Consider the following 55175-nt stretch of genomic DNA (forward strand, 5'->3'; position numbering starts at 1 on the left):
CCTCCGCGCGTTCGCCGTCCCGACACCGGCGCACCCCTCCGGCTCTCTCACGGCCGACGCGTTGGGACAGTGGGCGTTGGCGGGCCCTCACCCCTCACTTGGTGGCGATGGCCCGCAGGACGTCCAGGCGGGCCGCACGCCGGGCCGGGCGCAGGCCCGCGAGGGCTCCCGCCGCGAGCCACACCAGCGCGACGATCGCCAGTCGCAGGGGCGGCATCGCGAAGGCGAAGGCGCTGTCGCTCGCACCGTCCGAGGCCGTGACCAGGACCCAGGCGAGGAAGGCGCCGAGACCGAGTCCGCCGACCGTGCCGAAGGCGGCGCCCAGGACCGACTCCCAGCGGACCATGGCCCAGTCGTCCGTCCGCGAGGAAGACGACCTCGTCGGCGTGGGCGGCGGCGACCTGGTCGTGGGTGACCATGACGACCGTGCGGGCCGTCTGGCGCACGGCGCGGCCGAGCAGCCCCAGGATCTCGCCTCCGGAGCGGGAGTCGAGGTTGCCGGTCGGCTCGTCGGCGAAGACGACGTCCGGCCGTCCGGCGAACGCCCGGGCCACGGCGACGCGTTGCTGCTGACCGCCGGAGAGCTCGGAGGGCCGGTGGTGGAGCCGGTCGCGCAGACCGACGACGTCGATCAGGGCGTCGATCCACTGAGAGTCGCCCTTGGTGCCCGCGAGGTCGAGCGGCAGCCGGATATTCTCCGCGACGGTCAGCGTGGGCACCAGGTTGAACGACTGGAACACGAAGCCGACGCGGTCGCGGCGCAGCAGGGTGAGGCGGCGGTCGTCGAGGGTGCCCAGTTCGGTGTCGCCGATGTGGGCGGCGCCCGAGGTGAGGGTGTCGAGGCCGGCCGCGCAGTGCATCAGGGTGGACTTGCCGGAGCACGAGGGCCCCATGATCGCGGTGAAGCGGCCGACCGGGAAGTCGACGCTCACCCCGTCCAGGGCCCTCACTCCGGTGTCGCCGCTGCCGTCGACCTTCACGGCGTCCACGACCCGGGCGGCCGGCACCGTGCCGGTCGTGGCGTCGGTGGCGGTCGTGGTGGTCATGCCGCACCGCCCTTGCCGCCACGGCCGAACTGCTCGTCCAGGACGGACAGCCGGCGCCAGTACTCGTCCTCGTCGATCTCGCCGGAGGCGAAGCGGTGGCCGAGCACGGTGATGGGCGAGTTGTCGTCGACGGTCGAGGGGTCCCCGACGGCCGGGCGCCGCCGCGGTCCGCCGCGTCCGCGCCACACGGTGCGGCGCAGCAGGGTGATGCCGCCGATCACGACGGCCGCCCAGATCAGGGGGAAGAGCAGGATCCACGGGCCGGGGCCGCCGTCGCCGAAGTGCGCCAGGGTCTGCATCTCGAGTCATCTCCTCGGTGGGTTTCCTGTGATGCCTCGACAGTGGCTCCGGGGAGGGGGCCTGGTCGTCGTACGGCCAGCGGCAGTACGCGTACCTCCCAGGGAGTACGCGGGCGGGTCGCCTCTGCTCCCCAGCACCTCGACTTCTGTAACTACTAGTATGTACAGTGATGTCATGAGCACCTCGGATCGACTGATCGAGTCCACCCGTGAGCTGCTGTGGGAGCGCGGCTATGTGGGCACCAGCCCCAAGGCGATCCTGGAGCGCGCGGAAGCCGGGCAGGGCAGCATGTACCACCACTTCAAGGGGAAGCCCGACCTCGCTCTGGCCGCGATCCGGCGGACGGCCGAGGAACTGCTGGCCACGGCCGAGGGAGTGCTCGACGGTCCGGGGACGCCGTACGAACGGATCGAGGCGTATCTGCGGCGGGAGCGCGACGTACTGCGCGGCTGTCCGATCGGGCGGCTGACGATGGACCCGGACATCATCGTCAGCGACGAACTGCGCGCACCGGTCGACGCGACGCTCGACCGGATCCGCGAGCGGATCGCCGGAATCGTCGAAGAGGGCAAGGAGGAGGGCCAGTTCGCGCCCTCGCTGGACGGCGAGGAGATCGCGGCGGCCGTCCTCGCGACGGTCCAGGGCGGCTACGTCCTCGCCCGCGCGTCCGGTTCGCCGGCCTCGTTCGACACCGGCGTCCGAGGGCTGTTGTCGCTGCTCGCGTCGGCCCGCACCGACCGCACGGCCTGAGGAGACACCCGATGCACGCCATGCAGTACGAACTCACGCTGCCCGCCGACTACGACATGGGCATCGTCCGCGAGCGGGTCGCTCGCAAAGGTCATCTGCTCGACGACTGGGAGGGCCTGGGCCTCAAGGCGTTTCTGATGCGCGTACGGGGCACCGGCGGTTCGCCGGTCAACCAGTACGCGCCGTTCTACCTGTGGAACACCATGGAGGGCATGAACACCTTCCTGTGGGGCGGCGCCTTCCAGGTGATCCCCGACGACTTCGGGCGGCCCCCGGTCCGGCAGTGGGCGGGAGTGGCGTACGAGGAGGGCGCCGCGGCCGGCTCCCCCGCGCGGACCGCCGTGCGGCGGCGGCAACGGGTGCCGGACGGGGTGCGGTTGGGTGAGGTGATGGAGGACGCGGCGGGCGAGGCGGGGCGGCTCGCGGCCAGTGACGGAGCGGTGCTGGCGGCGGCCGCCGTGGACACGAGCCGCTGGGAGCTCGTCCATTTCTCGCTCTGGGAGGGCGACTTGCCGAAGGCCGAAGGTGATGTGTTCGAGGTGCTGCACCTGTCGCAGCCGGGTCGCGACCTGCTGCCGCAGGGGCGGCGATGGTGAGCACGGTCCGTACCGTGCTCGGGGACGTTCGCCCCGCGGCCCTGGGCGTCTGCGACGCGCACGACCACCTGTTCTTCAGCAGTCCCCGACTGCCGGGTCAGGAGCTCCAGCACGTGTCCGCCGCCCGCGCGGAGTTGGCGGCGTTCGTCGCGCAGGGCGGCAACAGCGTGGTGCAGTGGACGCCGTACGGGCTGGGCCGACGGGCCGCCGATCTGCCGCCGCTGTCCCGGGAGACGGGGGTGCTCGTGGTGGCCGCGACGGGCCTGCACCAGGCCGTCCACTACGACGACGAGACGCTCGCCCGGCTGCGGGGCCGACTCGCCGAGGTCTTCGTCGCCGAACTGACCGAGGGCATCGGCACCTCGGGGGTCCGGGCGGGCCTGATCAAGGTCGCGGGTGGTTTCCACGCCCTCGACGCGCACGCCCGCTGGACGATGAGAGCGGCGGCCGAGGCCCACCATGCGACGGGAGCGCCCATCGCCGTCCATCTGGAGCTCGGTACCGGCGCCCTGGACGTGCTGGACCTGCTGTGCGGCGAGTCGGGGGTGCCGCCGCACCGGGTGATCCTGGGGCACCTCAACCGCTCCCCCGACAGCGTGGTGCAGCTCCAGGCCGCACACAGCGGCTGCTACCTCGCCTTCGACGGGCCCTCACGCGCCAACCACGCCACGGACTGGCGGATGCCGGGCGCCCTGCGGGCACTCGCCGACGCCGGGTTCGGCGACCGGCTGCTGCTCGGCGGCGACACCACGACCGCGGCGGCCCGCTCGGTCAGCGGCGGGCCCGGGATGCCGTATCTGCTGCGGCGGGTGCGGCCTCGTCTCGAAGCGGAGCTGGGCGAGGAGACGGTGGAGCGGATCCTCGTGCGGAACCCGGGCGCGGCGTTCGCGGTGGAGTGGCGCTGACCTCGCGCCGGTCGGTGGCCCGATCGTAGTGGCCATTGACCCTCCGGCGACTTTCCGGCAGGCCCGGCGCCCCGAGGATGGGAGCGACGGGTCACCGGGCCCGGACGCGACAAGGAGGACGACGGCATGGCACTGGAGATGCGCGAACGCTGCGAACGCTGCGAGACGGCGACGCTGCCGCCGGACGGGCCGGCCCGGATCTGCTCGTACGAGTGCACTTTCTGTGTGCCGTGCAGCGAGGCCATGCGGGACGTGTGTCCCAACTGCGGCGGGGAGCTGGTCCTCAGACCGCGCAGAGAATGAGAGGAGATCCGAGGAAATGCCATTCGTTCGGATAGACGCGCTGGGAGCCGGCCCCGATCGTCTCGACGCGCTCGGGCGCGCGGTGCACGACGCCCTCGTGGAGACGATCCACATCCCCGCCGACGACCGGTTCCAGGTCCTGGTCGGCCATGACGGCACCCACAGCACCCTGCGGTACGACGACTACCTCGGAGTGCACCGGGACGACGGCATCGTGTACGTCGCGATCACGCTCCGCTCGGGGCGCACCTCCGCGCAGAAGCAGGCGCTGTACCGGCGGATCGCCGAACTCGCCCACGCCTACGCGGGGACCGAGCCGCGGAACGTCTTCGTCACTCTCACCGAGAACACGTCGATCGACTGGTCGCTCGGCGAGGGTGCGGCCCAGTACGCCGCCGCTACGGAAGAGCGCTAGGCCACTGCGATGTCCACGGACGGCCGCAGCTTCGCCGCCGCGGCCAGGGCCTCGTGGACGGGGTGGGTGGCGAAGGCCGTCACCAGGTCCGGGTCCGCCGGGGCCTCGGCGGCCGGGAAGGCGATCTGCTCGTACGCCGCCTGGAAGCGCGGGCCCCAGCGGCGGGCACCGAGGCGGGCCGTGCGGGAGCAGTTGTCGACCATGTGGGCCACGTCCCGGGCGTGCATGTAGGGCAGCAGCGAGTCGACGGCCTCGATGACGGACTCGTTGACGATCTCCGACCACGGATGCCCGCGCTCGGCGAACTCGTCGACCTGGGCCAGCATGGTGGCGACGAAGACACCGGCGGTGAAGGGATCGACGGGCAGCTCGCGCCGGGCCCGCCTGGCCCGGACCCGGTCGCTGACGGACCACATCGGCGAACCGCCGATCCCGGTCATCGGGCGGCCGCCGAGCCGCCGTTCGGCCAGGATCACGCTGCGCAGCTCGGTACCGTCGGCGACCTCGTCGTAGATCTCGGCGACGATCTCGCGGGCGGGTGCGTACGTCGCCGTGCAGGCGCGGTCGAACACGTCCCGGCCGGCCGCGTCGAGGCCCTCGCGCACCGCACCGAGTCCGGCCCGCGAGATCGTGCGGGCGATCGGTCCGGTGACGTTCTCGCAGGACCTCTCGTACGCGGTCACCTCGTCGTCTCCGGCAAGGCGGTAGCGTCCGTACAGACTTTCGACGATGCCGTGCGCGGCGCCGAGCAGAATGGCGCGCTCACCGACGATGTCGGAGCGGTACTCGCTCTCCAGCGTGGTGCGGAAGGTGTACGGCGACCCGAGCGCCACCGACCAGCCGAGCGCGAGGTCGACAGCCCGTCCGTCGGGGTCGGCGTGCACGGCGAAACTGCTGTTGATCCCGGCGCCGTTGACCTCTGCGCCCTGCTGGTACAGGCGGCGCACCGAGTCGCCCATGCCCTTGGGGCACACGGCGATCACCGGGTGGCCGGGCGGGAAGTCGCCGCCGGTCTCCCGCAGGTGGCCGAGCAGGAAGCCGTGCGAGAGACCGATCGCGGCGCCGGGCCCGAGGGCCGCGAAGATCTCCTGGTGGTGGGCGGCGAGCGCGGCGTCCGCGATCAGCAGGACGATCAGGTCGCTGTCGGCGGCGACGGCGAGCCAGTCGCCGAGCGTGCCGTTCTCCTCCGTGAAGCCGTGGGCACGGGCGTCGGCGGCCGACCGGGAACCGGGGCGCAGTCCGACGGCGACCCGGATGTCCGTGCCGGAGAGGGAGTCGCGCAGGTTGAGGGCCTGAGCACGGCCCTGCGGGCCCCAGCCGAGGACGCCGATGCGGCGGATGCCGTCAAAGGCCTTCGGCAGCAGCGGAAACAGGTGGCGGCCGCCGCGCAGGACGGTCTCGGTGCCGCCGGGCACGTCCATCGTTTCGAGGGCGAAGACACGTGAGGTGTACGTGGTCGAGGTCATGGTCGAGTTGTAGGCTCCGCCCGAGCGTTGCGGCAAGCGCAACTTCTGCAGCGCGCTGTTGCGAGAAGTGAAAGGACGAGGTCACGGCAATGCGGGACGATCACCGGGAGCTGCGTCTCTTCCTGCATCTGGCGCAGACGCTGAACTTCGGGCGGACGAGCCTGGACTGCCATGTCAGCCCGGCGACACTCACCCGGACCGTTCAGCGGCTGGAGGCCGACCTCGGGCACCGGCTGTTCGACCGCGGGCCGCGCGGCGTGTCGCTCACGGCGGAGGGGCACCGCTTCCGCGAATACGCCGTTCAGGCACTGGAGTTGTGGCGCGCCTATCGGGAGGAGCACCCCGACCCGGCCGAACTCACCGGTCGGCTGGCCGTGTTCGCGACGGTGACGGCATGTCAGACGCTGCTGCCCGACCTGCTGGCCCCGTTCCGCACCGCACACCCCCAGGTACGGCTCGATCTGCGCACCGGCGACGCGGCGGCGGCGCTGGCCCGGCTGGACGAGGGCGAGGTCGACGTGGCCGTCGCGGGGATCCCGGCGAGGCTGCCGGAGCCCTTGGTCAGCCGCACGGTCGCGGTGACCGAGCTGGTCCTGGTCACCGCGCTCGACCGCCCCGACCCCGGCCTCGACGGCCCCTTCGTCCTCCCCCACCGCGGGCTGGTCCGCGAGGCCGCCGACCGCTGGTTCCGCACGCGCGGCACGGCACCCGAGGTGGCCTGCGAACCCGACGGCCACGAAGGGCTGTTGACGCTCGTCGCCCTGGGCTGCGGCACGGGCGTGGTTCCCCGTCTCGTACTGGAGCACAGCGCGGTGCGCGACCGGCTCGCCGTGCTCCCGGTCGAGCCGTTGCCGGAGCCGTTTCCGATCGGGTTGTGCGTACGGCGGGCTGATCTGCGCCGCCCGCTGGTGGCGGCGTTGTGGAGCCTTACGGCACCGGAAAGCTAGTGCCGCGGCAGGCAACGTTCGCCCGTTAAGGAGCGGCGTCCGGTGCGTGCTCTCGGCGTGCCGGCCGGAAGCCCTCGTACTGGACGTACTTGGGCTTTCGGCCGGTGCGGCGAGTGGGGGCACCTCCCACGCCCTCAAGGCAGTGGGGGAGCGTGCCGGGCGTCGCGACGGGGCGAACGTTGCCTGCCGCGGCACTAGGTCCTGCCGAGGTCGAGGCGTTCGACGCGGGCCACGTTCTCCCGGTCCTCCGCGTCCTCGCCGGCCGTGGCGGCGAACCAGGCGTCGAGGATCTCCTTGAGCAGCGGCTGGGACGTCAGTCGCAGGCTGAGGGCAAGCGCGTTGGCGTCGTTCCAGCGGCGGGCGCCGTCGGCCGTGTAGGCGTCCGTGCACAGGGCGGCGCGTACGCCCGGCACCTTGTTCGCGGCGATCGACGCGCCCGTGCCGGTCCAGCAGCACACCACGGCCTGGTCCGCGGTGCCGGCGGCGACCTCGCGGGCGGCGGCCTCCGAGCAGACGGCCCACCGGGCATCGTCGTCGGGGCTCAGCGCGCCGTACGGCACCACCTCGTGGCCGCGGTCGCGCAGTTCCGTGACGAGGGCGCGCGCCACGGGTTCGTCCATGTCCGAGGAAACGGAGATCCGCATGTCACGAGCCTACCCGGGGGTGACGCAGGCTCCCAGGGCACGGGTGAGCAGGTCCCGGCGGCCGGACTTACGGGTCTTCGCGAACACCGGCTTCGGGTGGTTCTGCACGGTGTGCTCGGTGACGTACATGCCCGGCGGGCACGGTGTGGCCGTCGCCGGCCTCGGCGAGCAGGCCGAGGAGCTCGGCCTCGCGTCCGGTCAGCGCGAAGGCCCGGCCGAACACGGCCAGGCGTTCGTCCGGCGCGGTCTCCTCGATCGTGACGGCGATCACCGTCCCCTGCGGAGTCGTCCGCGCGGCGCGCAGCGTCAGTCCACACTCCGTCGGCGGGGTCCACCCGGGCCACCCGGCGGCCGGGTGTCCGCAGCCGCCTCCACCGCCAGGAGCCGCGCGACGACGCCAGGAGCAGTGTGTGGGCGTCGTCCGCGCACGCGCCGGCGCCGGTCGGCTCGCCCCGGACGCGGATCCCGGAGACCGCCGAGGAGGCGTGAGGGTCACCGGGCCAGCGCGCCCAGCGGATCGTCCAGTACCGGCTGCCACGCCAACTCGGCCGCGCCGACGAGGCTGTTGTGGTCGAGGGTGCAGGCCAGGATGGGGACGCCGCCGCTCTGCCCCCACAGGCTGCGGTCGGCGACGACCGCGCGCAGGCGGTCCGGGTCGGCGCCCAGCAGGGTGCGGTGCAGGCCGCCGAGGATGATCCGGTCCGGGTTGAGGATGTTCACCAGGCCGGCCAGGCCGAGGCCGAGGCGGTCGATCAGGGCCTCGGTGGCGGTGCGCACGTACGGGTCGTCGTAGTGGTTGCGGATGAGGTCGTTGGCCTGCTGGAGGAGGGACACCTCCGGGCCCGGGTCGCGGCCCGCGGCGGTGAGGAAGGCGAGCGGGTCGGCCTCGACGTCGAGGCAGCCGCGGCTGCCGCAGTGGCAGGGGCGGCCCTCCGGGTTGACGGTGAGGTGACCGACTTCGAGGGCCAGCCCCGCACTGCCGGTGTGCAGACGCCCGTCGAGCACCAGCGCGCCGCCCACGCCCCGGTGCCCGGTCGCCACGCACAGCAGGTCCCGGGCGCCGCGGCCCGCGCCGTGCCGGTGCTCGGCGAGCGCGGCGAGGTTGACGTCGTTGCCCGCGAAGGCCGGTCCGCCGATCCCGGCCGCGCGCACGCACTCCGCGAAGATACGGCGGACCGGGGCGCCCACCGGCCATGCCAGGTGCAGCGGGTTCAGAGCGAGTCCGTCCGGCTCGGCGACCGCCGACGGCACGGCGAGCCCGGCGCCCACGCACCGCCGCCCGGTCGTGCGCAGCAGTTCGGCGCCTGCCTCCACGACCGACACGAGGACCTTCGCGGGATCTTCTTCGACGGTCTCGCAGCCGGGCGCGGTGGCGACGATGCGGCCGCCCAGTCCGACCAGCGCCGCCCGGAACCCGTCGGCGTGCACCTGCGCGGCGAGGACGACGGGCCCGTCCTCGGCGACCGCGAGCCGGTGCGAGGGCCGCCCCTGCGAGCCGGCCGCCGCGCCGGGCCGGGCGTCGACCCGGATCAGCCCGAGCGCCTCCAGCTCGGCGGCGACCGCGCCGGCGGTGGCCCGTGTCACGCCGAGCTCGGCGGTCAGTACGGCGCGGGTCGGCGCGCGTCCGGTGTGCACGAGCTCCAACGCGGGCCCGAGCGCACCGCGCCCCCGGTCCAGCCGCGCTCTCGAGGTGGTCCCTTCCCCCGCCGCACGGGGGTCCGCCTTGCCGCTCATGAGGGCGAGTCTCCCATGATCCGCAGCCCCGGCGGCCTACAGGCCACTCGCCCGAAGCGTGATGTTCAGCCGCCCGGTCAGGCCCAACTCCGGCGGTGCGCTACCCGCGTGGACCCGGGGCACCCCGTGGTACGCGAGCCGTGACGGCCCGCCGAACACGAACAGGTCGCCGCTGCGCAGTTCGACGTCCGTGTACGGCCGGGTCCGGGATCCGGGGTTGCCGAAGCGGAACACGCAGGTGTCGCCGAGGCTCAGCGACACCACCGGCGCGTCCGACTTCTCGTCGCTGTCGCGGTGCATGCCCATCCGGGCGTCGCCGTCGTAGAAGTTGATCAGCGCGATGTCGTACGGAACCGATGCGGCGCCGAGGGCCTCCCGTGCCGCGTCCCGGCCCAGCTCGCCCAGCCAGTCGGGGAACGGCTTCACGGGGGTGCCGTCGCCGTCGACGACCGTGCGGGCGTAGGCGTACGGATACCAGTGCCAGCCAGGACACTCGGGATTGTCCCGTACGGCTCGACCGCAGTTCGGGCACCTCCGTACGGGACCCCAGTGCCAGCCCAGACAGACCTGGCGGGCGGTCATCGTGCCGCCGCCGGGTGTGCGGACCGTTCTGAGGCCGGCGGGCGGGCGGGCCCACTCCCGGCAGTCCCGAAGGAGCTCGCGCTGCCGGGCCGTGTCCAGCCAGTCCGGCACGTGCACCGCGCCGGGCGCGACCTCCGTACGGGCCCTGGGGAACAGCTCGCTGTCCATGGTTCCATCCTGCCCGACAGCTCTGATCTGCTGCTCCGCTAGCCTGGGGGCACGATGGACGACCGTATGACGACTCCCTGGGGCGAGATCGCGCTGTCCCGCTTCCCCGAGGACCCGCGTGACCAGCTGCGCGCCTGGGACGCCTCCGACGAGTATTTGCTGCGGCATCTGGCGGACCAGGACGTGCCGCTGTCCGGCACGGTCGTGGTGGTCGGGGACCGCTGGGGCGCGCTGGCCACGGCGCTCGCGGCACACCGGCCGGTGCAGATCACCGACTCGTACCTGACCCAGGAGGCGACCCGGGCGAACCTGGCGCGGGCCGGTGTCGAGACCGGTGGCGTGCAGCTGCTCACCACGCAGGATCCGCCGCCCGGGCGCGTCGACGTCCTGCTGGTGCGGGTACCGAAGAGCCTGGCCCTGCTGGAGGACCAGCTGCTGCGGCTGGCGCCCGCGGTGCACGAGGGCACGGTCGTCGTCGGCACCGGCATGGTGAAGGAGATCCACACCTCGACGCTGCGGTTGTTCGAGCGGATCCTCGGTCGGACCCGCACCTCGCTCGCGGAGAAGAAGGCCCGGCTGATCTTCTGCACGCCGGAGCCGAAGCCGTCGCCGGAGCGGGCCGCCAGTCCGTGGCCGTACAGCTACGAACTCCCCGGCGGCATCGGCCTCGTCTCGGGCCGTACCGTCGTCAACCACGCGGGGGTCTTCTGCGCGGACCGCCTCGACGTCGGCACCCGGTTCCTTCTGCAACACCTGCCGGTCGGCCGCGGCGGACAGCGGGTGGTGGACCTGGGATGCGGCAACGGTGTCGTCGGTACGGCGATGGCGCTGGCCGAACCCGAGGCCGAGGTGCTGTTCGTGGACGAGTCGTTCCAGGCGGTGGCCTCGGCGGAGGCGACGTTCAAGGCGAACGGCGTGCCCGGACATGCCGAGTTCCGGGTCGGGGACGGGCTGGTGGGAGTACCGGCCGACAGCGTGGACCTGGTGCTGAACAATCCGCCCTTCCACTCCCACCAGACGACGACGGACGCCACCGCCTGGCGGATGTTCACCGGGGCGCGGCGCGCACTCCGGCCGGGCGGCGAACTCTGGGTGATCGGCAACCGGCATCTCGGGTACCACCTGAAGCTGCGGCGGTTGTTCGGCAACAGTCAGCTCGTCGCCAGTGACGCGAAGTTCGTGGTGCTCAAGGCGGTCAAGAGGTAGCGGCGGTGCGCCGTGCGGCCGCGCCGGTCCCGTCAGCCGAGGACCCGGATGATCCCGGCCACCGCCCGCGCCATCGCCTCCCGGCCCACGCTCAGGTACGCCCGGGAGTCGACCGCCTCGGGGTGGGCGGCCAGGAACTCGCGGATCGCGCCGGTCATGGCGAGGTTGAGGGCGGTGCCGACGTTGACCTTGGCGATGCCGCCCGCGGCGGCCCTGGTCAGCTCGCCGTCCGCCACTCCGGACGAGCCGTGCAGCACGAGGGGCACGCCCAGGGTGGCGGTCAGGCTCTTGAGAAGGGCGTGATCCAGGGTCGCGGTGCGGGTGGTCATGGCGTGGGAGCTGCCGATGGCCACGGCGAGGGCGTCGACGCCGGAGTCCGCGACGAAGGAGTCGGCCTCGGCGGGGTCGGTGCGGGCGCCGGGTGCGTGGGCGTCCAGCGGCGACTCGCCGTCCTTGCCGCCGATCCGGCCCAGCTCGGCCTCGATCCAGAGCCCCTGGGAGTGCGCCCAGTCGGCGGCGGCTCTGGTCGCGGCGAGGTTCTCGTCGTACGGCAGCCGGGCCGCGTCGTACATGACGGAGCTGAATCCGGCGTCGGGCGCCTGGCGCAGCAGGTCGTCGCTCTGCACGTGGTCGAGGTGCAAGGCGACGGGTACGGCGGCTCGTTCGGCGGCGGCGACGGCGGCGCGGGCGAGCGGGAGCAGCCGTCCGTAGCGGAACCTGACGGCGTTCTCGCTGACTTGGAGGACGACGGGCGAAGCCACCGACTCCGCGCCGGCGATGACCGCCTCGACGTGCTCCAGCGTGATGATGTTGAAGGCGGCGACGGCGGAGTGCGCGGTGGCGGCGCGGGTCACGAGCTCACCGGTGGTGACGAGGGGCACGACTGATCCTTCCGGAGACTTCAGAGGGCTTCAGGGGGCGAGGATCACCGAGCGGGTGAGGTGGCGCGGCCGGTCGGGGTCGAGACCGCGGGCCGCTGCGACGGCGACGGCGAGCCGCTGGACGCGGACCAGTTCGGCGAGCGGGTCGAGGCCCCCCGCGACCCACAGCGCGCCCGTGTCCCGCACCTGCTCGGGCAGGCCGTCCGGTGCCTCGCCGAGCATCCAGGTGGCGGTGCCGTGGGTGGTGACGCTGATGGGGCCGTGCCGGTACTCCATCGCCGGGTAGGCCTCGGTCCAGGCGAGGGAGGCCTCGCGCATCTTCAGCCCGGCCTCGTTGGCCAGCCCGACCGTCCAGCCGCGACCGAGGAAGGTGAACTGCGAGCAGTCCACGAGCCCTTGAGGCAACGGCGCGCGGAGCGCGGTGCGGGCGTCGGCGACGACGGCGTCGGTGTGCAGGCCGAGGTGGGCGCGGAGCAGGGTGAGCGCGGTGGTGGCGAACCGGGTCTGCACGACGGACCGTTCGTCCGCGAAGTCGAGGACGACGAGGTCGTCGGCCGCGTCCACGACGGGGGTGCCGGGGTCCGCGGTGATGGCGGTGGTGCGCGCGCGCCCCCGCAGCTCGCCGAGCAGCTCCAGCACTTCGGTGGTGGTGCCGGAGCGGGTGAGGGCGACGACCCGGTCGTACGAGCGGCCGTACGGGAACTCGGACGCGGCGAAGGCGTCCGTCTCGCCCTGGCCCGATCCTTCGCGCAGGGCCGCCACGGCCTGCGCCATGAAGTAGGAGGTGCCGCAGCCGACGATCGCGACCCGCTCCCCCGGCGCCGGCAGCGCCCCGTCGTGCTCAGGCGCCCGTGCAGCCGCGCGGGTCCAGCACTCGGGCTGGCTCGTCAGCTCGTCCTCGACATGGGTCATGCCACACCTCTCCACTTTGCTTGTTTGTGCAAGATATAGCGTTGTTTCGAGCATAATCAAGCATCCAGCTCAAAGTGGGGGTGCGCTAGGGTCACCGGGAGATCGAGGAACGGAGGGGCGCGGATGTCACGCGACGCCCGTTGGAAGGCCCTGCTGGAACTGCTCGTCGAGCGCGGCCGGTTGGACGTCGAGGAGGCGGCCGTCGAGCTGGCGGTCTCGTCCGCGACCATCCGGCGCGACTTCGACCAGCTGGCGGAGCAGCAGATGCTCGTGCGCACCCGGGGCGGCGCGGTCGTGCACGGAGTGTCGTACGAGCTGCCGTTGCGCTACAAGACGGCCCGCCACGCCTCCGAGAAGCAGCGCATCGCGAGGGCCGTGGCCGACCTCGTCGCTCCCGGCGAGGCGGTGGGGCTCACCGGCGGGACGACCACCACCGAGGTGGCGCGGGCCCTGGCCGTGCGCGCCGACCTCGCGGCCGGTTCACCCGCGCTGACCGTGGTCACGAACGCGCTGAACATCGCCAACGAGCTGGCGGTACGCCCCCAGTTCAAGATCGTGCTGACCGGCGGGGTCGCGCGCCCGCAGTCGTACGAACTCGTGGGGCCGCTCGCGGACGGCGTGCTCAGCCAGATCACGGTCGACGTGGCGGTGCTCGGGGTCGTCGCCTTCGACGTCACGCACGGCGCCTCGGCCCACGACGAGGCGGAGGCGGCGATCAACCGGCTCCTGTGCGAACGCGCCGAGCGGGTGGTCGTCGCCGCGGACTCCAGCAAGCTGGGGCAGCGGGCCTTCGCCCGGATCTGCGCGACGGAGGCCGTGGACACCCTGGTCACGGACGCGGCGGCCGGGCCGGAGACGGTACGGAGGTTCGAGGACGCGGGGCTGACGGTCGTCTCGGTCTAGGGAGCGGGGCGAGGTCCGGAGCCCGCTCCAGGGGCACTTGGGGCAGTGGCGGCCTCAGATGCCGCCGTGGGCCGCGAAGGCCCCGCCGGCCGTGAAGGCCAGCTCGGCGAAGCGTTCGCCGATGAGGCGGTGGGTGGCGGCGTCCGGATGGAGGTTGTCGGGCAGCGGGAGCTCGGCGGAGTCCGGCTCGCCGTACAGGTCACGGCCGTCGAGGTAGTGCAGGTTCGGGTCGTCGGCCGCTCGCTGCGCCACGATCCGGGCCAGCTCGTCCCGGATGACGCCGAGGGTCAGTTTGCCGCTCGCGCGCTCCGCGGGATCGCCCATGGCCACGAACCGCAGTCGCCCGGAGCCGAGATCACCGAAGTCCGGGGCGGCGGGGCCGGGCGTGTCCTCGTGGATGGGGCACAGGATGGGCGAGACGACCAGCAGCGGTGTGGTGGGGTGCCCTTCGCGGATGGTGTCGAGGAACCCGTGGACGGCGGGGGTGAAGGCCCGCAGGCGCATCAGGTCCAGATTGACCAGGTTGATTCCGATCTTGACGCTGATCAGGTCGGCGGGGGCGTCCCGCACGGTGCGCGCCGTGAACGGGTCGAGCAGGGCGCTGCCGCCCAGGCCCAGGTTGATCAGTTCGACGCCGCCCCGAGCGGCGGCGAGAGCGGGCCAGATGGCGGTGGGCCCGGCGGCGTCGGAGCCGTGGCTGATCGAGCTGCCGTGGTGCAGCCACACCCTGCGGCCCGAGGGCGGGGCGGTCTCGACGGGGGCGTCGGTGCGCAGCGCGACGAGCTCGGTGGTCTCGTTGTGCGGCAGCCAGATCTCGACGTCCTTGAGGCCGCCGGGCAGGCCGGAGAAGCGGAGGGTGCCGGGCTGTCCGGGCCGGCGCTCGACGCTCCCGGTGGTCATGTCGATGGTCAGGGTGTGGCCGTCCGTCACACTGCCCCGCCCCGCCGGGCGGCCGTCGACGAGCAGTTCGTACACCCCGTCCGGGCGCGGCGGGGCGCCCACGTAGGCCCGCTTGGTGGGCAGCGTGTCCAGCTCGACGGCGGTCGCCCGGGTGCGGAAGGCCAGCCGCACTCCGGAGGGCTGGGACTCGGCCATGGCCAGTTGCCCGTCGGCGCATTGGGCGCGGGCCCAGGCGGGCAGCCGGTGTGGCAGCACACCGTGCTCGGTGCGCTCCAGGTCCAGGGCTCCGCGCAGGAGTTCCATGGTGATGGGCGTGGTCATCCAGTCGTCCGTGGTGTGCATGGCCCCAACCTGTTGATCAACGTGTCGTAACTGCATGGACTGTACGAACCGGGCGGACTACATGGACGGCGCGGCCGGCGCGGGCCAGTTCCGCAGCAGCGCGTCAAGAGCATCCAGGACTCTTGACCAGGTCTCCTGCGAGTCGGGGGCGCTGTGGCTGAACCCTCCCCCCAGCTCCAGGCTGACGTAACCGTGGAAGACGCTGCCGAGCAGCCGGACCGCATGCGTCTGGTCCGGCTCCGTCAGGTCGTAGCCGCGCAGGATCGCCCGCGTCATCTGGGCGTGCCTGCCGCCCGCGCTTGCGGCCGCCGCCTCCGGGGAGAGCCTCATCTGGGCCGCCGCATAGCGGCCGGGATGCTCCCGGGCGTAGTCGCGATAGACGTTCGCGAGGGCGGTCAGAGCGTCCTTGCCGGCCCGCCCGGCGAGGGCGGCGGCGCCCCGGTCGGCAAGCTCCTCCAGGGCGAGCAGGGCGATCCCCGTCTTGAGGTCCTGGGAGTTCTTCACGTGCGAGTACAGACTCGCGACCCTGACGTCGAACCGCCTGGCGAGGGCCGAGACGGTCACCTGGTCGAAGCCGACCTCGTCGGCCAGCTCGGCTCCCGCCCGCACCAGGCGTTCCGTGGTCAGCCCTACGCGTGCCATAACCCACCCTCCGATTGCCTGAAGCAATGGTGCATCCACCTAAAGCCTTTAGGCAAATCTCCTTTCCCCGTCTCCCGGTGCCACGTTCCCCACTCCCCCTAAGCTGAGGCTGAGATACGTGTCGGGCCGGGGAGGCTGCGATGGATGAACCACAGCACGTGTCCGGGGCCGCGCGCTATCTGCCGATCGCCGAGCACGGTCTGATCGGCGACCTGCGCAGCGTGGCCCTGGTGGGGACCGACGGCACGATCGACTGGTACTGCTGCCCCTCCTTCGACGCCCCGAGCGTCTTCGCCGCGATCCTGGACGCGGACAAAGGCGGCCGCTTCGAGCTGGCGGCGAGCGTCCCGGCCCGCACGAAGCAGTTCTACTTCCCCGACACCAACGTTTTGATCACCCGCTTCTTCACCGAGGACGGCGTCGGAGAGGTGCAGGACTTCATGCCGGTCGACGGCGGCTCGGTGGAGACCGAACGCCACCGGCTGATCCGCCGGGTGCTGTGCGTGCGGGGCTCCATCCCCTTCCGTACCCGCGTGGCCCCGCGTTTCGACTACGGCGCCGAGCCGCACACCGTGCGCATGGTCGGCGATGTCGCGGTGTTCGAGTCCGCCAAGCTGTCGCTGGGGCTGACCGCGACCGTGCCTCTGGAGGTCGACGGCCCGGACGCGCGTGCCGAGTTCAAGCTGGCCGAGGGCGAGTCGGCGGTGTTCGCGCTGGACCAGGTGGGCGGTGAGGTGGCACCCCGCCGGTGTGCGCGGACGGAGGCCGAGGAGCAGTTCACCACCACGGTGGCGTACTGGCGCAAGTGGCTGTCCGCGTCCAAGTACCGCGGCCGCTGGCGGGAGATGGTGCACCGCTCGGCCCTCACGCTGAAGCTGCTCACCTACGCGCCGACCGGCGCGATCGTGGCCGCCCCGACGACCAGCCTGCCCGAGCAGCTCGGCGGCGAGCGCAACTGGGACTACCGGTACGTGTGGGTACGCGACGCCGCCTTCTGCGTGTACGCGTTGCTGCGGCTGGGCTTCACCGGCGAGGCCGAGGCCTTCATGAACTTCGTGACCCGGCACATCAGTCCGGGCGACGGCAAGCCGTCCGGCCCCCTGCAGATCATGTACGGCATCGACGGCCGCACCGACCTGCCCGAGCGTGAACTCGCCCATCTGGAAGGACACCAGGGCTCCGCGCCGGTACGGGTCGGCAACGGCGCCGCCGAGCAGCTCCAGCTCGACATCTACGGTGCGCTGATCGACTCGATCTACCTCTACGACAAGTGGGCCAAGCCGATCTCCAGCGACCAGTGGGACGACGTGTCCGCGCTGGTGGACTGGGTGTGCGAAAACTGGGACCAGCCCGACGAGGGCATCTGGGAGACCCGCGGCGGCCGCAAGAACTTCCTGTACTCGCGGCTGATGTGCTGGGTGGCGATCGAACGGGCGATCCGCATGGCCAACCGGCGCGGCCTGCCCGCCGATCTGAACCGCTGGCGGGAGTGCCGCGACACGATCTACCGGCGGATCATGAAGCGCGGCTGGTCCGAGACCCGCCAGGCCTTCGTGCAGACCGAGGACGGCGACGTCCTCGACGCGGCCGTCCTGATGATGCCGTTGACGAAGTTCATCGCGCCGACCGACCCCAAATGGCTGTCCACCCTGGACGCGCTCACGCACGACCTGGTCTCCGACTCGCTGGTCTACCGCTACGACCCGCAGGCGAGCCCCGACGGAGTGCACGGCGACGAGGGCACGTTCTCCATCTGCTCGTTCTGGTATGTCGAGGCCATGGTCCACGCCGGGCGGATCGACGAGGCACGGCTGGCCTTCGAGAAGATGCTGACGTACGCCAACCATCTGGGCCTGTACGCCGAGGAGATCAGCCACACCGGCGAACAACAGGGCAACTTCCCGCAGGCGTTCACCCATCTCGCGCTGATCAGCGCGGCGTTCAACCTGGATCGCGCCCTGGGCTGAGGAGTCGAGGCCCCATCCATGTGATCAGTGTCCGTGGCCGTCCGAGGACTCGTGGGTGGCCGGGGGCGCGGGTACGTCCGTCGGCTCGTCGTCCGAGGCTGCCCCCGCCGCCCCCGCCCGGACCGTGAACGCCGCGGTGTGGACCTCACCGCCGTGCTTGAAGTCGAGGAAGAGCCGGTAGGTGCCCGTGCTCGGCGCGGTGGCCGCGAACGAGATGTCCGGGCCGGGCTCGGTCGTGCCGTCGCCGGGTTCGCCGTTGGGGTGGACGTGGAGGTAGGCGAGGTCGCCCGAGCGCAGGGCGACGAGATGGCCGTACGCGCCGAGGTAGGGCTGGAGGTCGGTGACCGGCTTGCCGTTCCGGGAGACCTTCAGGGTCAGGTCTCCTGCCGTGCCCGGGCGCAGGGCGCCGTCCAACGCCACCTCGTAGCCGTCGGCCTCGGCCGTGGCGTCCGGCGCCGGAAGGTCCTTCGGCGCGTAGGGGCCCGAGGCCGCCAGATCCGCGCCGAGGGTGAGGTTCTCGGCGTTCTTCCGCGCCGGGGTGAAGTCGGCGAAGACCCGGTAGCCGCCCGCGCGGGGCAGGTCGACGGGAATGCTCCAGGTGCCGTCGGCGGCGCGGGCGGGGTGCAGGTGGCGGTAGGTGATCAGGTCGCGTGAGGCCACGATGAGGTGGAGTTCCTTGTCGTGTTCCCGCTGGTAGGCGGTGACCGCGCGGCCGCTGTCGTCCCGTACGACGAAGCGCAGGTCGGACGGGCGCCCGGCGGTCACCCGGGTGGTTTCGAGGTCGAGGGTGTAGCCCTTCTCGGAGACCTGCAGTCCCCCGGCCGGCTCCGCCTCGTGCCCGCCATGTCCACCCCCTCCCTCCGATGACGGTGACGGTGACGGTGACGCCTCACTGTGGCTCTCGTGACGCGGGGACGCACTGTCCTCGACCACCGGGTCGAGGCTTTTCCCCACTCCGTAGGCGGTACCGAAGGTCGCGGCGAGCGCGGCGGCGAACGTGGTGATCCTCAGTCCAGCATTCATGGTCGGCTCCTGGGAGGACGGCCCCGGGCTTCGAGCGAGGCCTCGATCTCCTCCCACAATACCCCTGGGGGGTATCCAGTCAAGCCTTGGGGAGCTCGTTGCACATACGGGCCAGGGGTATAGGGGGTCGCAAGGAGCAGGCCTCGGAGGTCGCGGTGCCAGCGGTGCCGGAGGTCGCCGGATCGGCCAAGATGGCCGGCTCCGAGGAGGTCGCGCGGCTGCGTGCCCTCGGCCCGACCCCGATCCAGCCCACCGGCGACAACTGGGGCCGTCGCCGAGTCCGTCGCCGCGAGGGCGGCGCGCCCGCGGACAAGTCGATGCGGCCAGCCGGCTGCGGCGGGAGCTGCTGTTCGGTCGCGATGGTCGGCGACGGCGTCGAGGACGCGGCCGCCGTCACTCAGGTTGCTCGCCCGCCGCACTCTCGGTACGGTCCGCACCGACCTGCGACGGGGCCTTGGCCCGCGATGTGGCCGCCCTGCGCCCACCGCGGCCGGCCCGGCTCGGCCCGATGCTCGCCGAGGCCGCGGGCTGAACCGTCCGGTCGGGCGCCCCCGACCGGACAGGGCCTCTCAGCCGAAGGCCTTCACGGCCTGGTAGTACGTCCATGCCGTGCTGTCGCAGGCGGTCTTGGTGCCGCCCGTGTACTTCGCGCACACGCGCTTGAGGTCCTCGTGGAAGGCGCTGTCGAGACGGGACTTGTTGGCACTGAAGGCGCCCGCGGCCTTGTAATTGCGGTAGCCGAAGTCGTGCCGGGCGCAGGACATCTGGAAGGGGAAGCCGAACGGGTTGTCCGGCGAGGAGGAGCAGTAGTCCGTGGTCCAGTCGAACGCGTACGCGCTCCATGCGGCCTGGTTGGCCCGGGCGGTGGCCCAGGAGTTGTAGCTGGAGCCACTGGTCTGGGTCCAGCCCGCGAGGACCTGGGGCTTGTCGGCGGGAGCGGCGACGGCTGTTGCGGCGGCGCCGACGACGGTGATCAGGGCCAGAGTTGAGGCGGCCATTCCGGTGGCGAGTCTGCGGTGCATCCCACACCTCCATGAGACTGCGACCCGCCCGTCGGGTCGCAGGTTCATGACAAGATGATTGACACCTCAAGTGGCCCTTCACACCGCGAGTCCCCTAATGGACCCTTAACTCTCGGACATGACGGCCGATCGGACGTCGACGGCGGTGAGTGCCAACGCCAGCGGCCCCGGCGCCAGGAAGGCGAGCGGCAGCAGCATCCACGCACACAGGACGGCCGTCGCCACCGCGAGCAGCACCAGGGCCGAACCGCCCACATCCTGTGCGGCGTTGCGCGCTGCCTCGCGCAGGGCGGCCGGCCAGTCGGTGAGCGACTCGGGGCGCGCACACGCCCGGAGACCCACCACCAGGGCACACGCACCGATCGCCGCGGCCACCAGCGCGAACAGCGGAGCACCCGGCAGTCCCGCCCCGGCCAGCGCGAGGTCCGCGGCGAACAGCAGCGCGCCCGCCAGGGCGGCGGCTCCTGCCGCGAGGTCTCCGGCCCGCAGCCGTCGCCGTAGCACCGCGAAGTACCGCCCGGCCGTCGCGGGTCGCCCCTCCCCCGCGCCCCGTAGCACCGCGCACGCGCTCGACAGCGCGGCCGGCGCGGTCACCAGCGGCAGGCAGGCCACCGCCGTGGCGAGGCCGACGCTCAGCACGTCGGCGAACAGGGTCATCCGGGGTCCGAAGATCTCGCCCGGTTCACGCGTTGGCAGCTCACTCATGCTCGCTCACCCCTTGAGTCCGGAGCTGGCCATGCCCTCCACCAGGAAGCGCTGGAAGGCGAGGAAGAACAGCACGATCGGCAGCAGCGCGATCACCGACATCGCGAACATGGGGCCGAACGACGACTGGCTGGAGGCGTCCACGAAGGACCGCAGGGCGAGCGTGAGTGTGAACTTGTCCGGGTCGAAGAGGTAGATGAGCTGGGTGAAGAAGTCGTTCCAGGTCCAGATGAAGGTGAAGATCGCCGTGGTGATCAGCGCGGGCCGGGTGAGCGGCAGCACGATCAGGAAGAAGCTGCGGAAGGGACCGCAGCCGTCGATGCGGGCCGCCTCCTCCAGCTCGCGCGGCAGGCCGCGCATGAACTGCACGATGAGGAAGACGAAGAAGGCCTCGGTGGCGAGGAACTTGGGCAGGATCAGCGGCCAGTAGGTGTTCACCAGGCCGAGCTGGTTGAAGATGATGTACTGCGGGATCAGGATCGCGTGGTGCGGGAGCATGATCGTCACGATCATGAAGGCGAACAGCGGGCCGCGGAAGCGGAATCGCAGCCTTGCGAAGGCGTACGCGGCGAGCGAGCAACTGATGACGTTGCCGAGGACCGCGCCGCCCGCGATCAGCATCGAGTTGGACAGCAGCCGCCACACCGATACGTCGTTGACGCCCTCGAAGGCGGTCTCGTAGTTGGACCACTCCAGGTGGCTGGGCAGCAGGTCGAGGCTGGCGATGACCTCGTCGGCCGGCTTGAGCGAGGTGGCGAGCAGCCAGGCCAGCGGGTAGAGCATGACCAGCAGGGCGGCCAGGCAGCCGAGGTGCAGGGCGACGCGGCCCCAGCGAACAGGCTTACGGGCGGCGGCAGTTGGTGCGGCGGTCATCGGTCCCCCTCGGACGCGTAGAAGACCCAGGAACGCGAGGTGCGGAACAGCACCGCCGTGACGACGCCGATGACGAGCAGCAGCACCCAGGCCATGGCGGAGGCGTAGCCCATGTGGGAGGCGACGAAGCCGCGGTCGTAGAGGTACATCGTGTAGACGAGGGTGGAGTCGGCGGGGCCGCCCTTGCCGGCGCTGACCGCGAAGGCGGGGGTGAACACCTGGAAGGCCTGGATGGTCTGGAGCACCAGGTTGAAGAACAGCACCGGGGACAGCATCGGCACGGTGACGGACGAAAACTGCCGCCACTTGCCCGCCCCGTCCACGGCCGCGGCCTCGTACAGCTCGGCGGGTATCTGCTGAAGGCCGGCGAGGAAGATGACCATCGGCGCGCCGAACTGCCACACCGTCAGCAGAGCCACCGCCAGCAGCGCCCAGCCGGGTTTGTTGACCCAGCCGCCGGTGCCGAGCAGGTTGTCCACCGTGCCGCCGTCGTTGAAGATCGCCCGCCAGACGAGGGCGATGGACATGGAGGCGCCGAGCAGCGAGGGGGCGTAGAAGGCGGACCGGTAGAAGCCCTTGCCGGCCCTCATGGACTTCAGGGCGAGCGCGACGACGAGTGCGAGCGCGAGTTGCAGGGGCACCGCGACGACGACGTACGTCAGCGTCGTCACGACCGAACGCCAGTAGCGCGGGTCCTCGGTGAACATCTGCTTGTAGTTCCGCAGGCCCACCCAGTGCGGCGGGTCGAAGAGGTTGTAGTCGGTGAAGGACAGGTACAGCGACACGGCCATCGGCAGCAGCGTCAGGGCGATCGCGCCGAGCACCCAGGGGGACAGGAACACCCAGGCGGCGCCCTCGCGTTCGCGCTTGGGACGGCGCTTCGGGGCGGTCGCGGGCCGCTTCGGGCGTGCGGTGGGCGCGGGGATGTCGGTGGTGGTCATGACCTCAGCTCCGCCTTCGCCTCGGTGACGTAGTTCTCGGCCGCCTCGCGGGGCGACATGCGCTCGTACGACACCTGGTCGTAGTCGCGCTGGAAGGTGGTCTGCAGGGCGTTGTCACCGGAGGGCGGGGCCTGCGGCGGGTCCTTGAGGGTGCCTTCGAGCGACGACTGGAAGTCGGCGACCGTCCTGTCGAAGTCCTTCAGCTGCGGCGCGGTCTCCTCGCGGATGGTCTCGTTGACGGGGATGCCTCGGGTGGCGCCGAGGATCTTCGCCGCGTCCCCGTCGTTGAGGAGGAAGTCGACGAGCCGCGCCGCCTCCTTCGTGTGGCCGGTGTTGGCGGAGACGCCGAGGAACATCGACGGCTTGAAGTACTGGCCGGGTGTGCCGTCCGCGCCGGACGGCATCGGGGCGAGGGCGATCCCGTCCGGGATGAGGGCGAGGTAACCGCTGGCCGGAGCGTCCCAGTTCATGTCGCTGACGGCCTTGCCGCGCCCGAGCGGGGTGTTCTCGACGGACCCGTCCAGCTGGGTGGTCTGCTCGGCGGGCGAGACCGCGCCCTCCCGCCGGAGTCTGTCGGTGAAGGTCCACCACTCGGTCAGGTCGTCGGCACTGAAGCCGAGCCCGCCCGCCTTCGTGTAGAGGGCCTTGCCCTGTCCGCGCAGCCAGACCTCGAAGGCGTCCTCGCTCTGGCCCGGGTCGGTCGCCCCGGGCCGGCCGATCCTCTTCGCCAGCGCGCGCACGGCGTCGGCCCAGTCGTCCCAGGTCCAGCCCCGGCGTGGGAGCGGTACTCCCGATTCCTTCCACGCCTTGACGTCGTAGACGACCGTCTCGGTGCCGCGGCCCTGCGGGATCGCGTACTGCGTGCCGTCCCCCCGGCCGGTGGCGAGCAGGCCCTGGTCGATCTCGGACGTGCGCAGGACGGACTTCTGCTTCGCCAGGTCGAGCAGGACACCTCCGGAGGCGTACTGGTCGATCTGGCGGTAGTCCAGCTGCATCACGTCGGGTGCGTCGCCGCCCGTCGCCTGGACGGCGAGCTTCTGTTTGTAGGCGTCGTAACCGGAGAACGACGTCTGCACCCGCACGTTCGGATGGCGCTTCTCGAACAGGGCGACGGCCTGCTCGGTGCGCTCCGCGCGGTCGGGGTTGCCCCACCACGTGTAGCGCAGCACGACCTTGCCGCCGCCGACCGATTCCCCGGATCCCCCGCAACCGGCCAGCACCGCGCAGAGCGCGAGTGCGACGGCCGACGCGCAGAACCCCTTTGTCCTGTGTCCGGGCATGCCGAGGTCACCTCTCTTTCCCTCGGGTCCTTCTTGACGACCCCCCGGTGAACGCCCCCTGTTCCCCCGGTGTGAAGGCCCCCCTGTTACCCGCCCTGGTGGGGCAAGGTCGTCCCCGGCAGCGCGTACTCGTCCCGCCGGCCGCACATCCCGAAGCCGCCGAGCCGGGTGGGCGCGGCCTCGTACGCGGTCGCCTCGCCGAGATACGCCGGCTCGCCGTCCGCCAGCGCGTCCAGCTGGGCGCCGGTGCGTTCGGCGGTGGCCAGCGCCCCGGCCCGCCACAGTTCGCGCCAGGCCGGCACCTTGGCGCGCACCAGGTGGGCGGCGGCGCGCTGGAACTCCCGGTACGGGCCGCTGTCGCCGGCGACGAGGGCCTCGCGCAGGCCGAGGTAGCCCTCGACGGCGAGGTCCCTGCGGCGGCGCGCCGCCGCGGCCGTCTCCGGCCCGGTGCCGGGCGGGAGCGTGGCCGCCGACGCGTACGCGTCGGGGTCGGCCAGGATCTCGGGTGGGAAGGTGAAGACGGCGTCCCCCGCCTCCGGCAGCCCGCTGTTCTGCATCAGCACCGTGATGCGCAGATCACCGCCCTGCACCATGCGGTGCACGGTGCCCGGCGTGAACCAGGCGACCGAGCCCGGCTCCAGCGGGATGTCCCGGTAGCCGTCGGGGCTCAGCGTCTGCACCGCGCCCCGGCCGCCGGTGACGACGTACGCCTCCGTGCAGACCAGGTGCAGATGCGGGCTGCCGCCGCACACGCCGTCGGCGGCCTCCCAGTCGTACGCGCTCAGGTGGGACAGGCCGACGGCGCCGGGCAGGGGGTGCGGAAGGGTGGGCTTGGGCTCGTTCACCACGGCAGGCCCTCCAGGTGGGTGGCGACGCGGTCACCGTCCCAGGCTCCGTCGGCGACGACCAGCCGGTAGCGGTACGCGAAGGACTCGCCCGGCGGCAGTTCGAACTCCTCGAAGAACGCCCAGGAGAACGCGACCGTCGGGAAGGGCTCGGAGCGCACGAACCAGTGCGACTCGTGGACGGCGCTCTTCGCGTCGAGGTTCTCGGGGGCGTGCGCGAAGACGAGCGTGGAGTGCGCGTCGACCTCGTCGTGCTGGGTGGTGTAGGCGAGCCAGGGGCTCTGGGTGCCCATCAGTTTGTCGGCGTCGGCGTCGGTGTCCGGGGCGAAGACGGTGCCGCCGGTGAAGTCGCGTGGGCCGCGCCACTGCAGGCCGGTGTAGCCGGCCATCTCGCGGCCGGCGGTGGTAGGGGAACCGAAGGCGAGGGGCTCGTCACGGAGGTTGGTGAGGCGGATCGACCAGTCGAGGGTCCAGGCCCCGGCCTCCTCGTCGACCGAGTGGACGGCCAGACCGCGCTCCTCGCGCGCCCACTCGGCGCCGCCGTTCTCCACCCAGGTGAGTTCCTCGGTGAAGGCCAGCCGGTCGTCCGCGACCGTGAACGCCGGGAAGCCGTCGTGCCGCATCGAGCCGACGCGCTCGGGCAGGGGCAGGTAGCCCTGGCCGTGGACGTAGCAGTTGCCGCCCCAGAAGTTCTGGCCGGACAGGTGGCTGGCCGTCATCTGCAGGCCCTTGTGCCAGCGGTGGTCGTTCGGCCGGTACCCGGTCACCGTGCGTCCGGCGAGCGTGCGGACCGGGTGGGCGTAGGGCTTGCGGGACTCGAAGGCCTCGGGGTCGGGGCGGTAGACGTAGCGGAGGATCTCCGTGCCGTCCGCCGCCTCGACCGCGATGTGTTCGCCGTGGACGTGGCTGACGCGGATGCTCATGCGCGCTCCTTGGGGGCCCAGTGGGGGTGGTCTCCGTGCATGGCCGGGTAGAACGGGTCGCCGGGTCCGATCTCGCCGGCGTGCACCGGGCTGCCGGTGAACGCGGCCTTGTAGAGGGCGGCCGCGAACTCCAGCGTGGCGCGGGCGTCGGCGCCGCTTGTCGGTGGCCTGACACCGTTGTCGTAGGCGTCGAGGAGGGCGCCGAGCTGTGCCGTGTGCGAGCTGGGCACGTCGGCGGCGGGGGCGGACCAGGCGGCGGCGCGCTCGGAGCCGATGTGCGGGGCCGGGGTGTAGACCCAGTCCTCGTTGCGGTGCCCGTACAGGTGGGTGAGCTCGACGGTCGCGTCGGCGCAGTCGACGCGGATGCGGCTGACCTCGTCCGGGGAGAGCACGCTGTTGACGACGGTGGCCAGAGCGCCGTTCTCGAACCGGACGAGGGCCGTGGAGACGTCCTCGCTCTCGGTGTCGTGGACCAGGCGCGCCGCCATGGCCCGGATCTCCGTCCACGGGCCGAGCAGATGCAGCAGCAGGTCGTACTGGTGGATGCCGTGCCCCATGGTCGGCCCGCCGCCCTCGGTTGCCCACTTCCCGCGCCACGGCACGGCGTAGTAGGCCGCGTCGCGGTGCCAGGTGGTCTGGCAGTGCGCGACCCGCGGTGCGCCCAGCTCGCCGCTCGCGATCAGTTCACGGGCGTGCACGGCGCCGGAGCCGTAGCGGTGCTGGAAGACCACGGACGCGTACGCCCCCGAGGCCTCCTCCGCCGCCGCGATCTCGTCGTACTCGGCGAGCGAGAGGGTCAGCGGCTTCTCGCACAGCACCCAGGCGCCGGCCTTCAGCGCCGCCACCGTCTGCTCCCGGTGCAGGGACGGTGGCGTACCGATCAGCACCAGGTCGGGGCGTACGGCATCCAGCATCGCGTCCATCGACGTGTACCCGGCGACCCCGTCCCCCGCCAGCTCCCGGAAGGCGTCGAGTCTGCCCGGGTCCACGTCGACGGCGGCGACCAGTTCCGCCCGGTCGGTGTGGGCTCTGAGAGCCGGTAGGTGACTGCCGCTGACGATGGCACCGGTCCCGACGACGGCGACACGACGGCGGGCTGGGAGCGGGGGCATGCGGTACTCCTCGGACAGCTTGCGGACGCACGTAGAAAGCGCTTGCCGCAGGCGAGCCTAGGCGCCGGAGAATGTACGGACAACCCCCTGACGGCGACGAAGGTCGCGGAACGCTCGGCGGAGGAAGCTCGTGGGAAGTTCAGCGGGGGATCTCCTCCACCTCGGCGAAACCGTCCGTCCGGTTCCACGTCAGCCGCGTCAGCCATTCGGTGGACGCCCTGGTGAAGCGCAGCCGCCGCGAGCCGTCCACGGCGGTGACCTTCTCCCAGCCGTCGAAGTTCCTGCTGAGCTCGGTGTCCCACCGTGCCAGGTCCGTGGTGCCGACCGCGGCGACCGACTCCGTCGGCGGTTCTCCGTCCGCGCAGTAATGCCCCCAGTCGGCAATGACCGCGACCGTGCCGTCGAAGGCCTCGACCGTCATGCTCCGACACGGGTCCGACGAGGTCTCGTACACCACGTGCGGCTCGCTCCATGTGCCCGTTCCCGCGGCCCGGTGCTGCTCCAGGAGCCCGCGGCCGGGGGCGTACGACAGGCCCACGTGCCGGCCGTCGGCCAGCACGACCTCCTCGTCGAACCGAGGGGGCGTCGGCGAGGGGGGCCTGCTGTCGCTCTCGCCTCCGCCGCCTCGCGACGGTCCGCAGGCCACCGCGACCGGCAACGCCAGCACCAGTCCGGCCAGCACCAGCAGCCGGCCACCCCGCATCCGCATGTTGCTCAGCATGCCCTCTGGAACGGCGATCAGGAGCCGCAGGTCACGCGGATCTTCGACTGGCCGTGCGGGAGCCGCTCCCAGTCGTCCATGAAGCGGGCCCGCAGTCCATGCCGTTCGGCCAGGGCCACGAGCGTCTCGGTGCGGTAGTAGAAGTCCTCCCGGAGTACGTGGTGCTCATCGCCCTCGGTGCGGTCGAAGGTGAAGTCGAACCAGCCGCCCGGGGCGAGCACCCGCCCGACGTGGGCCAGGCATTCGTCGATCACCGGGAGCGGCGAGTGGGAGAAGACACTGTGCGCGTGCACCACGTCGAAGTGGGCGTCCGGCAGGAACCGCAGGGTCAGGTCGCGGACCGGGGTCAGGATGGGGAGCCGCTGTTGCAGGCCCATCTCCACGATGGTGTCCTGCGCGGCGACGAGGATGTCGGGCGAGATGTCGATGCCGTGGTAGTGCCCGGGCTCCAGGTGCCGGATGAACCGCCAGCCGCCCCGCAGGTTGCCGCAGCCGATCTCCAGCATGCGGTGCTCGGGGCGCAGGCCGTGCTCGAGCAGGTAGTCGAACTGCATCGCCCCCAGCGCGAGCCACCGCTCACGGCTGCGGCTGCCGACCGCCGCGTCCGGGTCGGTCCGGGTGTCGGAGCGCATCACGGCACGGTAGTAGGAGACGTGGTCGGTGTGGCGGTGGCGCAGCCACAGGTCTCTGGCGGCGCGCGCCACGTGGCGGGGCACCCGGTCGGGGTGGCGCAGGGCGTAGCCGAGGCGGTGGCCGAGGGCGGCGCGGTTGGCGGTGAGGTTCTTGGCGGGCATCTGGTCGCTGCCTTTCCGAGCGGTACGGGGTCTGGTGTCAGCCTCGGTGCGGAGCGATGCGAACGGGCTCGGTCATCAGGGTGCGGTGCCGGAGCGGTTCGGGCGACCGGTGGGTCAACCGATCGGTTGATGCGGCCGCGCGTCGGACGCGTTAGACACGGAGGATGAGCCACACCGATCCGGACGAGCGCTGGCTGGGCGCGGTCGTGCACGGCGCCTTCTTCCTGCTGCTCGGCTCCTCGTTCGCCCGCTTCCTGAGCCGCGACCAGGGCGGGGCGCGCGCCGGGTGGGTGGTGGGACTGTTCGCGGTCTTCTGTCTGCTGTACGTCCTCGGCCGCTTCCTGGCTCCGGCGCCGCGCCCCGGCTCGCCGCCCACCGCGCGCCATCTGGTGTGGCTGGGGTCGGTGTCCCTGGTCTGGGTCGTGCTCCTCGCCCTCGCGCCGAGCGCCACCTGGTGCGTGATGCCGCTGCTGTTCGCCAACCTGCACGCCCTGCCCCCGCGGATCGCGGTGCCGGTGGCGGGGGTGCTCACCGCGCTGGTCGTCGCCTCCGAGGTACGGGTCGCCGAGGGCACGCTGAACCCCAACATGGTCGTCGCCCCGCCTGCCGTCGCCGCGGTCGCCACCGCCGTGATGGTCCATCTGCGGCGTCAGGGGGCCCGGCAGCGCGTCCTGATCGAGGACCTGGTCCGTACCCGGCACGAGCTCGCGGTCACCGAACGGCGTGCGGGGGTCCTGGCTGAGCGCCAGCGGCTGTCCACGGAGATCCACGACACCCTGGCGCAGGGTCTGTCCAGCCAGCGGATGCTGCTCCAGGCCGCCGGGCGGGTCTGGGACACGGACCCGGAAGCGGCCCGCGAGCACGTCCGCGGGGCGGCGGAGATCACCTCCCGCAACCTCGCGGAGGCCCGCCGGTTCGTGCACGACCTGGCGCCGGCCGACCTCGCCGAGCACACGCTGCCGGGCGCGCTCGCCGTACTCGCCGAACGGGAGAGCGGTCCGGGGCTGACCGTGGAGCTCCGGCTCGACGGTGAGCCGGGCAGGCTGCCGGAACGGGTCGAGGCGGCGCTGCTGCGCATCGCCCAGGGGGCGCTGGCCAATGTGCGCGAGCACGCGGCGGCGACCCGGGCCGCCCTGACTTTGACCTGTCTGGACGACCAGATCTCGCTGGACGTCGCCGACAACGGGCGCGGCTTCGACGTGGGCCGCGTGCGTGACCCGGACGGGCCGGAGTCGGGCCGAGGACGCGGGCACGGACTGCCCGCCATGCGCATCCGGGCCGGGCAGGCGGGCGGCACGCTCACCGTGGAGTCGGCGCCGGGCGAGGGCACCGTCGTATCGGCGGCGATCCCCCTGACACCCTTGGCCTCCGCGGTCCGGCCCGCCTCGAACACCCCCAAGGAGCCCGCCCTGTGACGCCCGTAAGCCTGTTGTTGTGCGACGACCACGCTGTGGTGCGTGCGGGGCTGCGCGCGCTGCTGTCCAGTGCCGAGGGCATCGACGTGGTCGGTGAGGCGGCCACCGGCGAGGAGGCGCTCGCCATGGCCGCCCGGCTGCGCCCCGACGTCGTGCTGATGGACCTCCAGCTCGACGGTGGGATGGACGGCGTGACGGCCACGCGACGCCTGACCGCCGACGGCGGGGAAGGCCCCCGTGTCCTGGTGCTCACGATGTTCGACACCGACGCCGACGTCACCCGGGCCATCGAGGCGGGCGCCACCGGCTACCTCCTCAAGGCCGAACACCCCGACGAGCTGTTCACGGCGATCCGCGACGCGGCGTCCGGCCGCACCGCCCTTTCGGGCCCGGTGGCCGACCGGTTGATGACCCGGCTGCGCAGCCCGCGCCCCATGCTTTCCGCGCGCGAACACGAGATCCTCGGGCAGCTCGCGCGCGGCCTGGGCAACCGGGAGATCGCCCGCGCCCTGTTCATCAGCGAGGCCACGGTCAAGACCCATCTCGGGCGGATCTACGGCAAGTTGGGCGTCGAGACGAGGGCCGGAGCGGTGGCGGTCGCCAAGGAGAGGCGGCTGCTGACCTGACGGCTCCCCACGCCCCCGGGGCCGGGGCTAGGCGCGGGCCTCGTCGCCCGGTCGCTGCCCCGCGGGCCGTTCGCGGGCCCGGTAGCGGCGTTCGGGCCGGCCCGTCGACCCGTAGCGCAGGGACACGTCGGCGCGGCCGACGGTGTGGAAGTGCTCCAGGTAGCGGCGGGCGCTGACGCGGGAGACGCCGGACAGGGCCGCGCACTCGGCGGCGGACAGGGAGCCCTCCGCCGCCCTGAGCGTGCGTTCTATCAGCTCGGCGGTCTCCACGCTCATGCCCTTGGGCAGCGTGCCGGCGGCCGACGCCGGTACGGCCGTGGCGCCGGCCAGGAGCCGGTCCACGTCGGCCTGGCTGCGTACGACGGTGGCGAGCAGCCGGCCGCGCTGGACGGCGTAGCGCTCCAGGCGGACCCGCAGCTCCTCGAAGTCGAACGGCTTCAGGAGGTAGTCGACGACGCCGTGGCGGGCGGCGCCGCGCACCGCGTGCGCCTCGCGGGCGGCGCTGATCACCATGACGTCGCAGTCGTGGCCCGCGGTGCGCAGCCGGGGGATGACGTCCAGCCCGAAGAGGTCCGGCAGATACAGGTCGAGCAGGACGAGGTCGGGGTGCAGGGTGTCGACGGCGTGGGCGGCCTGCTCGCCGGTGTGGGCGACGCCGACGACCCGGAACGGCTCGACCCGTTCGACGAAGGCGCGGTGGACTCTGGCCACCATGAAGTCGTCGTCGACCACGAGCACGTCGATCGTGTCGCCCGTGCCGGACGTACCGGTCATCGGCGTCGTCATCGGGGAACTCCTTCCGCCACCGCGTCGGTGAGGTGGCTGACGGTCATGCGTGCGGTGAACCTGGCCCCCTCAGGGGTGTGGTCACCGAGATCTCACCCCCGTGACGCTCGCAGACCAGCCGGGTCAGCGCCAGACCGATGCCGCGCTCGCCCTCGGCTCGGCCGGCGCGACCACCCGCCGGCCCTCGCCCCGGTTGAAGGTCGCCTCCGACCGGGCGGGGGAGATTGCGGCGACCGACGCCAACCCCACCGCGACGACGGCGAGTTGCGGCACCAGCGGCTCGCCCGCGAGGCTCTGGCGGCGGAAGGCGGCGGAAGGCGGCGGAAGGCGGCGGAAGGCGGCGGAAGGCGGCAACCACGGCGTACTCAATCTCCTGTACCGGCACGGCGTACGGCGGCTCGTCCGCCGGGGCGCCCATCATGGCGCCCGCCCGCGGTCGGGGAAAGGGGGTGCACGCACCGGCCGACGTGACCGTAATGACCACAACCTCCGTTGGTTCCGGAAGCGAGACAGGCCGTTCACGCGCGGGCAACATGTGGCCCACATCACCCTCCCCCACAGGGCTGCCGTACTTCATCGACCTTCATCGACGTACCGACAGGTGGTGGCACTCGTGCGCCTGCGCACCCCCCTCGCCCTGTTCGGGGCCGCCGTGATCGTGCTCGTCGGACCTCCGCTGCTCACCAGCGGCAGCGGCGCCGAGACCGGCACTCAGATCCCGGGCCTGCGCCTCATGGTCCCCAACACACCCGGCGGCGGCTACGACATCACGGCCCGGACGGCCGCGAAGAACGCCGAGGACGCCGGGCTCACGCACAACATCGAGGTGTTCAACCTGCCCGGCGCGGGCGGCACCGTCGGGCTGAGCCGGCTGGTGAGCGAGCACGGCAACGGCAAGCTCGCCATGTCGATGGGCCTCGGGGTGGTGGGCGCAGTCCGCTCCAACCACGCGCCGAAGACGCTGGCCGACACCACCCCGATCGCCCGGCTCACCGAGGAGCAGGACGTCGTCGTGGTCGCCAAGGACTCGCCGTACAGGACGATCGACGAGCTGATCGGTGCCTGGAAGGAGGATCCCGGCAAGCTCCCGGTGGGCGGCGGATCGTCGCCCGGCGGGCCCGACCACCTCGCGCCGATGCTGATGGCCCAGGCCGCCGGTATCGCGCCGAAGCAGGTCAACTACATCCCCTTCGACGGCGGCGGCGAGCTCCTCGCCTCGATCCTCGGCAGCAAGGTCGCCTTCGGGGTGTCCGGGGTCGGCGAGTACCTGGACCAGATCAAGGCGGGCGAACTGCGGATCCTCGCGGTGACCGGCCCCGAGCGGGTGGCCGAGCTGGACGCGCCCACGCTCAAGGAGTCCGGTTACGACGTGGACTTCACCAACTGGCGGGGCATCGTCGCCCCGCCCGGTCTGTCCGGGGCCGAGCGCGACAAGCTCGTCCGCCTGGTCGAGGAACTGCACGACTCGCCCGAGTGGCGCAAGTCGCTGGAGCAGAACGGCTGGGACGACGCGTTCCTGACCGGCGAGAGGTTCGGCGACTTCCTGGCCGCCCAGGACAAGCGCGTGGTTTCGGTGCTGAAGGAGCTGGGACTGTGACGACGCAGACCGACACCCCCGCGGCCGAGGCGCCCGAGCGCCGCTCCTGGCTGAGCGAGCACTCCGAACTCGGCGTATGTGTCCTGCTGTCGGCCCTCGGCGCGCTGGTCCTGACCGACGCGCTGACCATGGACGTCGACATCACCCAGCGCGGGCCTGTCGGACCGAAGACCGTGCCGGTCGTCGTCGGCATCGGGCTGCTCGTGGTCGCCGCCCTGCTCGCCGTCGACGTACTGCGCGGCGGCCGTGGTCAGGCCGAGACCGGCGAGGACGTCGACCTGTCCGAACCGGCCGACTGGCGTACGGTGCTGCTGCTCGCCGGGGTCTTCCTCGGCACGGCCGTCCTCATCGAACCCCTCGGCTTCCCGGTCGCGGGCGCCCTGCTGTTCTGGGGAGCCGCCTTCGCGCTCGGCAGCCGCCGGGCCGACCGCGATCCGCTGATCGCCGCAGTCCTCTCCCTCGTCACCTACGCGGTCTTCAACAACCTGCTCGGAGTTCCGCTGCCCGGCGGTCCGCTGATGGGAGTGCTGTGACATGGACGCCCTCAACTCCCTCATGGACGGCTTCGGTACGGCTCTCACCCCGGTCAACCTGATGTGGGCCGCCCTCGGCGTGCTGCTCGGCACCGCGATCGGCGTGCTGCCGGGCATCGGACCCGCGATGGCGGTCGCACTGCTGCTGCCGGTGACGTACGGGCTGAACCCGATCGCCGCGTTCATCATGTTCGCGGGCATCTACTACGGCGCGATGTTCGGCGGCTCCACCACCTCGATCCTGCTCAACACCCCCGGCGAGAGCGCCGCCGTGGTCGCGGCCATGGAGGGCAACCCGATGGCCAAGGCCGGGCGCGGCGCCCAGGCGCTCGCGGCCGCCGCCATCGGTCACTTCGCGGGCGGCCTGATCGGGACGATCCTGCTGGTCGCGCTGGCGCCGACGGTGGCCGACCTGGCGGTGGACATCGGCGCGCCGGACTACTTCGCCATCATGGTGCTGGCGTTCATCGCGGTGACGTCGGTGCTGGGTTCGTCGCGGATCCGGGGACTGGCGTCGCTGCTGATCGGGCTGACGATCGGCCTGGTGGGCCTGGACCAGATGACCGGCCAGCAGCGCCTGACCTTCGGCTCCCTCCAACTCGCCGACGGCATCGACGTGGTGATCGTGGCGGTCGGCCTCTTCGCGATCGGGGAGGCCCTGTGGGTGGCGGCGCACCTGCGGCGCAGCCCGGGCGAGCCGATCCCGGTGGGCCGGCCGTGGCTGGGCCGCGCCGATGTGCGGCGGACCTGGAAGTCATGGCTGCGCGGCCCGTTCATCGGTTTCCCGTTCGGCGCGATCCCGGCGGGCGGCGCGGAGATCCCCACCTTCCTGTCGTACGTCACGGAGAAGCGCCTCTCGAAGCACAAGGACGAGTTCGGCAAGGGCGCCATCGAGGGTGTGGCGGGTCCGGAGTCGGCGGCGTCGGCCTCGGCGGCGGGCACGCTCGTGTCCATGCTGACCCTGGGGCTGCCGACCACGGCGGTCGCCGCGGTGATGCTGGCCGCGTTCCAGCAGTACGGCATCCAGCCGGGGCCACTGCTCTTCGAGCGCGAACCCGACCTGGTGTGGGGCCTGATCGCCTCGCTCTTCGTCGGCATGGTGCTGCTGCTCGCGCTCAACCTGCCGCTGGCGCCGGTGTGGGCGAAGCTGCTGCGGATCCCGCGGCCGTACCTGTACGCGGGGATCCTGTTCTTCGCGGCGGTCGGCGCGTACGCGGTCGGCGGCGAGGTCGTCGACCTGGTGATCCTCCTGGTCATCGGCCTGATCGGGTTCGGCATGCGGCGCTACGGCCTGCCGGTCCTGCCCGCCGTCATCGGTGTCATCCTCGGCCCGAACGCCGAGCAGCAGCTCCGGCGCGCCCTGCAGATCAGCGACGGCAGCGTGAAGGGGCTGGTCGACACGCCGTTCGCGGTGACCGTGTACGTGGTGATCGCCCTGTTGCTGGCCTGGCCGCTGCTGAAGGGGCTCGTGGGGCGGGCCCGCGCGGGCAGCTGATGCCGGCGCCGGGGCGCGATACGTCCGTGCGTATCGCGCCCCGGCGTTCTCCGTGGCCGCGGAACGTCTGATTTCCTTCCCAGCTCGAACACGGCTGTCTGCCCGGACTCCGGCGGCAGTCGGGGCCCGGGTGGCGGTTGTCCGCGAGAGCTCGCGGCGATTCCCCGAGGACCGGCGTGCGCGGTTCGGCCGCACCGTCGAGGGCAGCGCACGTTCGGCGGAGCCGACGGAACGCGGTGGTGAGCGCCGTGTCACGACCCCGCGGCCCGGACCCGGGCCAGTACGTCACGGATCATCTCTGCGCTGATCATGAAGTGCTCCCGGGCGATCTCCTCGGCACGCTCGGGCTCTCCCGCCGCGATGGCCTCGTACAGGGCCGTGTGGCCCTCGCCGGCCCGGTGGAAGTGGGAACGCTCGCCCTTGCCCCACGGTTCGATCGGGAAGCCGAGGCTGATCCGGGTCAGCAGGTCCCGGCTGAGCAGGGCGATCTGCGGGTTGCGGGTGGCCTCGCAGATGCTCTGGTGGAACGCGCTGTCGGCGGCCTGTTCCTCGCGGGGCGTGGCGGCGGAGAGGTGCGCGGCCAGGGCCTCGCGCATCGGCTCCAGATCTTTCGGGCGTCGGCGTCGGGCGGCCGTCGCGGCCACCATGCCTTCCACCAGACCGCGCAGGTCGAAGAGTTGCTCGAACTCCTCCCACCGGGGCAGCAGCGTGCGGCGGACCGCGGCGGCGGAGGACTCGCTCCAGCTGTCGCGCACGAAGGCTCCTCCGCTGCGGCCCCGGCGGATCTCGATGACGCCCAGTGCCTGGAGGCGTCCGACGGCCTCGCGCACGGTGGGGCGGCTCACCCGCAGCAGCCCGGTGAGCTCGCGTTCGGCCGGCAGCCGTTCGCCCGGCAGGAAGTCCCCGACGGCGATCGCGGTGAGCAGCCGGTCGGTGACCTCGTCGACCGCCGAGGTCACGCGCACGGGGCGCAGCGACGACGACGGAGTGCCGCCGCGGAGGACCCGGTCGAGCACGCGGGAGAACTCGTCCCCCGGTTCAGGTGACTCAGGCACGGATGTCAGCTGTCCTCCTCGTCGGGCACCGCTTCTGTGAACGGGCGGGGGCCACGTAAACACGCCGTTACGTCTTGGCCCGGCGCCGCTAAAAGGTCTTGTGCACTGACCTTTTACCCCATCACTATCTCATCCATCCGTCACACCCATCTCGTTTCAGACAGCGGCCGGCTGGTTCCGGCCAGTCTGGGAGGCTTCCCCGTGGCGATCCCCGAACCGAACCACACCGGAACCGTCGACTTCAACGGCTGGTCCACCTGGTACCGGATCACCGGCGAACCGGGCAGGACACCCCTGGTCGTCCTGCACGGCGGACCCGGTGCCGGCCACAACTACACCCTCAGCATCGCGGGCATCGCCCAGCAGGGCCGCCCCGTGGTGCACTACGACCAACTGGGCACCGGGCTGTCCACCCATCTGCCCCACGAGGGCGCCGACTTCTGGACCGTCCAGCTCTTCCTCGACGAACTCGACAACCTGCTCGAGGCACTGGGCATCACCGAGGCCTACCACGTCCTCGGCCAGTCCTGGGGCGGCATGCTCGCCGCCGAGCACGCCGTACGCCGCCCGCCCGGGCTGCGCGGCCTGGTCATCGCCGACTCGCCCGCCTCCATGGAGCTGTGGCTGTCGGCGGCGAACGGGCTGCGTGCCGATCTCCCGCCGGAGGTCCAGCACACCCTGCTGGCCCATGAGACGGCCGGGACCACCGACGACCCCGCCTACCGCGCGGCCGAGCAGGTCTTCAACGAGCGCCATGTGTGCCGTCTGGTCCCCAACCCGCCTGAAGTACAGGCTACTTGGGACAACATCGCGGCCGATCCGACCGTGTACCACACGATGAACGGGCCCAACGAGTTCCATGTCGTCGGCACGCTCAAGGACTGGTCCGTGATCGACCGGCTGCACCTGGTCGAGGCGCCGACCCTGCTGGTGTCCGGGCGGTACGACGAGGCGACTCCCGAGACCGTCCGCCCCTTCGCCGACCACATCCCCGACGTGCGCTGGCACCTGTTCGAGCACTCCAGCCACATGCCGCACGTCGAGGAGGAGGAGCTCTTCCTCCGGGTCGTCGGCGAGTTCCTCGACTCCACCGACTGATCCCCCGACGGGAGTTCCTGGATGTCCAGCAACACCAGACGGAGCGCGCTCGCCGCCGCCACCGTCGCCCTCGCCCTGACCGCCGCCGCCTGTTCGTCCTCCGGCGACGACTCCTCCTCCGGCCCGACCGCCGCCACGTCCGGCTCCGGTTCCGCCGCCTTCCAGCCGCAGCACAAGGGCGGCACCCTGAAACTGGTCGCCCACGCGGCCGCCGGCAGCCTGGACCCGCAGGTCAACTACACGCTCCAGTACTGGCAGTTGTACCAGTCGATGTACGACGGGCTGCTCGCCTTCAAGAAGGTCGGCGGGCAGCAGTCGTTCACCGTCGTCCCGGACCTGGCGGCAGCCATGCCGAAGGTGACCAACGGCGGCAGGACGTACACCTTCACACTCCGCAAGGGCATCACCTTCTCCAACGGCAAGGCGCTGACCACCGACGACGTGGTGGCGTCCTTCCAGCGCATCTTCAAGGTCTCCAGCCCCACCGCGGGCACCTTCTACAACGGCATCGTCGGAGCCGACGCCTGCCTGAAGAAGCCCGCCTCCTGCACGCTGAAGGGAGGCGTGACGGGCGACGCGACGGCGAACACGGTCACCGTCAACCTCACCGCCGCGGACCCGGAGTTCCCGTACAAGCTGGCCGTCCCGCACGCCAGCGTCGTACCGAAGGACTCACCGGCGAAGGACGCCGGCACCAAACCGCTGCCGACGACCGGCCCGTACATGGCCGCCTCGTACGACCCGAACCGGGCGCTGAAGCTGGTGCGCAACCCGCACTTCAAGGAGTGGTCCCGGGAGGGCCAGCCCGAGGGCTACCCCGACGTCATCGACTACACCTTCGGCCAGACCGTCGAGTCCGAGGTCACCGCCGTCGAGAACGGCCAGGCGGACTGGATGTACGACCCGCCGCCCGCCGACCGGCTGAACGAGATCGGCACCAAGTACGCCTCCCAGGCACACGTGAACCCGCTGACCGCGTTCTGGTACGCGACGCTGAACGTCAACACGGCGCCCTTCAACAACAAGCTGGCCCGTCAGGCGATCAACTGGGCCGTCGACCGGTCCGCCGTGGTGCGGCTGTACGGCGGCACGAACCTCGCCTCCCCCGCCTGCACGATCCTGCCGCCGGGCTTCCCCGGGCACACCGACTCGTGCGCCTACACCAAGGGCGGCGACAAGACCTGGACGGCCGCGGATCTGGCCAAGGCCAAGGCGCTGGTGAAGCAGTCCGGCACGGCCGGGCAGGAGGTCGGCATCGTCGTCCAGGACGACGACGTCAACAAGTCGATCGGGCAGTACCTGCAGAGTCTGCTCACCCAGCTCGGCTACAAGGCCACGCTCAAGCCGCTGTCGGGGAACATCCAGTTCACCTACATCCAGAACACCAAGAACAAGGTGCAGATGGCGCTGACGTCCTGGTACCAGGACTATCCGGCGGCCTCGGACTTCCTCAACGTGCTGCTGTCCTGCGCCTCGTTCCACCCCGGCAGCGACTCCAGCATCAACATCGCCGGTTTCTGCGACAAGGGCATCGACGCGAAGATGAAGACCGCGCTGGAGACCGGGCAGACCGACCAGAAGAGCGCCGACCAGCAGTGGGGGGCGATCGACCAGGAGATCATGGCCCAGTCCCCGGTGGTCCCGCTGATCAACCCGAAGATCATCGACTTCACGTCGAAGCGGGTCGGCAACTACCAGTTCAGCAAGCAGTTCTACATGCTCGTCGGGCAGACGTGGGTCAAATGAGCCGCACCGTGCCCTCGACGACCTCGATGGCCTCGTCGACGGAGGCCCGGCGTTCGCCGGGCCCCTGGCGGACGGCCGCCGCCGACCTGTCGCACAACAGGCCGGCGCTGGCCGCGGCCGCCGTCCTGCTCCTCGTCGTGCTGGCGAGCCTGTGCGCGCCGCTGTACGCGGACCACATCGCCCACACCGACCCGTTCCAGTCCCACGTCTCCGGCACCACGGTCGTCGGCGGAAAGACCGTGCCGGTGCTCACCCCCAGCAGCACCGGCCTCGGCCTCGGGGTCACGCCCATCGGCCCCACCTGGGACCCCGCCCACTACTTCCTCGGCGCCGACAACCAGGGCCGCGACGTCATGGCCCGCCTGCTGTACGGCGGCCGTACCAGCCTGTTCATCGGTGTCACCGCGGCCCTGCTGACCTGCCTGGCCGGTACGGCCGTCGGGGTAGTCGCCGGCTACGCGGGCGGTGTCGTGGACGCCGTCGTCTCCCGGATCCTGGACGTGATCTGGGCGTTCCCGGTGTACCTGCTGGCGATCTGCCTGTCGGTCGTGCTGCTCACCAACGGGCTGCGCCTGGGCCCGCTCACCGTGGACGCGGGAAGCCTCTGGCTGCCCGTGGCGATCATCGCGGCGATCTATGTGCCGTACATCGCCCGGCCGTTGCGCGGTCAGGTCCTGGTGCTGCGCAACAAGGAGTACATCCAGGCGGCCGTCGGCTCCGGCTCGCCCACCCCGCGCATCCTGCGCCGGGAGGTGCTGCCGAACGTCCTGCCCACGGCGATCGTCTTCGTCCCGCTGATGACCGCGCTGGCCATGCTCACCGAGTCGGCCCTGTCCTTCCTGTCCGTCGGCGTCCAGCCGCCCGACGCCAGCTGGGGCACGATCATCGAGGACGGCCTGGGGCTGCTCTACACCCGCCCCGCCGTGACCATCGCCCCGGGCCTGCTGATCGCGCTGACCACGGCGGCACTCAACGTGCTCGGCGACGGCGTGCGGGACGCGCTCGACCCGGGCGCCCGGCTGCGCGGAGGGGAGTGAGTCCGATGCTCCGTTTCGTCGTCAAGCGCTTCTCCTCGGCCCTGCTGGTGATGTTCGCCATCAGCGTGCTGGTGTTCCTGATCTTCTTCGCCACCCCGGGAGTCGACCCCGCGGCCCGCATCGCGGGACGCAACGCCGACCCGGCAACGCTCGCCCAGGTACGGCACTCCTTCGGCCTCGACCGGGCGATGCCCGTCCGCTACCTGCTGATGATGCGTCACCTGCTCGTCGACCGGGACCTGGAGTCCTTCGTCAACCGCGGCTCCCGGGTCATCCCGCAGATCGTGCAGGCCACCCCGGTCACGCTGTCCCTCGTGATCGGCGCGGCGCTGATCTGGATGACGGCGGGCATCCTCATGGGCACCGCGGCGGCGACCTTCCGCGGCAAGGCCGCCGACCCGCTGATCATGCTGGTCGGCGTGGTCGGTGTCTCCCTGCCGGCCTACTGGCTCGGCGAGGTCGTCAACCTCGTCACCCAGAAGCAGCTGCACGACTCGGTGTTCTCCTGGGTGCCACCACCCGGATACGTCGGCCTGAGCCAGGACCCGGGCCAGTGGGCGCTGCACCTGCTCTTCCCGTGGCTGACCCTGGCGCTGCTGTACGCCGGAATCTACGCCAGGCTGCTGCGCGGCGAGGTCGTCAGCGCGCTCAACGAGGACTACGTCCGCACGGCCCGGGCCAAGGGACTGTCCGAGCGCCGGATCCTCGTCCGCCACGCCCTGCGCTGCTCGCTGATCCCGATCGTGTCCTTGTTCGGCCTGGACTTCGGCGCTCTCGTGGGCGGTGCCGCGCTGCTCACCGAGGTGGTCTTCGGCCTGCCCGGCATCGGCAAGCTCACCTTCGACGCCCTGCAGAACCTGGACCTGCCCGTGATCATGGGGACCGTCCTGTACGCGGCGTTCTTCGTGGTCCTCGCCAACGCACTGGTGGACATCCTGTACGCGCGACTCGATCCGAGGGCCCGCCATGCCTGAGCCTTTGCTGGACGTACGGAATCTGCGGGTGTCCTTCCGCACCCGCACCGGCCCGGTCACGGCCGTCGACGGACTGTCCTTCTCGGTCGCCCCCGGCGAAGTCCTGGGCATCGTGGGAGAGTCGGGCTCGGGCAAGAGCGTGTCGATGCTGGCCGTACTGCGACTGCTGACCAACCCGAACGTGACCGTGTCGGGTGAGGTCCGCTTCCGGGGACGGGATCTGCTCGCTCTCCCCGACAAGGAGATGCGCGCGTTGCGCGGCAGGCAGATCGCCATGGTCTTCCAGGACCCGATGACCGCGCTGACCCCCGTGTACACGGTGGGCTGGCAGATCGCCGAGCAGATCCGGGCGCACGAGCGGGTCTCCCGCAGGGAGGCACACGCCCGCGCGGTCCGGCTGCTCTCCGACGTCGGCATTCCCGACGCGGCCTCGCGGGTGAACGCCTACCCGCACGAGTTCTCCGGCGGCATGCGCCAGCGCGCAGTCATCGCGATGGCCCTCTCCTGCGACCCCGCACTGCTGATCGCCGACGAACCGACCACGGCGCTCGACGTGACGGTCCAGGCGCAGATCCTCGACCTGGTGCGCGAGCTCAACACACGCGGTTCGGCGGTGGTCCTCATCACGCACGACATGGGCGTGGTCTCCCAGATCGCCGACCGGGTCCTGGTCATGTACGGCGGGCGGGCGGCCGAGGACGGCCCGCGCCGGGCGGTGTTCCACGGCCCTCGGCACCCGTACACCTGGGGCCTGCTCGACTCGGTGCCCCGTGTCGGCGGCCCCCGGCTGCGACGGCTGCCGACCATCGCGGGCGTGCCCGTCTCGCCCGGCGGCCTGCCGGAGGGTTGCGCGTTCGCGCCGCGCTGCCGGCTGCGTCACGACCGGTGCGAGGAGCGGCCCGAGCTGTCAGCGGGCGGCTTCGACGGCACCGCCCACCGCGACGCCTGCTGGCTGCCGTCCGAGGACCGCGCGTCGCTGCGGCTCACGGCACGGGCGGCGGCGACCGACGTACCGGACATGCACAGGGAGGCGACACCGTGACGGTGCGGAACATCGTGGCAGTGAACGGCGACAGCGGCGCCCGGCCGGGCGGCGACGTCCTGCTGCGCGCGTCGGACGTCACCAAGTACTACCCCCTGCGCGCGGACCCGCTGTCCCGACGCCGCAAAGTGCTGCGCGCCGTGGACGGGGTGTCCCTCGACGTCCGCGCCGGGGAGACTCTCGGCATCGTCGGCGAGTCGGGCTGCGGCAAGTCCACCCTCGGCCGCTGCCTGGTCCGGCTCACCGAACTCACGGGCGGCCGCGTCGAGTTCGACGGACAGGACATCACCACCCTGTCCACACGGCGGCTACGCCCCGTACGTCCGGGGATGCAGCTCGTCTTCCAGGACCCGCAGGCCTCCCTCAACCCCCGCCGCCGCGCCGGGGACATCGTGGCCGAGCCCCTGCTCGTGCACCGCTACGGCGACGCCGCCGCGGTGCGCCGCCGGGTCGCCGAGCTCTTCGACGTCGTAGGCCTGGCCGCGGCGCATCTGGACCGGTACCCGCACGAGTTCTCCGGCGGCCAGCGTCAGCGCATCGGCATTGCCCGGGCCCTGGCCACCGCCCCGAAGCTGATCGTCGCCGACGAGCCGGTGTCCGCTCTCGACGTGTCGATCCAGGCCCAGGTGCTGAACCTGTTCGCCGACCTCCAGGAGGAGTTCGCGCTGACCTACGTCTTCATCGCCCACGACCTCGGTGTGGTCCGTCACGTGTCCGACCGGATCGCCGTCATGTACCTCGGCGAGATCGTCGAACTCGCCGAGACGGAGGCGCTGTACGAGGCCCCGGCCCATCCCTACACGCAGGCGCTGTTGTCGGCGGTCCCGGACATCGACGACGGCAGCTCCGCGGCGACCATGTCGGGCCGGGAACGCATCGTCCTCACCGGCGAAGTACCCAACCCGGTGGACAAGCCGACGGGTTGCCCCTTCCGCACCCGCTGCCCCTACGCCCGCGAGCGCTGCGCCCTGGAACGGCCCCGACTCGCCCTGACGGCCCCGGGCCGTCACACCGCCTGCCACTTCCCGCTGACGAGCCCGGTACGGCCCGTTCCATCGAACGGTTGAATCCGAAGCAGCGTACGGACGACGCGGAACGACGCTCCTCCCAGGAAGACTTGCCCGGCCGCCGCGTACGGACGTGGCGGCCGGGCAACAGGAGGACCCCCACATGTCCACGAACTTCAGCACGCGCCGGCTGCTCGCCACAGGGGCCGGGGTCGCGCTCGGCAGTGCCGCCACGGTCGCCGCGCAGAGCCCCGCCGGCGCCGCCCCCGTCGCCGTCTCACCCGGCGTTCGCGAGGAGACGCGCTCCCTCGACGAGTTGTACGCGGCGGCGGTCGCCGAGGACGGCAAGCTCGTCCTCTACCAGGGCGGAGACGTCGACAGCCAGGCCGCCGGGGTACGGACCGCGTTCGGCACTTGACGCGGTTCGGCGGCCTCGACCCCGATGTGCTGGCACCGCCCGTCGCCGCCGTCTGGGCCACCGTGTTCCCCTACCGCACCCAGCAGCGACTCGCTGTCGAACTGGACGCGGCCCGGGGCCGGTTGGCGCGGCAGCAGCGAGAGGCGGGACGGCTCGCCGAGCGGTCCCGCATCGCACGGGACCTGCACGACACGCTCGCCCAGGAACTCGCGGGCAGCCGCATGCTGCTCCAGGCCGCGGAACGGGACTGGGACCGCAGCCCGGACGCCGCCCCACGGCAACTGCGGACGGTCACCGACGCCCTCGGCGAGCATCTCGCACAGACCCGCGGCATCATCGACGACCTCACCCCGCCCCTCCTCGCCCAGGACGGCCTGGCGGCGGCGTTACGAGATCTGTGCGCCCGCGCCGACTCGACCGCCGGATCACCCCGGATCTCCTTCCGCACCGAGCACGAGCCGTACCCTCTGCCCACCGACCGGGCCGTCGCCCTGCTGCGAGTGGCGCAGGGCCTTCTGGCGAACGCCCGCGAACACGCGCGGGCGACACACGTCCATCACCCTGGCCTACGGCGACGAGGCGGCTGCCGTCGAGGTCCGGGACGACGGAGCGGGCTTCGACCCGGCCACCGGGAGGGCGGGCCGCGCCGACCGCGGATCGGACTGGCCGCCGCGCGCGACCGACTGCGCGCGTTCGGCGGCACGCTCACCGTCGACAGCGCGCCCGGACGGGGCACCCGCGTGCGGGCCGCGCTGCCGGCCGAGGACCGCGTCCCCGCCGGTGCCCGATGAGCGCTCCGCTCCGTCCGCCGCCGCGGATCCTGATCGTCGACGACCACACCGTCGTACGAGCCGGGCTGCGCGCTCTCCTCGAAGGCGAACCCGACTTCCACGTCGTCGGCGAGACCGGCGACGGAATTGACGCGGTGCGTCTGGTGGGCGAGTTCCGGCCCGACGTGGTGCTGATGGACCTGCGGCTGTCGGACCCGGGCGCGCCGGACGATCGCGTCGACGGTATCGAGGCGACCCGCCGGATCCTCGCGGCCGCCGCCGGCGCGCGGGTCGTGGTGCTCACGAGCTACGGCGGTCAGGCCGATGTCCTGCGGGCCGTGGAGGCCGGCGCGCGCGGCTACGTCCTCAAGGCGGGCCCGCCCGAGGAGTTGTTCCGGGCCGTGCGCGCCGCGGCGGCCGGGGGCATGGCCCTGGCGCCGGAGGCCGCGGACCGTTTCGTCGGGCATACGGCCGAACAGGCACAGGGGCTCAGCGAGCGCGAGATCGCGGTCGTACGGCTCCTCGCGCGGGGACACAGCAACCGGGCCATCGCCGGCGCCCTGTTCCTGGCCGAGGCGACCGTCAAGACCCACCTCGTACGGATCTACCGCAAGCTCGGCACCGAGAACCGCGCCGCCACGGTCGGCGAAGCCGTCCGGCGCGGCCTGATCGAACTGACCTGACCGGGCGGTGCGCCCGGCCCGGCTCCGTCCCGTCCTCAGCCCAGACTCTGCGGATCGCAGCACCCCTCGCGTCGCATGATGCGGCTGACCTCCAGCCAGTAGTCCTCGGCCGACTCCGGTGGGACCGCACGCCTTACGGTGGCGGCGTCGAAGGCGTCGACCAGGTCCGCCTGCTCGAAGAGGACACCGCCGCGCAGGACGGCCACCGTGCGGATCAGCGTGGCGAAGTCGGTGAACGGGTCGCCGTCCACCACCGTGAGGTCGGCGAGCTTGCCCTCCTCCAGTGTGCCCAGGTCGGCGTCCGCGCCGAACACCCGCGCGGGCAGCACGGTGGCGGTACGCAGGGTCTCGACCGGCGACAGGCCGGCGCGGTGCAGTGCGCGCAGGGCCAGGTGCAGGTGCAGACCGACCGGGACGAGCGGCTGGTCCGTGCCGAGCGCGATCAGTCCGCCGCCCGCCAGGATCCGCCGGTAGACGCTCGACTCCCTGTCCAGGGTGGCCAGTTGCGCCCCGGTGGGCTGCTGACCGGCCTGCCGGCGGACGAACACGGTGTCCCACGGCGGCATGAGCGCGGTGACCCGCGGGTCGTCCGCGAGTGCGGGATCCGCGCCGAGCAGGGCCAGTGCCGTGAACGGCGTGGCGACGAGATGGAAGCCGGCGCGGGTGTAGATCTCCTCGACGTCCTGGTAGGCACGCCCCGTGGCTGAGGTCGCGTGGCCGAACTCGAGTCGCTGCGTGGCCTGCAGATGGGTCGTCAGGTCCTGGCCCAGCTGCACGCCCGGGGTGCACAGGTGGCTGCCGCTGCGCACCCCGAGCCGGTCGTGCGCGAAGTCGGCGGCCTCCTTCATCACCCAGCCGGGAGCCCGTACGTACGTCTTCACGAAGTCCCAGTCCAGCGCGGCGCCGCGCGCCAGCGAGCGGCGCAGGCCCTCGCGGGTGCGATGGGCGCGGCCCATGCTGTAGGCGACGCGTGCCCCGTCGAGCAGTTCGCCGGTGGCCAGCAGCCGGGGTCCGGCCAGAGCACCGGCGGCGACCGCCTCCCGGACGCGTGCCTGCTCGTAGGCGAACCCGCCCAGCGAGACTGCCGTCGTGATGCCGTACGCGACCTGGAGCGCGGTCTGGCGGCCGCCGTAGGTGGACTGCCAGGGGTGGGTGTGCGCGTCCCACAGCCCCGGGATCACGGTGCGCTCGCTCGCGTCGACCCGGCGTGCGGCCGGGCGGCCGGTTTGGTGCGCGGACACCTCCGCGACACGGCCGTCACGGACCACGAGGTCGATGTCCTCACGGACGTCCGCGCCGGTGCCGTCCCAGAAGCGGCCCGCGTGCACGACCGTGTCGGCCGGCCGGGGTCGGCGGTAGTCCAGCGGGACGCGGACGGTACGGGCCTTGCCGCTGCCGATGTCGATCAGGCGCAGGGTGCCGGCGGACAGGTAGAGCAGGGTGCGGGCGTCGGCGGACCAGGACGGGTGGTCGGCGGGTTCGGTGGTGAGCGGGCGGGGCTCGCCGTCGGGGGTGCCGTCGGCGCGCACCGGCAGCAGCCACAGCGCCGACTCGGCGACGACGGCCATCCAGCGGCCGTCCGGGGACCAGACGGGGCCCGAGTCGTAGCGGTCGGAGAGCGAGGTGTGCGGGGCGAGGGCGTGCAGGGCGTCGGCTGCGGTGGTCGTGTCGACGACCCGGATGAGGTTGTAGCCCTCGCGGAAGCGCCGGCCCAGGCGGTTGCGGTCGCACAGCGCCACGTACCGGCCGTCGGGCGACCAGCTGGGGCGGCCGGGCAGTCCGCCCGCGCCGATCGGTGCGGCGAGGTTGCGTTCACCGGCGTCGGTCAGGTCGCGCACCACGAGGTTGCCGGACATGTCCAGGCAGGCCAGCCGGGTTCCGTCGGGCGAGAGGGCGGGGAAGACGCGGCCGCCCGCGGCGAGCACGGTCTCCTCGCCGGAGCCGAGGTCGTGGCGCCGTACCGCGAAGAGGCCGTCGCGGTCGTCGGCGTACACGAGTGCCGTGCCGTCGGGCGTCCAGGTCGGCGCCGACACATAGCGCGTCGGGGGGACTCGGAGGACCCTGCGGGGTGCGCGGCCGCCCGTGGTGTCGGCGGTCCAGAGCGCGTTGAGCGCGGCGAAGGCGACATGGCGGCCGTCCGGTGACAGGGCGGGCAGGTGCAGCGCGCGGACGGGACGGGGGCCGGACCCGTCGAAGTCGTACGCCTTGCCTCGGTAGCGGGGCCGCTCCACCGACAATGTGGCGGTGAACGGGATCTCCTCGACGTCGCCCGGCGCGTCCGGGTCGACCAGGCGGAAGCGACCGTCGACCGTGAGGAGCAGGCGCTCGTCTCCCGTCCAACGGGGCGGCGCCGGGAGGACGTCGCCCTCGACCGCGACCGGTTCCCCGTCCACCACGAGGGTGCTGGAGGCCGCGGGCGCGGCCGTGGTGCGCAGGTAGGCGAGACGGCCTGCGGGCGAGACCGCGGGGGTCATGAGCTGGGCGCCGGAGTCGTCGGTGTGCTCGGTGGTGACCGGACCCGACCCGTCGGCGGCCACCGACGCGACAGTGGCCGCTCGGAGGGTGCCCGCCGCGGTGACGGCCGCGCGCACGAACAGCACCCGCTCGCCGTCGGCCGACCACGTGGGGTCGAAGTCCTCCCAGGCGGCGTCCTGCCCGGGATCCTGCCGGCCGGGACGTCCGGTGAGCCGGGTCAGCGCGCCGGTGCGCACGTCCACGACCCAGATGCGGTACGGGGCGCCGCTCACGGTGTCGCCCCCGCGCTCGGAGGCGAACGCGATGCGGGTGCCGTCCGGGGACCAGGCCGGACTGCGGTCGTCCCACGGCCCGTGGGTGAGCTGACGCGTCCCGGTGCCGTCGGGCCGCAGCGTCCAGAGGTGGAAGCCTCCGCCTCGGTAGGCGCACACGACGAGGCGGCTGCCGTCGGGCGAGAACTGCGGGCGGGTGGGCTCGAGGCCGGGCGGGGTGAGCGCGACGGCGGTGCCCGACTCCCGGGACACGGACCAGAGCACGTTCTGGACCTCGGCGACGAGCCGGTCACCGGACGGGGCGATTGTCGCACAACCGCCTGTGGCGGCGGTGAGGGAGAGCGTGGTGGTGCCCGAGGCGGCGGCCGCGACCGGCTTACTGGCGGCGACGACCGCGGTGGCCGCAGCGGTGGTCAGAAGGAATCCGCGACGGGAGAAGGGTCCGAAGCGGGGGGCGTCTGAGGCGCCCGCGGTGCCGTCGATGTCCAAGGAAGCTCCCAGTACACGGAGTTGGCGTGCCGGACGAAAGAGACCACTGGGAAAACGTACGGGGCTCAGCCCGCTTCCGGACCCCGCCCCGACGCTTCTCCGCCGATCTTCACCCGTGAGTGCCTGCCGCACGCCGCGGTGACCTCGAGCGACCCGCCACGCTCATCCGGCGTCGGCGGGAACCCGGTGCTCCCCGTCGCTCACGGCCGGACGGTCGTCACCCCCCTCGGTGGGCGCAGAGCGTCCCGTCGCCTCGGAAGGTGCCCGTGGGGCCCGGCCCCACGCCACGGCGGCGAGTACCGCGACGGACGCGGCGACCAGCAGGGGGTGCCCGACCAGTGAGGTCTGGACGCCTTCGAACGGGTCGGAGGACGTCAGGCCCGCGCGTTCGAGCATCCAGGACACCGAGAACAGCAGGCCCACGAGGGCCACCCCGATACGGAACGCGGGGTACACGGCCGTACGGGCCAGGACCAGCAGCGACGGCATCATCAACGCGACGACCAGCAACTGAGTCAGTTCGATGCCCAGGTTGAAGCCCAGCAGCGTGGTCACCAGGGATCCTCGCCGCAGCCCCAGGTCGCCGATGAGCGACGCGAACGCCAGCCCGTGCACGAGCCCGAAGCCGCTGGCGATGAGGACCTCACCGCGGGCCACCAGGGGGCGTACCGCGTGGAGCGCGGACACCGCGATCGAGAAGGCGATCAGCGTCTCGACCGGCCGTGACGGCACGTGGACCACTCCGGCCGCCGCCAGGGCCAGCGTGAGCGAGTGGCCCACCGCGAACGCGGAGACGACGTGCACGACACGGACGATGCTGCGCCTCCCTGACGCACCGGCCGCCCGCCATCGGCCGCCCGCCGCCCCCAGCGGGGCCGGGATGAGCAGCATCAGGAGGAACAGCAGGTGGTCGGCGCCCTCCCCGACGTGCTCGATGCCCAGGCCCGCGGTGGCGGCGAAGCCCTTCAGCCACGAGCCCTCCCCCGCGGGCACCTTCAGGCTCTTGTTGTTCCAGTCGACGACCCCGAGGGTCTCGGCATCGGCCGCCTTGAGGATGCCGCGGTCGAAGTCGTACCGGACGGTGACGATGACCCGGTGGGTGAGCAGTTCCTCGACGATGACGTCGTAACGGAGGTCGAAGTCGGTGACCCGGCCGTCGGGCGGGCGGATCTCGAGCGGGTAGACGAGGTGCGCCACCGCGTCGATCGTACGGACCGACGGCGTGCCCAGCGTGACCGTCCAGGACGTGCCGTCGTCGGCGGCGGCGATGTGCTCGGCGGTGTAGCTCCTCAGGAACGCCCGGTCGGCGCCGAGGACGCTGTCCGGGGTGAGGTCGCGGTGCACGGCGACGGCCAGACGGTCGATGGGCAGTTGCACCTCCCCCTCGACCCGGTCGTCCTGGACGTCGAGGAGGACGGCCGAGGTGCTCATGGGGTGGGCGCCGGCCGGCGACGCGAGGCCGCCGACCAGCAGGAACACCGCGATGAGGAGTGCGGGAAGAAGACGGCGCACGGCGATGGTCCCCGAATCCGTCATTTCCAGCCGTAGTCGGCGGTCTCGTCCCGGAAGATCGTGTGCTGGTGGATCTCGTCGGTGGAGGCACCGGGCTGGTTGGAGAACTCGATCCAGGCGGACGGCCCGTCGAGGCGGACGTACGTCTGGTCGTTGTCGAGGGTCGTACCGCCGCTCCAGCCGATGCACGTCTCGTCGAACTCGGAGACGTACTTGGCCAGCATCCGCGCCGCGGCCTTCTCGTCCAGGTCGTCGACCCAGGCCTTCACCATCGCGGCCACCTTGGCCTGCTGCTTCTTGGTGAGGCTGCTGACCAGGACGCCCTCCGGCTGCTCCGGGAAGGGGCCGTCGTTGCCCGGGCCCAGGTACAGGTCGTCGAAGCTTCCGTCGATCTCGGCCGCGGCCAGCTCGTCGGCGGTGAGGGACTGGATGGCGCTGATGGTGGAGGTCCGCTTGTCCTCCAGCGGGGCGTAGTACAGGTCCTCCCAGTTGAACTCCATCGGCTCGACCGCGGTCAGCGTCGGCGACATCGTCACGTTGCTTCCGGCGTAGGTGATGTTGTACGCCGCGTGGTGGCCGCCGTACTGGACCGTGAACTCGCCAGTCTTGTTGGGCGTTCCGAAGAAGGAGATGTAGTACCACTCCGAGCCGAAGTTGGCGCCGCCACCGCCGCCGCCACCGCCGGGCCCACCGGTCGGCGTACCGGTGGGCGTGGCGCTCGGGACCGCGGTGGGCGTGGCACCGGTGTCGCCGGTGTCCGACAGCGAGGCGAGGTAGTCGTCGGCCTTGCGGATCTCGACGAGCTCCTCGTAGCCCTTCTTGCTGAGCGCGGCCTCCATGACCTTCAGGGCCGCGGCCTCCTGCTCGTCGGTGAGGTCGCCGAGCTTGAGGCCGTTGCGTTCCACGACCGGCGTCGGGAAGTTCGACCAGCCGGTCTTCTTGGCGGCGTCGTCGAAGTCGTAGAGGACGGTGTCCTTCTGCTCGTCGGACAGGGTCGCGAGGAAGGCGTTGGCGGCGGCCACCACCTGGGCGGTGTTCGCCCCGCCCGCACCGGTGCGGGTCGCGGAGGCCGGAATCGCCTTCTGCGTCGTCAGCTGCGCCGACGAGGACGCCGAGCCGGTGGTGGCGCAGCCGGCGACGCCGAGACCGACGCACGTGGCGAGGGCCACGGCGCGGCGGACGAGCGCCTGCCGGTGGCCGCGGGTGCGCGACGGGAATCCGGGCTCGGCGGTGGGGTTGATGAGGGCTGACATGGGACTCCTGTGGGGGCGAGCGGTGAGGTACGGCCCTCATGCTGGGCGAGCGATCTCAGAGCTCGGCGGGAGCCAGTCCGGAATTCGATGAGAACAGGCTTTCAGATTGGTGTGTCATCATGCCCGGATGTCCGATCGTGTCCTCGTCGCCGACGACGATCGCGCGGTCCGCGAATCCGTTGCGCGGGCGCTCGAACTGGACGGGTACGACGTCGTCACCGCCGTCGACGGCGTGGAGACGCTGACCCTGGCCCGCCGTGAGTCCTTCGGCGCGCTGGTCGTCGACGTGATGATGCCCCACGTCGACGGTATGGCCGTGTGCCGCGTGCTTCGGGCCGACGGTGACCGCACACCGGTGCTGATGCTCACCGCGCGAGGCGGGGTCCCCGACCGGGCCGCGGGCCTGGACGCGGGCGCCGACGACTACCTCCCCAAACCGTTCGAGGTGCCCGAACTGCTGGCACGCCTGCGGGCGTTACTGCGCCGGGCCGCACTGGCGCCGGGGCCCGCACCGGAAGCCGGGGCACCGGATCCAGCCGGTGCCGTGCTGCGGATGGCGTCGCTGCGCGTCGCCCCCGGCGCCCGGCGGGCATGGTGGGGTGACACGGAACTACGGCTCACCAAAAAGGAGTTCGAGCTGCTGGAGCTCCTGGTGCGCAACGAGGGGCTCGTGCTGGATCACGCGGCGGTCTACCGCCAGGTCTGGGGCCCGCACGTCGGCGTGGACGCCAAGAACCTCGCGGGCTACGTCGGCTATCTGCGGCGCAGGCTCGCCGACGCAGGAGCTCCGCCCGGCCTGATCCACACGGTGCGTGGCGTGGGCTACGCGGTACGGCGGCCATGAGCCTGCGCTCGCGGTTCGCGCTCGCCTTCGCCGCCGTCGGCGCCGTGGTGGCGACGGTGGTCGGTGTGCTGAGCTACCAGGCTGCCTCCGACCGCGTTCTCGCGGAGATCGACCGGTCACTGCGGTCGGCGACGCAGACCCTGGCGCGCGCCCGGGAACAGGGTCAGGAATCGGCCCTCGACGACGCGGTCGGCCAGGCCCCGGACCTCTTCCCCGGCCCGGACCGGCCCGGACCGGGGGACGAGGACGAACCTCGGCCGGTCCTGCAGGCCGTGTCCCCTGACGGCACACCCACCTGGCTCGGCGGCCCCTCCGTGTCGTTGCCGGTGTCCGACATCACGCGCGCCCTGGCCGCTTCGGGCGAAGCCGGGCAGTCGGACACCGCCGAGATCGTCGTGGACGGCCACACCTATCGCCGGCTGGCCACCGCGCTGGGCGGGGATCGCGGTGCCTTGCAGGTGGCCGTCCAGGTCGACCAGACGCACTACGTGCTGGGCGGCATGGCCAGGGAGATCGCCGCCGTCAGCGGCGCGGTCATGCTCGTCGCGGCGGGCGCGGGCCGGTTGCTCGCCGGGCGCATCACCCGGCGCCTGGCCCGGCTGACGGAGGTCGCCGAGGAGGTGAGCGCCGACGGCCGAGTCGCCTTCGACGGTGCGGGCCTGGTGGGCGGGCGCGACGAAGTGGGGCGGCTGTCCGCGTCGTTCAGCAGGATGCTCGGCCGTATCGTCGCCGCCCGTGAGTCCCAGGAACGGCTGGTGCACGACGCCGCCCACGAGTTGCGGACCCCGCTCACCAGCCTGCTCACCAACGCCACCGTGTTGCGCCGCGCCACCGAGCTGTCCCCGGACGCCCGCGACCGGCTCCTCGACGACGTCGAGGGCGAGACGCGCGAGCTCGGTCACCTGGTCGACGAACTCGTCGAGCTGGCCCTGGACCGTGGCCGTGCGGAGGCCGAGGAACCCGTGGCGCTGGCCGAGGTGGCCCGTCGCTCGGCGCGGCGGGTGTACCGGCGTACCGGCCGCCTCGTCCACGTCGACGCCGACAATTCCGTGGTCCACGGCCGCCCTCAGGGACTCGAACGCGCGGTGGGCAACCTGCTGGAGAACGCCGCCAAGTTCGACCCCGACGGCAGCGACCCGATCGAGGTGCGCATCCATCGGGGTGAGGTCACCGTCTCCGACCGTGGACCGGGCATCGGCGCCGACGACATCGGCCGCGTCTTCGACCGCTTCTACCGGGCCGACACCGCCCGCGGCCTGCCCGGCTCCGGACTCGGCCTCGCCATTGTCAGCGACGTCGCCGAGACCCACGGCGGCACCGTGTTCGCGGCAGCCCGATCCGGCGGCGGCACCTCGATCGGCTTCACCGTGGACGGATCGCGCCTGCTGCCCGGCGCCGTCGCCGACCCGGACTCCGGCTCGGCGGCCTGCTTCGGCATGCCTCCCGGCTGACCGACGGCCACGCGGTACCGGACACGTGGCTTCACAGCGCGTACGTCACCTGGTACTCGTTCCTTCGGGACCATCTCTCCGAGCATGTCGAAGGCGGGTGCCGGGGCCGGTTGTTCACCGGAAGGACCCGGGGACCGGGCACTAGAGTGAGCGGTTCCTGTCAGAAGGGTCCGGATCGAACCGTCCCGGCCACAGGTGGTGAAGGAGACACGGTGACCCTGCGCGAGGACGATCCGCGATCTGTCGGCGGCTACCGGATCGAATCGCGGATCGGGACCGGCGGCATGGGAGTCGTCTACCTCGGCAGGTCGGCGTCGGGGCGGGCCGTCGCCGTCAAGGTCGTGCACACCAGGTATGCCGACAACCCCGAGTTCCGGGCCAGGTTCCGACAGGAGATCGTGGCTGCGCGCCGGGTCAGCGGTGCGTTCACCGCGCCGGTCGTGGACGCCGACCCGGACGCGGAACGGCCTTGGATGGCAACCGCGTTCGTCCCGGGCCGCACACTCGCCGAGCGGGTCGACGAGACGGGTCCGCTGGATTGGCGCGCGCTGCGCCGTCTCGGCACCGAACTCGCCGAGGCACTGCGGGAGATCCACCGGGCGGAGGTCGTTCACCGGGACCTCAAGCCGAGCAATGTGCTCCTGCTGGGCGGCGAGGGAGACGACGGGGCGGTACGCGTCATCGACTTCGGCATCTCGCGCGCGGCCAGCAGTGACGTCCGAACCCAGACCGGCATGGTGATGGGCTCGCCGCCGTTCATGGCACCGGAGCAGTTCAGCCGCCCCCGCGAGGTCGGCGCCGCCGTGGATGTCTTCTCGCTGGGCGCGGTACTGGTGTACGCGGCCACCGGGCGCAGCCCCTTCGAGGCGGAGAACGCCTACCTCGCCGCCTACAACACCGTGCACAGCGAGGCCGAGCTGGGTGAACTGCCCGAGCCGCTGCGCCCGTTGGTGTCGGCCTGTCTGACGAAGGAGCCGGAGAACCGGCCGACGGCGAGCGAGGTGCTGGAGGCACTGGCCGGGCTGCCCGAGGAGCTGCCCGGCGAGGAGGGCCGTGCAGAGTCGTCCCCAATCCCGGTGACCACGCTGTCGGGACAGGCGACGTTGCCGTCCACAGGCGCCGGTACGACCCGACCGAAGCGCCGCAGGAAGAGGCTGTTGACCGGCCTCGTCGGCGCGGCCCTCCTCGGCGTGACCGTGGCGGCTTCGGTCGCCGTGGTGGCCGACGACCCGGCGAGCACCGTCGGCGAAGCCGACCAGGCGGGCCGACAGGCGACGGGCCCGCAGGCCACGCCCCGTGGTTCGACTCCGCCGGGCTGGAGGCCGTGGCACAACGCGCTGGAGCCGGAAAAGGACGAGCCGATGTCGATCGGCCCGGCGTGCACACCGGACGCGCTCGGCGTCTTCTGCTCCTCCGCACAGGTCGCCCTGACGCGGCTGAGCCCCTCGACGGGCCGTGTGGACTGGACGAAGCCCATGAGCCGGAAGGAGGTCAGCAGTTTTTCGCTGCGCGAGCCCGTCGTCCATGACGGTGTGGTGTTCGTCAGCAGCGCGGACCGCGCCCAGGGAGTGGACGCCTTCGACGGCAGGACCGGGAAGCGGCTGTGGCACCTGGACGGTCCGGTGGGCGGATTCGAGTACCTGAGCGGAGTGCTGCTCGTACGGCTGGACGAGCTCGGCCTCTCCGACACCGCGCGCTATGCGGCGTACGAGCCGGGCACGGGTGAGGAACTGTGGCGGCGCGAGCTGACTTCCACCTCGGCCAGCCCTCTCTACGCGGGGCCCGAGGGAACCCTCTACGCCGATCTGCGCGGCGGCTCCGGCGGTGTGGCCCGCCTCGACGCACGCACCGGCAGGACTCTGAGCAGTGTCGAGGCGCCGCAGGGCGATCTGTGGCTGGCCACCGTCCACGACGGCACGGCGTACTACGCGCGTTGGGAGGACGACACCGGGGTCTCCGCCGCCTTCTTCGTCCAGGACCTCGGCAGTGGGAAGACCCGCCGAGTCGACTTCCCCTGGAGCGTCGAGCCGGAAGCGCCGCCACTGGTGCACGGCGACACCATGTACATCTTCGACTACGGCAACGAGACCCTGCTCGCCCTCGATCTGAAACGCGGGAAGCCGCTGTGGAGCAGCTCGCGCGAGCTGCGCGTCTTCAGCGAACCGGCCTTTCACCAGGGCCGGTTGTACGTCCTGTTGCCGGACACCAGCATCCTGGCCCTCGATGCGCGCACCGGCAAGGAGATCGGGCGCACCGCCCCGTCCTTCGACACGGACGGCCGCTCCTTCGAGGAACTGACACCGAGTGCGGTACCGCCGCTGCCGGCGGGCGGCGTGCTGTACGGGATCTCCGGGCAGGGGATCTTCTCGGTGGCGGACGTTTCCTGAGCGGTACGGTCGGCGGGCGGAAACGGGGCGCCCCGCCGGACCCGGCCGGAACAGGGTCGCGGGTTCAGGTCGGCGGCACGGTCCGGCCCGGTTGTCCGCTGCGCGGTGGCCGCGGAGTCCGTTTCCGCGACGCCGTGACAGCGCCGGACGCCGCGGCCTTGAGGAGGCGGCGGCAGGTGGAGCATTCCAGGTGGCTCGGCGCGGGGCAGGCAGCGGCGTGCCGTAGGGAGTCACGCAGAACGCCGAGTTCGCGGATCGTCCTGTCCAGCTCGTCCGCCTTGGCCGCGAGCACCTGCCGGTCGATGCGGGGCTGTCCGTCCGGCGTGAACATGCGCGCGATCTCGTCGAGCGAGAAACCGGCG

54 protein-coding genes and 2 pseudogenes (1 of these 56 running past the window's edge) are annotated in these 55175 nt (G+C 72.1%); 26 read left to right on the forward strand and 30 right to left on the reverse strand.

The features are described from left to right. Positions 1 to 94: 94 nt before the first annotated feature. From ACFWWR_RS30155 to ACFWWR_RS30165, 3 genes and pseudogenes are all read right to left on the reverse strand, one after another. Positions 95 to 349 (reverse strand): annotated as a pseudogene (locus ACFWWR_RS30155) (FtsX-like permease family protein); the annotation flags it as partial. A gap of 1 nt (position 350) precedes the next feature. Further along, a pseudogene (locus tag ACFWWR_RS30160) lies at positions 351 to 1046 on the reverse strand (ABC transporter ATP-binding protein); the annotation flags it as partial. Beyond that, the gene (locus ACFWWR_RS30165) at positions 1043 to 1345 is read right to left on the reverse strand and encodes an SHOCT domain-containing protein (protein ID WP_384306451.1); all 303 of its coding nucleotides are present in this window, start codon (positions 1343 to 1345) and stop codon (positions 1043 to 1045) included. The pseudogene ACFWWR_RS30160 and the gene ACFWWR_RS30165, both read right to left, overlap by 4 nt. 160 nt (positions 1346 to 1505) lie before the next feature. On the opposite strand from ACFWWR_RS30165, the gene ACFWWR_RS30170 reads away from it, so the two are divergent. From ACFWWR_RS30170 to ACFWWR_RS30190, 5 genes are all read left to right on the forward strand, one after another. Continuing rightward, positions 1506 to 2096: a TetR/AcrR family transcriptional regulator gene (locus tag ACFWWR_RS30170; RefSeq protein WP_384306454.1), complete on the forward strand. Its 591-nt coding sequence runs from the start codon at positions 1506 to 1508 to the stop codon at positions 2094 to 2096. A gap of 11 nt (positions 2097 to 2107) precedes the next feature. Further along, positions 2108 to 2692 (forward strand): DUF4865 family protein, encoded by a 585-nt coding sequence (locus ACFWWR_RS30175; RefSeq protein WP_384306456.1) that lies wholly within the window; start codon positions 2108 to 2110, stop codon positions 2690 to 2692. Beyond that, positions 2686 to 3597, forward strand: a complete 912-nt coding sequence (locus tag ACFWWR_RS30180) for a phosphotriesterase (RefSeq protein WP_384306459.1) — start codon at positions 2686 to 2688, stop codon at positions 3595 to 3597. Before ACFWWR_RS30175 ends, ACFWWR_RS30180 begins: the two co-directional genes overlap by 7 nt. Positions 3598 to 3723: 126 nt before the next feature. Next, entirely contained in the window at positions 3724 to 3900 is a 177-nt protein-coding gene (locus ACFWWR_RS30185; protein ID WP_383875658.1) for a DUF1272 domain-containing protein, read from the forward strand. Positions 3901 to 3916: 16 nt separating this feature from the next. Continuing rightward, positions 3917 to 4315: a tautomerase family protein gene (locus ACFWWR_RS30190; protein ID WP_383875660.1), complete on the forward strand. Its 399-nt coding sequence runs from the start codon at positions 3917 to 3919 to the stop codon at positions 4313 to 4315. Here the strand turns inward: ACFWWR_RS30190 and ACFWWR_RS30195 are convergent. Continuing rightward, complete coding sequence (locus tag ACFWWR_RS30195) at positions 4312 to 5781, reverse strand: ketol-acid reductoisomerase (RefSeq protein WP_384306462.1); 1470 nt, start codon at positions 5779 to 5781, stop codon at positions 4312 to 4314. The genes ACFWWR_RS30190 and ACFWWR_RS30195 overlap by 4 nt on opposite strands. Positions 5782 to 5870: 89 nt before the next feature. Here ACFWWR_RS30195 and ilvY point away from each other — a divergent pair, with 89 nt between their 5' ends. Then, positions 5871 to 6728: an HTH-type transcriptional activator IlvY gene (gene ilvY, locus ACFWWR_RS30200; protein WP_384306465.1), complete on the forward strand. Its 858-nt coding sequence runs from the start codon at positions 5871 to 5873 to the stop codon at positions 6726 to 6728. A 194-nt stretch (positions 6729 to 6922) separates the two neighbouring features. On the opposite strand, the gene ACFWWR_RS30205 is transcribed toward ilvY, so the two are convergent. The 4 genes from ACFWWR_RS30205 to ACFWWR_RS30220 form a co-directional block, all read right to left on the reverse strand. Beyond that, positions 6923 to 7372 (reverse strand): RpiB/LacA/LacB family sugar-phosphate isomerase, encoded by a 450-nt coding sequence (locus ACFWWR_RS30205; protein WP_383875666.1) that lies wholly within the window; start codon positions 7370 to 7372, stop codon positions 6923 to 6925. Between the two features lie 67 nt (positions 7373 to 7439). Then, the gene (locus tag ACFWWR_RS30210) at positions 7440 to 7643 is read right to left on the reverse strand and encodes a hypothetical protein (protein ID WP_384306468.1); all 204 of its coding nucleotides are present in this window, start codon (positions 7641 to 7643) and stop codon (positions 7440 to 7442) included. A gap of 221 nt (positions 7644 to 7864) precedes the next feature. Then, on the reverse strand, positions 7865 to 9106 hold the full coding sequence (locus tag ACFWWR_RS30215) for an ROK family protein (protein ID WP_384306471.1): 1242 nt from the start codon (positions 9104 to 9106) through the stop codon (positions 7865 to 7867). A 36-nt stretch (positions 9107 to 9142) separates the two neighbouring features. Beyond that, a complete protein-coding gene (locus tag ACFWWR_RS30220) occupies positions 9143 to 9856 on the reverse strand; it encodes an alpha-ketoglutarate-dependent dioxygenase AlkB family protein (protein WP_384306473.1) in 714 nt (237 codons plus the stop codon). 66 nt (positions 9857 to 9922) lie between these two features. On the opposite strand from ACFWWR_RS30220, the gene ACFWWR_RS30225 reads away from it, so the two are divergent. Next, positions 9923 to 11062, forward strand: coding sequence for a methyltransferase (locus ACFWWR_RS30225; RefSeq protein WP_384306475.1), 1140 nt, complete (start codon positions 9923 to 9925; stop codon positions 11060 to 11062). 32 nt (positions 11063 to 11094) lie between these two features. Here the strand turns inward: ACFWWR_RS30225 and ACFWWR_RS30230 are convergent, their stop codons facing one another. Beyond that, complete coding sequence (locus ACFWWR_RS30230; RefSeq protein ID WP_384306478.1) at positions 11095 to 11943, reverse strand: ketose-bisphosphate aldolase; 849 nt, start codon at positions 11941 to 11943, stop codon at positions 11095 to 11097. A gap of 30 nt (positions 11944 to 11973) precedes the next feature. Further along, entirely contained in the window at positions 11974 to 12855 is an 882-nt protein-coding gene (locus tag ACFWWR_RS30235; protein ID WP_384306481.1) for an SIS domain-containing protein, read from the reverse strand. A 123-nt stretch (positions 12856 to 12978) separates the two neighbouring features. Between ACFWWR_RS30235 and ACFWWR_RS30240 the strand changes: the two genes are divergently transcribed. Continuing rightward, positions 12979 to 13758, forward strand: coding sequence for a DeoR/GlpR family DNA-binding transcription regulator (locus ACFWWR_RS30240; protein ID WP_384306484.1), 780 nt, complete (start codon positions 12979 to 12981; stop codon positions 13756 to 13758). 54 nt (positions 13759 to 13812) lie between these two features. Here the strand turns inward: ACFWWR_RS30240 and ACFWWR_RS30245 are convergent, their stop codons facing one another. Together ACFWWR_RS30245 and ACFWWR_RS30250 are read right to left on the reverse strand one after the other, a co-directional pair. After that, a complete protein-coding gene (locus ACFWWR_RS30245) occupies positions 13813 to 15000 on the reverse strand; it encodes a GDSL-type esterase/lipase family protein (protein WP_384306486.1) in 1188 nt (395 codons plus the stop codon). 57 nt (positions 15001 to 15057) lie between these two features. Beyond that, positions 15058 to 15642, reverse strand: coding sequence for a TetR/AcrR family transcriptional regulator (locus ACFWWR_RS30250; RefSeq protein ID WP_383875682.1), 585 nt, complete (start codon positions 15640 to 15642; stop codon positions 15058 to 15060). A 140-nt stretch (positions 15643 to 15782) separates the two neighbouring features. Here ACFWWR_RS30250 and ACFWWR_RS30255 point away from each other — a divergent pair, with 140 nt between their 5' ends. After that, positions 15783 to 17609, forward strand: a complete 1827-nt coding sequence (locus ACFWWR_RS30255; RefSeq protein WP_383875684.1) for a glycoside hydrolase family 15 protein — start codon at positions 15783 to 15785, stop codon at positions 17607 to 17609. A 24-nt stretch (positions 17610 to 17633) separates the two neighbouring features. Here ACFWWR_RS30255 and ACFWWR_RS30260 read toward each other — a convergent pair whose 3' ends face one another. The 11 genes from ACFWWR_RS30260 to ACFWWR_RS30310 form a co-directional block, all read right to left on the reverse strand. Next, positions 17634 to 18632, reverse strand: coding sequence for a hypothetical protein (locus tag ACFWWR_RS30260; RefSeq protein WP_384306489.1), 999 nt, complete (start codon positions 18630 to 18632; stop codon positions 17634 to 17636). A gap of 569 nt (positions 18633 to 19201) precedes the next feature. Beyond that, positions 19202 to 19654, reverse strand: coding sequence for a phospholipase (locus ACFWWR_RS30265; protein ID WP_383875688.1), 453 nt, complete (start codon positions 19652 to 19654; stop codon positions 19202 to 19204). Between the two features lie 105 nt (positions 19655 to 19759). Beyond that, positions 19760 to 20359: a hypothetical protein gene (locus ACFWWR_RS30270; protein WP_384306492.1), complete on the reverse strand. Its 600-nt coding sequence runs from the start codon at positions 20357 to 20359 to the stop codon at positions 19760 to 19762. A gap of 6 nt (positions 20360 to 20365) precedes the next feature. Continuing rightward, complete coding sequence (locus ACFWWR_RS30275) at positions 20366 to 21232, reverse strand: carbohydrate ABC transporter permease (RefSeq protein WP_384306495.1); 867 nt, start codon at positions 21230 to 21232, stop codon at positions 20366 to 20368. Further along, entirely contained in the window at positions 21229 to 22173 is a 945-nt protein-coding gene (locus ACFWWR_RS30280; protein ID WP_383875693.1) for a carbohydrate ABC transporter permease, read from the reverse strand. Before ACFWWR_RS30280 ends, ACFWWR_RS30275 begins: the two co-directional genes overlap by 4 nt. Beyond that, positions 22170 to 23453 carry an ABC transporter substrate-binding protein gene (locus tag ACFWWR_RS30285; protein ID WP_384306498.1) on the reverse strand — a complete coding sequence of 428 codons (1284 nt, stop codon included), beginning with the start codon at positions 23451 to 23453 and terminating at the stop codon, positions 22170 to 22172. The genes ACFWWR_RS30280 and ACFWWR_RS30285 overlap by 4 nt, the downstream gene beginning before the upstream one ends. Before the next feature lie 86 nt (positions 23454 to 23539). After that, positions 23540 to 24301, reverse strand: a complete 762-nt coding sequence (locus ACFWWR_RS30290) for a cupin (protein WP_384306500.1) — start codon at positions 24299 to 24301, stop codon at positions 23540 to 23542. Then, entirely contained in the window at positions 24295 to 25221 is a 927-nt protein-coding gene (locus ACFWWR_RS30295; protein WP_384306503.1) for a PmoA family protein, read from the reverse strand. Before ACFWWR_RS30295 ends, ACFWWR_RS30290 begins: the two co-directional genes overlap by 7 nt. After that, the gene (locus ACFWWR_RS30300; protein ID WP_384306506.1) at positions 25218 to 26333 is read right to left on the reverse strand and encodes a Gfo/Idh/MocA family protein; all 1116 of its coding nucleotides are present in this window, start codon (positions 26331 to 26333) and stop codon (positions 25218 to 25220) included. The genes ACFWWR_RS30295 and ACFWWR_RS30300 overlap by 4 nt, the downstream gene beginning before the upstream one ends. A 139-nt stretch (positions 26334 to 26472) precedes the next feature. Beyond that, entirely contained in the window at positions 26473 to 27042 is a 570-nt protein-coding gene (locus ACFWWR_RS30305; RefSeq protein WP_383875699.1) for a hypothetical protein, read from the reverse strand. A gap of 29 nt (positions 27043 to 27071) precedes the next feature. Next, on the reverse strand, positions 27072 to 27848 hold the full coding sequence (locus ACFWWR_RS30310) for a class I SAM-dependent methyltransferase (protein ID WP_383875700.1): 777 nt from the start codon (positions 27846 to 27848) through the stop codon (positions 27072 to 27074). A 164-nt stretch (positions 27849 to 28012) separates the two neighbouring features. Between ACFWWR_RS30310 and ACFWWR_RS30315 the strand changes: the two genes are divergently transcribed. Both ACFWWR_RS30315 and ACFWWR_RS30320 read left to right on the forward strand, forming a co-directional pair. After that, entirely contained in the window at positions 28013 to 29263 is a 1251-nt protein-coding gene (locus ACFWWR_RS30315) for a sensor histidine kinase (RefSeq protein WP_383875702.1), read from the forward strand. After that, complete coding sequence (locus tag ACFWWR_RS30320) at positions 29260 to 29889, forward strand: response regulator (RefSeq protein WP_384306509.1); 630 nt, start codon at positions 29260 to 29262, stop codon at positions 29887 to 29889. Before ACFWWR_RS30315 ends, ACFWWR_RS30320 begins: the two co-directional genes overlap by 4 nt. A 27-nt stretch (positions 29890 to 29916) precedes the next feature. Here the strand turns inward: ACFWWR_RS30320 and ACFWWR_RS30325 are convergent, their stop codons facing one another. Next, positions 29917 to 30663 carry a response regulator gene (locus ACFWWR_RS30325; protein ID WP_384306579.1) on the reverse strand — a complete coding sequence of 249 codons (747 nt, stop codon included), beginning with the start codon at positions 30661 to 30663 and terminating at the stop codon, positions 29917 to 29919. Positions 30664 to 30798: 135 nt separating this feature from the next. After that, a complete protein-coding gene (locus ACFWWR_RS30330; RefSeq protein ID WP_384306589.1) occupies positions 30799 to 31044 on the reverse strand; it encodes a hypothetical protein in 246 nt (81 codons plus the stop codon). 244 nt (positions 31045 to 31288) lie between these two features. Here ACFWWR_RS30330 and ACFWWR_RS30335 point away from each other — a divergent pair, with 244 nt between their 5' ends. From ACFWWR_RS30335 to ACFWWR_RS30345, 3 genes are read left to right on the forward strand one after another with little or no spacing between them, the layout of a single operon-like run. Next, a complete protein-coding gene (locus ACFWWR_RS30335) occupies positions 31289 to 32272 on the forward strand; it encodes a Bug family tripartite tricarboxylate transporter substrate binding protein (RefSeq protein ID WP_384306583.1) in 984 nt (327 codons plus the stop codon). Then, entirely contained in the window at positions 32269 to 32805 is a 537-nt protein-coding gene (locus ACFWWR_RS30340) for a tripartite tricarboxylate transporter TctB family protein (protein ID WP_383875705.1), read from the forward strand. Before ACFWWR_RS30335 ends, ACFWWR_RS30340 begins: the two co-directional genes overlap by 4 nt. 1 nt (position 32806) lies before the next feature. Then, a complete protein-coding gene (locus tag ACFWWR_RS30345) occupies positions 32807 to 34300 on the forward strand; it encodes a tripartite tricarboxylate transporter permease (protein WP_383875706.1) in 1494 nt (497 codons plus the stop codon). 251 nt (positions 34301 to 34551) lie between these two features. On the opposite strand, the gene ACFWWR_RS30350 is transcribed toward ACFWWR_RS30345, so the two are convergent. Further along, positions 34552 to 35355, reverse strand: a complete 804-nt coding sequence (locus tag ACFWWR_RS30350; RefSeq protein ID WP_383873461.1) for a FadR/GntR family transcriptional regulator — start codon at positions 35353 to 35355, stop codon at positions 34552 to 34554. Positions 35356 to 35556: 201 nt separating this feature from the next. Here ACFWWR_RS30350 and ACFWWR_RS30355 point away from each other — a divergent pair, with 201 nt between their 5' ends. The 9 genes from ACFWWR_RS30355 (at position 35557) to ACFWWR_RS30395 (ending at position 44130) form a co-directional block, all read left to right on the forward strand. Next, positions 35557 to 36453 carry a proline iminopeptidase-family hydrolase gene (locus tag ACFWWR_RS30355; RefSeq protein WP_383873458.1) on the forward strand — a complete coding sequence of 299 codons (897 nt, stop codon included), beginning with the start codon at positions 35557 to 35559 and terminating at the stop codon, positions 36451 to 36453. A gap of 21 nt (positions 36454 to 36474) precedes the next feature. After that, positions 36475 to 38199, forward strand: a complete 1725-nt coding sequence (locus ACFWWR_RS30360) for an ABC transporter substrate-binding protein (RefSeq protein ID WP_383873455.1) — start codon at positions 36475 to 36477, stop codon at positions 38197 to 38199. After that, entirely contained in the window at positions 38196 to 39236 is a 1041-nt protein-coding gene (locus ACFWWR_RS30365) for an ABC transporter permease (protein WP_384306512.1), read from the forward strand. The genes ACFWWR_RS30360 and ACFWWR_RS30365 overlap by 4 nt, the downstream gene beginning before the upstream one ends. Positions 39237 to 39241: 5 nt before the next feature. After that, on the forward strand, positions 39242 to 40210 hold the full coding sequence (locus tag ACFWWR_RS30370) for an ABC transporter permease (protein WP_384306515.1): 969 nt from the start codon (positions 39242 to 39244) through the stop codon (positions 40208 to 40210). Next, complete coding sequence (locus tag ACFWWR_RS30375; RefSeq protein ID WP_383873446.1) at positions 40203 to 41252, forward strand: ABC transporter ATP-binding protein; 1050 nt, start codon at positions 40203 to 40205, stop codon at positions 41250 to 41252. The genes ACFWWR_RS30370 and ACFWWR_RS30375 overlap by 8 nt, the downstream gene beginning before the upstream one ends. Next, positions 41249 to 42319, forward strand: a complete 1071-nt coding sequence (locus ACFWWR_RS30380; protein WP_383873443.1) for an ABC transporter ATP-binding protein — start codon at positions 41249 to 41251, stop codon at positions 42317 to 42319. Before ACFWWR_RS30375 ends, ACFWWR_RS30380 begins: the two co-directional genes overlap by 4 nt. A 103-nt stretch (positions 42320 to 42422) precedes the next feature. After that, positions 42423 to 42677 carry a hypothetical protein gene (locus ACFWWR_RS30385; RefSeq protein WP_384306517.1) on the forward strand — a complete coding sequence of 85 codons (255 nt, stop codon included), beginning with the start codon at positions 42423 to 42425 and terminating at the stop codon, positions 42675 to 42677. Next, positions 42674 to 43468, forward strand: a complete 795-nt coding sequence (locus ACFWWR_RS30390) for a sensor histidine kinase (RefSeq protein ID WP_384306519.1) — start codon at positions 42674 to 42676, stop codon at positions 43466 to 43468. Before ACFWWR_RS30385 ends, ACFWWR_RS30390 begins: the two co-directional genes overlap by 4 nt. Further along, entirely contained in the window at positions 43465 to 44130 is a 666-nt protein-coding gene (locus ACFWWR_RS30395; RefSeq protein WP_383873435.1) for a response regulator transcription factor, read from the forward strand. Before ACFWWR_RS30390 ends, ACFWWR_RS30395 begins: the two co-directional genes overlap by 4 nt. A gap of 35 nt (positions 44131 to 44165) precedes the next feature. On the opposite strand, the gene ACFWWR_RS30400 is transcribed toward ACFWWR_RS30395, so the two are convergent. The 3 genes from ACFWWR_RS30400 to ACFWWR_RS30410 form a co-directional block, all read right to left on the reverse strand. Next, positions 44166 to 47366, reverse strand: a complete 3201-nt coding sequence (locus ACFWWR_RS30400) for an amidohydrolase family protein (protein ID WP_383873432.1) — start codon at positions 47364 to 47366, stop codon at positions 44166 to 44168. A 162-nt stretch (positions 47367 to 47528) separates the two neighbouring features. Further along, positions 47529 to 48878, reverse strand: coding sequence for a HupE/UreJ family protein (locus tag ACFWWR_RS30405; protein WP_384306521.1), 1350 nt, complete (start codon positions 48876 to 48878; stop codon positions 47529 to 47531). A 20-nt stretch (positions 48879 to 48898) separates the two neighbouring features. Next, complete coding sequence (locus ACFWWR_RS30410) at positions 48899 to 50131, reverse strand: DUF3500 domain-containing protein (RefSeq protein WP_384306524.1); 1233 nt, start codon at positions 50129 to 50131, stop codon at positions 48899 to 48901. Between the two features lie 127 nt (positions 50132 to 50258). On the opposite strand from ACFWWR_RS30410, the gene ACFWWR_RS30415 reads away from it, so the two are divergent. The 3 genes from ACFWWR_RS30415 (at position 50259) to ACFWWR_RS30425 (ending at position 54813) form a co-directional block, all read left to right on the forward strand. After that, positions 50259 to 50975 (forward strand): response regulator transcription factor, encoded by a 717-nt coding sequence (locus tag ACFWWR_RS30415; RefSeq protein WP_384306526.1) that lies wholly within the window; start codon positions 50259 to 50261, stop codon positions 50973 to 50975. Then, the gene (locus tag ACFWWR_RS30420) at positions 50972 to 52426 is read left to right on the forward strand and encodes an ATP-binding protein (RefSeq protein ID WP_384306529.1); all 1455 of its coding nucleotides are present in this window, start codon (positions 50972 to 50974) and stop codon (positions 52424 to 52426) included. The genes ACFWWR_RS30415 and ACFWWR_RS30420 overlap by 4 nt, the downstream gene beginning before the upstream one ends. A gap of 212 nt (positions 52427 to 52638) precedes the next feature. Then, positions 52639 to 54813, forward strand: a complete 2175-nt coding sequence (locus ACFWWR_RS30425; protein ID WP_384306532.1) for a PQQ-binding-like beta-propeller repeat protein — start codon at positions 52639 to 52641, stop codon at positions 54811 to 54813. Positions 54814 to 54877: 64 nt separating this feature from the next. Here ACFWWR_RS30425 and ACFWWR_RS30430 read toward each other — a convergent pair whose 3' ends face one another. Continuing rightward, on the reverse strand, positions 54878 to 55175 hold the 3' portion of the coding sequence (locus tag ACFWWR_RS30430; protein ID WP_384306535.1) for a helix-turn-helix domain-containing protein. The gene runs 170 nt beyond the window's last position; the window shows 298 of its 468 coding nt (coding positions 171–468); its start codon lies beyond the right edge, outside the window; it ends in the stop codon at positions 54878 to 54880.

The sequence above is a fragment of the Streptomyces sp. NPDC058678 genome (assembly GCF_042714835.1).
Lineage (GTDB): Bacteria > Actinomycetota > Actinomycetes > Streptomycetales > Streptomycetaceae > Streptomyces.

Excerpts from the sequence above, each read along its gene's own strand:
- ACFWWR_RS30175 (WP_384306456.1), top strand. The coding sequence starts at position 2,108 with ATGCACGCCATGCAGTACGAACTCACGCTGCCCGCCGACTACGACATG.
- ACFWWR_RS30220 (WP_384306473.1), bottom strand. The coding sequence starts at position 9,856 with ATGGACAGCGAGCTGTTCCCCAGGGCCCGTACGGAGGTCGCGCCCGGC.
- ACFWWR_RS30415 (WP_384306526.1), top strand. The coding sequence starts at position 50,259 with ATGTCCGATCGTGTCCTCGTCGCCGACGACGATCGCGCGGTCCGCGAA.
- ACFWWR_RS30315 (WP_383875702.1), top strand. The coding sequence starts at position 28,013 with ATGAGCCACACCGATCCGGACGAGCGCTGGCTGGGCGCGGTCGTGCAC.
- ACFWWR_RS30225 (WP_384306475.1), top strand. The coding sequence starts at position 9,923 with ATGACGACTCCCTGGGGCGAGATCGCGCTGTCCCGCTTCCCCGAGGAC.
- ACFWWR_RS30365 (WP_384306512.1), top strand. The coding sequence starts at position 38,196 with ATGAGCCGCACCGTGCCCTCGACGACCTCGATGGCCTCGTCGACGGAG.
- ACFWWR_RS30385 (WP_384306517.1), top strand. The coding sequence starts at position 42,423 with ATGTCCACGAACTTCAGCACGCGCCGGCTGCTCGCCACAGGGGCCGGG.
- ACFWWR_RS30295 (WP_384306503.1), bottom strand. The coding sequence starts at position 25,221 with ATGAGCATCCGCGTCAGCCACGTCCACGGCGAACACATCGCGGTCGAG.
- ACFWWR_RS30170 (WP_384306454.1), top strand. The coding sequence starts at position 1,506 with ATGTACAGTGATGTCATGAGCACCTCGGATCGACTGATCGAGTCCACC.
- ACFWWR_RS30345 (WP_383875706.1), top strand. The coding sequence starts at position 32,807 with ATGGACGCCCTCAACTCCCTCATGGACGGCTTCGGTACGGCTCTCACC.
- ACFWWR_RS30265 (WP_383875688.1), bottom strand. The coding sequence starts at position 19,654 with ATGCACCGCAGACTCGCCACCGGAATGGCCGCCTCAACTCTGGCCCTG.
- ACFWWR_RS30360 (WP_383873455.1), top strand. The coding sequence starts at position 36,475 with ATGTCCAGCAACACCAGACGGAGCGCGCTCGCCGCCGCCACCGTCGCC.
- ACFWWR_RS30420 (WP_384306529.1), top strand. The coding sequence starts at position 50,972 with ATGAGCCTGCGCTCGCGGTTCGCGCTCGCCTTCGCCGCCGTCGGCGCC.
- ACFWWR_RS30195 (WP_384306462.1), bottom strand. The coding sequence starts at position 5,781 with ATGACCTCGACCACGTACACCTCACGTGTCTTCGCCCTCGAAACGATG.
- ACFWWR_RS30215 (WP_384306471.1), bottom strand. The coding sequence starts at position 9,106 with ATGAGCGGCAAGGCGGACCCCCGTGCGGCGGGGGAAGGGACCACCTCG.
- ACFWWR_RS30250 (WP_383875682.1), bottom strand. The coding sequence starts at position 15,642 with ATGGCACGCGTAGGGCTGACCACGGAACGCCTGGTGCGGGCGGGAGCC.
- ACFWWR_RS30190 (WP_383875660.1), top strand. The coding sequence starts at position 3,917 with ATGCCATTCGTTCGGATAGACGCGCTGGGAGCCGGCCCCGATCGTCTC.
- ACFWWR_RS30255 (WP_383875684.1), top strand. The coding sequence starts at position 15,783 with ATGGATGAACCACAGCACGTGTCCGGGGCCGCGCGCTATCTGCCGATC.
- ACFWWR_RS30375 (WP_383873446.1), top strand. The coding sequence starts at position 40,203 with ATGCCTGAGCCTTTGCTGGACGTACGGAATCTGCGGGTGTCCTTCCGC.
- ACFWWR_RS30260 (WP_384306489.1), bottom strand. The coding sequence starts at position 18,632 with ATGAATGCTGGACTGAGGATCACCACGTTCGCCGCCGCGCTCGCCGCG.
- ACFWWR_RS30185 (WP_383875658.1), top strand. The coding sequence starts at position 3,724 with ATGGCACTGGAGATGCGCGAACGCTGCGAACGCTGCGAGACGGCGACG.
- ACFWWR_RS30410 (WP_384306524.1), bottom strand. The coding sequence starts at position 50,131 with ATGTCAGCCCTCATCAACCCCACCGCCGAGCCCGGATTCCCGTCGCGC.
- ACFWWR_RS30205 (WP_383875666.1), bottom strand. The coding sequence starts at position 7,372 with ATGCGGATCTCCGTTTCCTCGGACATGGACGAACCCGTGGCGCGCGCC.
- ACFWWR_RS30370 (WP_384306515.1), top strand. The coding sequence starts at position 39,242 with ATGCTCCGTTTCGTCGTCAAGCGCTTCTCCTCGGCCCTGCTGGTGATG.
- ACFWWR_RS30270 (WP_384306492.1), bottom strand. The coding sequence starts at position 20,359 with ATGAGTGAGCTGCCAACGCGTGAACCGGGCGAGATCTTCGGACCCCGG.
- ACFWWR_RS30310 (WP_383875700.1), bottom strand. The coding sequence starts at position 27,848 with ATGCCCGCCAAGAACCTCACCGCCAACCGCGCCGCCCTCGGCCACCGC.
- ACFWWR_RS30165 (WP_384306451.1), bottom strand. The coding sequence starts at position 1,345 with ATGCAGACCCTGGCGCACTTCGGCGACGGCGGCCCCGGCCCGTGGATC.
- ilvY (WP_384306465.1), top strand. The coding sequence starts at position 5,871 with ATGCGGGACGATCACCGGGAGCTGCGTCTCTTCCTGCATCTGGCGCAG.
- ACFWWR_RS30285 (WP_384306498.1), bottom strand. The coding sequence starts at position 23,453 with ATGCCCGGACACAGGACAAAGGGGTTCTGCGCGTCGGCCGTCGCACTC.
- ACFWWR_RS30275 (WP_384306495.1), bottom strand. The coding sequence starts at position 21,232 with ATGACCGCCGCACCAACTGCCGCCGCCCGTAAGCCTGTTCGCTGGGGC.
- ACFWWR_RS30280 (WP_383875693.1), bottom strand. The coding sequence starts at position 22,173 with ATGACCACCACCGACATCCCCGCGCCCACCGCACGCCCGAAGCGGCCC.
- ACFWWR_RS30235 (WP_384306481.1), bottom strand. The coding sequence starts at position 12,855 with ATGACCCATGTCGAGGACGAGCTGACGAGCCAGCCCGAGTGCTGGACC.
- ACFWWR_RS30240 (WP_384306484.1), top strand. The coding sequence starts at position 12,979 with ATGTCACGCGACGCCCGTTGGAAGGCCCTGCTGGAACTGCTCGTCGAG.
- ACFWWR_RS30300 (WP_384306506.1), bottom strand. The coding sequence starts at position 26,333 with ATGCCCCCGCTCCCAGCCCGCCGTCGTGTCGCCGTCGTCGGGACCGGT.
- ACFWWR_RS30305 (WP_383875699.1), bottom strand. The coding sequence starts at position 27,042 with ATGCGGATGCGGGGTGGCCGGCTGCTGGTGCTGGCCGGACTGGTGCTG.
- ACFWWR_RS30245 (WP_384306486.1), bottom strand. The coding sequence starts at position 15,000 with ATGCACACCACGGACGACTGGATGACCACGCCCATCACCATGGAACTC.
- ACFWWR_RS30180 (WP_384306459.1), top strand. The coding sequence starts at position 2,686 with ATGGTGAGCACGGTCCGTACCGTGCTCGGGGACGTTCGCCCCGCGGCC.
- ACFWWR_RS30325 (WP_384306579.1), bottom strand. The coding sequence starts at position 30,663 with ATGACCGGTACGTCCGGCACGGGCGACACGATCGACGTGCTCGTGGTC.
- ACFWWR_RS30395 (WP_383873435.1), top strand. The coding sequence starts at position 43,465 with ATGAGCGCTCCGCTCCGTCCGCCGCCGCGGATCCTGATCGTCGACGAC.